At 71.2% G+C, this 56724-nt stretch carries 56 protein-coding genes (2 of these 56 running past the window's edge); 36 read left to right on the forward strand and 20 right to left on the reverse strand.

Features of this window, described 5'->3' with window-relative positions:
- From AC07FK_RS14610 to AC07FK_RS14645, 8 genes are all read left to right on the forward strand, one after another.
- A protein-coding gene (locus AC07FK_RS14610) for a type II secretion system F family protein (RefSeq protein WP_479105225.1) crosses the window boundary here: on the forward strand, nt 1-342 show its final stretch. Its footprint begins 594 nt before the window's first position; only the last 342 of its 936 coding nucleotides appear in the window; its start codon lies off the left edge, out of view; its stop codon occupies nt 340-342.
- Nucleotides 343-372: 30 nt separating this feature from the next.
- A complete protein-coding gene (locus AC07FK_RS14615; protein WP_479105226.1) occupies nt 373-1260 on the forward strand; it encodes a DUF5936 domain-containing protein in 888 nt (295 codons plus the stop codon).
- 5 nt (nt 1261-1265) lie between these two features.
- Nucleotides 1266-2714 (forward strand): sensor histidine kinase, encoded by a 1449-nt coding sequence (locus tag AC07FK_RS14620; protein ID WP_479105227.1) that lies wholly within the window; start codon nt 1266-1268, stop codon nt 2712-2714.
- Between the two features lie 54 nt (nt 2715-2768).
- Nucleotides 2769-3842, forward strand: a complete 1074-nt coding sequence (locus tag AC07FK_RS14625; protein ID WP_479105228.1) for a response regulator — start codon at nt 2769-2771, stop codon at nt 3840-3842.
- Nucleotides 3843-3991: 149 nt separating this feature from the next.
- A complete protein-coding gene (locus tag AC07FK_RS14630) occupies nt 3992-4228 on the forward strand; it encodes a hypothetical protein (RefSeq protein ID WP_479105229.1) in 237 nt (78 codons plus the stop codon).
- Between the two features lie 41 nt (nt 4229-4269).
- Entirely contained in the window at nt 4270-4842 is a 573-nt protein-coding gene (locus AC07FK_RS14635) for a pilus assembly protein TadG-related protein (protein WP_479105230.1), read from the forward strand.
- Nucleotides 4843-4875: 33 nt separating this feature from the next.
- Nucleotides 4876-5484: a hypothetical protein gene (locus AC07FK_RS14640; RefSeq protein WP_479105231.1), complete on the forward strand. Its 609-nt coding sequence runs from the start codon at nt 4876-4878 to the stop codon at nt 5482-5484.
- Between the two features lie 4 nt (nt 5485-5488).
- A complete protein-coding gene (locus AC07FK_RS14645) occupies nt 5489-6145 on the forward strand; it encodes an OmpA family protein (protein ID WP_479105232.1) in 657 nt (218 codons plus the stop codon).
- Between the two features lie 48 nt (nt 6146-6193).
- On the opposite strand, the gene AC07FK_RS14650 is transcribed toward AC07FK_RS14645, so the two are convergent.
- Together AC07FK_RS14650 and AC07FK_RS14655 are read right to left on the reverse strand one after the other, a co-directional pair.
- Complete coding sequence (locus AC07FK_RS14650) at nt 6194-6385, reverse strand: hypothetical protein (RefSeq protein WP_479105233.1); 192 nt, start codon at nt 6383-6385, stop codon at nt 6194-6196.
- 11 nt (nt 6386-6396) lie between these two features.
- The gene (locus AC07FK_RS14655; RefSeq protein ID WP_479105234.1) at nt 6397-7248 is read right to left on the reverse strand and encodes a helix-turn-helix domain-containing protein; all 852 of its coding nucleotides are present in this window, start codon (nt 7246-7248) and stop codon (nt 6397-6399) included.
- 309 nt (nt 7249-7557) lie between these two features.
- On the opposite strand from AC07FK_RS14655, the gene AC07FK_RS14660 reads away from it, so the two are divergent.
- Nucleotides 7558-8052, forward strand: coding sequence for an ATP-binding protein (locus tag AC07FK_RS14660; RefSeq protein ID WP_479105235.1), 495 nt, complete (start codon nt 7558-7560; stop codon nt 8050-8052).
- A gap of 148 nt (nt 8053-8200) precedes the next feature.
- Entirely contained in the window at nt 8201-9895 is a 1695-nt protein-coding gene (locus AC07FK_RS14665; protein WP_479105236.1) for an FAD-dependent monooxygenase, read from the forward strand.
- 40 nt (nt 9896-9935) lie between these two features.
- Here AC07FK_RS14665 and AC07FK_RS14670 read toward each other — a convergent pair whose 3' ends face one another.
- Complete coding sequence (locus tag AC07FK_RS14670) at nt 9936-10193, reverse strand: hypothetical protein (RefSeq protein ID WP_479105237.1); 258 nt, start codon at nt 10191-10193, stop codon at nt 9936-9938.
- A 5-nt stretch (nt 10194-10198) separates the two neighbouring features.
- A complete protein-coding gene (locus tag AC07FK_RS14675; protein ID WP_479105238.1) occupies nt 10199-10729 on the reverse strand; it encodes a DUF2269 family protein in 531 nt (176 codons plus the stop codon).
- A 96-nt stretch (nt 10730-10825) separates the two neighbouring features.
- On the opposite strand from AC07FK_RS14675, the gene AC07FK_RS14680 reads away from it, so the two are divergent.
- Nucleotides 10826-11167, forward strand: a complete 342-nt coding sequence (locus tag AC07FK_RS14680; protein WP_479105239.1) for a PadR family transcriptional regulator — start codon at nt 10826-10828, stop codon at nt 11165-11167.
- Entirely contained in the window at nt 11164-11838 is a 675-nt protein-coding gene (locus AC07FK_RS14685) for a permease prefix domain 1-containing protein (RefSeq protein ID WP_479105240.1), read from the forward strand. Before AC07FK_RS14680 ends, AC07FK_RS14685 begins: the two co-directional genes overlap by 4 nt.
- Nucleotides 11839-11904: 66 nt before the next feature.
- On the opposite strand, the gene AC07FK_RS14690 is transcribed toward AC07FK_RS14685, so the two are convergent.
- A complete protein-coding gene (locus AC07FK_RS14690) occupies nt 11905-12414 on the reverse strand; it encodes a nuclear transport factor 2 family protein (RefSeq protein WP_479105241.1) in 510 nt (169 codons plus the stop codon).
- A 147-nt stretch (nt 12415-12561) separates the two neighbouring features.
- Here AC07FK_RS14690 and AC07FK_RS14695 point away from each other — a divergent pair, with 147 nt between their 5' ends.
- The 7 genes from AC07FK_RS14695 to AC07FK_RS14725 all read left to right on the forward strand — a co-directional run bounded on the left by AC07FK_RS14695 (nt 12562) and on the right by AC07FK_RS14725 (nt 20280).
- Nucleotides 12562-13221, forward strand: coding sequence for a PadR family transcriptional regulator (locus AC07FK_RS14695; protein WP_479105242.1), 660 nt, complete (start codon nt 12562-12564; stop codon nt 13219-13221).
- Between the two features lie 256 nt (nt 13222-13477).
- Nucleotides 13478-14281 carry an SGNH/GDSL hydrolase family protein gene (locus AC07FK_RS14700; protein WP_479105243.1) on the forward strand — a complete coding sequence of 268 codons (804 nt, stop codon included), beginning with the start codon at nt 13478-13480 and terminating at the stop codon, nt 14279-14281.
- A gap of 208 nt (nt 14282-14489) precedes the next feature.
- Nucleotides 14490-15053 carry a dihydrofolate reductase family protein gene (locus AC07FK_RS14705; protein WP_479105244.1) on the forward strand — a complete coding sequence of 188 codons (564 nt, stop codon included), beginning with the start codon at nt 14490-14492 and terminating at the stop codon, nt 15051-15053.
- A 379-nt stretch (nt 15054-15432) separates the two neighbouring features.
- Nucleotides 15433-15936 (forward strand): FBP domain-containing protein, encoded by a 504-nt coding sequence (locus tag AC07FK_RS14710; RefSeq protein ID WP_479105245.1) that lies wholly within the window; start codon nt 15433-15435, stop codon nt 15934-15936.
- A 1366-nt stretch (nt 15937-17302) separates the two neighbouring features.
- A complete protein-coding gene (locus AC07FK_RS14715; RefSeq protein WP_479105246.1) occupies nt 17303-18058 on the forward strand; it encodes a hypothetical protein in 756 nt (251 codons plus the stop codon).
- Nucleotides 18059-18230: 172 nt separating this feature from the next.
- The gene (locus AC07FK_RS14720; RefSeq protein WP_479105247.1) at nt 18231-19841 is read left to right on the forward strand and encodes a polymorphic toxin-type HINT domain-containing protein; all 1611 of its coding nucleotides are present in this window, start codon (nt 18231-18233) and stop codon (nt 19839-19841) included.
- 16 nt (nt 19842-19857) lie between these two features.
- Nucleotides 19858-20280, forward strand: coding sequence for a hypothetical protein (locus AC07FK_RS14725; RefSeq protein ID WP_479105248.1), 423 nt, complete (start codon nt 19858-19860; stop codon nt 20278-20280).
- Nucleotides 20281-20337: 57 nt separating this feature from the next.
- Here the strand turns inward: AC07FK_RS14725 and AC07FK_RS14730 are convergent, their stop codons facing one another.
- Nucleotides 20338-20763 carry a DUF192 domain-containing protein gene (locus tag AC07FK_RS14730; RefSeq protein ID WP_479105249.1) on the reverse strand — a complete coding sequence of 142 codons (426 nt, stop codon included), beginning with the start codon at nt 20761-20763 and terminating at the stop codon, nt 20338-20340.
- Nucleotides 20764-20901: 138 nt separating this feature from the next.
- Between AC07FK_RS14730 and AC07FK_RS14735 the strand changes: the two genes are divergently transcribed.
- The 3 genes from AC07FK_RS14735 (at nt 20902) to AC07FK_RS14745 (ending at nt 23574) form a co-directional block, all read left to right on the forward strand.
- Complete coding sequence (locus AC07FK_RS14735) at nt 20902-21702, forward strand: prepilin peptidase (RefSeq protein WP_479105250.1); 801 nt, start codon at nt 20902-20904, stop codon at nt 21700-21702.
- A 165-nt stretch (nt 21703-21867) separates the two neighbouring features.
- On the forward strand, nt 21868-22986 hold the full coding sequence (locus AC07FK_RS14740; RefSeq protein ID WP_479105251.1) for a baeRF3 domain-containing protein: 1119 nt from the start codon (nt 21868-21870) through the stop codon (nt 22984-22986).
- 276 nt (nt 22987-23262) lie between these two features.
- A complete protein-coding gene (locus tag AC07FK_RS14745) occupies nt 23263-23574 on the forward strand; it encodes a winged helix-turn-helix transcriptional regulator (protein ID WP_479105466.1) in 312 nt (103 codons plus the stop codon).
- Between the two features lie 294 nt (nt 23575-23868).
- Here AC07FK_RS14745 and mgrA read toward each other — a convergent pair whose 3' ends face one another.
- Nucleotides 23869-24906: an L-glyceraldehyde 3-phosphate reductase gene (gene mgrA / locus AC07FK_RS14750; protein WP_479105252.1), complete on the reverse strand. Its 1038-nt coding sequence runs from the start codon at nt 24904-24906 to the stop codon at nt 23869-23871.
- A 166-nt stretch (nt 24907-25072) separates the two neighbouring features.
- Between mgrA and AC07FK_RS14755 the strand changes: the two genes are divergently transcribed.
- The 5 genes from AC07FK_RS14755 to AC07FK_RS14775 all read left to right on the forward strand — a co-directional run bounded on the left by AC07FK_RS14755 (nt 25073) and on the right by AC07FK_RS14775 (nt 30868).
- A complete protein-coding gene (locus AC07FK_RS14755; protein ID WP_479105253.1) occupies nt 25073-25834 on the forward strand; it encodes an isoprenyl transferase in 762 nt (253 codons plus the stop codon).
- 360 nt (nt 25835-26194) lie between these two features.
- Complete coding sequence (locus AC07FK_RS14760; RefSeq protein WP_479105254.1) at nt 26195-27517, forward strand: PhoH family protein; 1323 nt, start codon at nt 26195-26197, stop codon at nt 27515-27517.
- A gap of 394 nt (nt 27518-27911) precedes the next feature.
- Entirely contained in the window at nt 27912-28649 is a 738-nt protein-coding gene (locus AC07FK_RS14765; RefSeq protein WP_479105255.1) for an aggregation-promoting factor C-terminal-like domain-containing protein, read from the forward strand.
- 126 nt (nt 28650-28775) lie between these two features.
- Nucleotides 28776-30125 carry an AI-2E family transporter gene (locus AC07FK_RS14770; RefSeq protein ID WP_479105256.1) on the forward strand — a complete coding sequence of 450 codons (1350 nt, stop codon included), beginning with the start codon at nt 28776-28778 and terminating at the stop codon, nt 30123-30125.
- Complete coding sequence (locus tag AC07FK_RS14775) at nt 30122-30868, forward strand: hypothetical protein (protein WP_479105257.1); 747 nt, start codon at nt 30122-30124, stop codon at nt 30866-30868. Before AC07FK_RS14770 ends, AC07FK_RS14775 begins: the two co-directional genes overlap by 4 nt.
- Nucleotides 30869-30933: 65 nt before the next feature.
- Here the strand turns inward: AC07FK_RS14775 and AC07FK_RS14780 are convergent, their stop codons facing one another.
- The gene (locus tag AC07FK_RS14780; protein WP_479105258.1) at nt 30934-31467 is read right to left on the reverse strand and encodes an alkyl hydroperoxide reductase; all 534 of its coding nucleotides are present in this window, start codon (nt 31465-31467) and stop codon (nt 30934-30936) included.
- 5 nt (nt 31468-31472) lie between these two features.
- On the reverse strand, nt 31473-32027 hold the full coding sequence (locus tag AC07FK_RS14785) for a peroxiredoxin (RefSeq protein WP_453406250.1): 555 nt from the start codon (nt 32025-32027) through the stop codon (nt 31473-31475).
- A gap of 132 nt (nt 32028-32159) precedes the next feature.
- Between AC07FK_RS14785 and AC07FK_RS14790 the strand changes: the two genes are divergently transcribed.
- Entirely contained in the window at nt 32160-33143 is a 984-nt protein-coding gene (locus AC07FK_RS14790) for a hydrogen peroxide-inducible genes activator (protein WP_479105259.1), read from the forward strand.
- A gap of 62 nt (nt 33144-33205) precedes the next feature.
- Here AC07FK_RS14790 and AC07FK_RS14795 read toward each other — a convergent pair whose 3' ends face one another.
- Nucleotides 33206-33478 carry a type II toxin-antitoxin system antitoxin gene (locus AC07FK_RS14795; RefSeq protein WP_479105260.1) on the reverse strand — a complete coding sequence of 91 codons (273 nt, stop codon included), beginning with the start codon at nt 33476-33478 and terminating at the stop codon, nt 33206-33208.
- On the reverse strand, nt 33475-34404 hold the full coding sequence (locus AC07FK_RS14800; protein WP_479105261.1) for an SPFH domain-containing protein: 930 nt from the start codon (nt 34402-34404) through the stop codon (nt 33475-33477). Before AC07FK_RS14800 ends, AC07FK_RS14795 begins: the two co-directional genes overlap by 4 nt.
- Before the next feature lie 255 nt (nt 34405-34659).
- On the opposite strand from AC07FK_RS14800, the gene AC07FK_RS14805 reads away from it, so the two are divergent.
- The gene (locus AC07FK_RS14805; protein WP_479105262.1) at nt 34660-36957 is read left to right on the forward strand and encodes a transglycosylase domain-containing protein; all 2298 of its coding nucleotides are present in this window, start codon (nt 34660-34662) and stop codon (nt 36955-36957) included.
- A gap of 63 nt (nt 36958-37020) precedes the next feature.
- Here AC07FK_RS14805 and AC07FK_RS14810 read toward each other — a convergent pair whose 3' ends face one another.
- The 3 genes from AC07FK_RS14810 to AC07FK_RS14820 form a co-directional block, all read right to left on the reverse strand.
- Nucleotides 37021-38871 carry a SpoIIE family protein phosphatase gene (locus tag AC07FK_RS14810; RefSeq protein WP_479105263.1) on the reverse strand — a complete coding sequence of 617 codons (1851 nt, stop codon included), beginning with the start codon at nt 38869-38871 and terminating at the stop codon, nt 37021-37023.
- A gap of 262 nt (nt 38872-39133) precedes the next feature.
- Nucleotides 39134-39808, reverse strand: coding sequence for a cytidylyl-2-hydroxypropylphosphonate hydrolase (gene fomD / locus AC07FK_RS14815; protein ID WP_479105264.1), 675 nt, complete (start codon nt 39806-39808; stop codon nt 39134-39136).
- A 44-nt stretch (nt 39809-39852) separates the two neighbouring features.
- Nucleotides 39853-41256, reverse strand: coding sequence for a class II fumarate hydratase (locus AC07FK_RS14820; RefSeq protein WP_479105265.1), 1404 nt, complete (start codon nt 41254-41256; stop codon nt 39853-39855).
- Between the two features lie 106 nt (nt 41257-41362).
- Between AC07FK_RS14820 and AC07FK_RS14825 the strand changes: the two genes are divergently transcribed.
- A complete protein-coding gene (locus AC07FK_RS14825) occupies nt 41363-42886 on the forward strand; it encodes a ricin-type beta-trefoil lectin domain protein (RefSeq protein WP_479105266.1) in 1524 nt (507 codons plus the stop codon).
- A gap of 119 nt (nt 42887-43005) precedes the next feature.
- On the opposite strand, the gene AC07FK_RS14830 is transcribed toward AC07FK_RS14825, so the two are convergent.
- A complete protein-coding gene (locus tag AC07FK_RS14830) occupies nt 43006-44691 on the reverse strand; it encodes a fumarate hydratase (protein WP_479105267.1) in 1686 nt (561 codons plus the stop codon).
- A 149-nt stretch (nt 44692-44840) separates the two neighbouring features.
- Between AC07FK_RS14830 and AC07FK_RS14835 the strand changes: the two genes are divergently transcribed.
- The 4 genes from AC07FK_RS14835 to AC07FK_RS14850 all read left to right on the forward strand — a co-directional run bounded on the left by AC07FK_RS14835 (nt 44841) and on the right by AC07FK_RS14850 (nt 48645).
- Nucleotides 44841-45527, forward strand: a complete 687-nt coding sequence (locus AC07FK_RS14835) for a DUF1707 SHOCT-like domain-containing protein (RefSeq protein ID WP_479105268.1) — start codon at nt 44841-44843, stop codon at nt 45525-45527.
- 91 nt (nt 45528-45618) lie between these two features.
- Nucleotides 45619-45987 (forward strand): WhiB family transcriptional regulator, encoded by a 369-nt coding sequence (locus tag AC07FK_RS14840; protein ID WP_453406261.1) that lies wholly within the window; start codon nt 45619-45621, stop codon nt 45985-45987.
- A gap of 160 nt (nt 45988-46147) precedes the next feature.
- Nucleotides 46148-46639 carry an effector-associated constant component EACC1 gene (locus AC07FK_RS14845; protein WP_479105269.1) on the forward strand — a complete coding sequence of 164 codons (492 nt, stop codon included), beginning with the start codon at nt 46148-46150 and terminating at the stop codon, nt 46637-46639.
- The gene (locus AC07FK_RS14850; protein ID WP_479105270.1) at nt 46636-48645 is read left to right on the forward strand and encodes a caspase, EACC1-associated type; all 2010 of its coding nucleotides are present in this window, start codon (nt 46636-46638) and stop codon (nt 48643-48645) included. Before AC07FK_RS14845 ends, AC07FK_RS14850 begins: the two co-directional genes overlap by 4 nt.
- Before the next feature lie 214 nt (nt 48646-48859).
- On the opposite strand, the gene ilvD is transcribed toward AC07FK_RS14850, so the two are convergent.
- The 4 genes from ilvD to AC07FK_RS14870 all read right to left on the reverse strand — a co-directional run bounded on the left by ilvD (nt 48860) and on the right by AC07FK_RS14870 (nt 53313).
- The gene (gene ilvD, locus AC07FK_RS14855; protein WP_479105271.1) at nt 48860-50710 is read right to left on the reverse strand and encodes a dihydroxy-acid dehydratase; all 1851 of its coding nucleotides are present in this window, start codon (nt 50708-50710) and stop codon (nt 48860-48862) included.
- Nucleotides 50711-50895: 185 nt separating this feature from the next.
- The gene (locus tag AC07FK_RS14860) at nt 50896-51531 is read right to left on the reverse strand and encodes a TetR/AcrR family transcriptional regulator (protein ID WP_479105272.1); all 636 of its coding nucleotides are present in this window, start codon (nt 51529-51531) and stop codon (nt 50896-50898) included.
- Complete coding sequence (locus AC07FK_RS14865) at nt 51528-52346, reverse strand: sugar phosphate isomerase/epimerase family protein (protein ID WP_479105273.1); 819 nt, start codon at nt 52344-52346, stop codon at nt 51528-51530. Before AC07FK_RS14865 ends, AC07FK_RS14860 begins: the two co-directional genes overlap by 4 nt.
- Nucleotides 52347-52380: 34 nt before the next feature.
- Entirely contained in the window at nt 52381-53313 is a 933-nt protein-coding gene (locus tag AC07FK_RS14870) for a Ppx/GppA family phosphatase (protein ID WP_479105274.1), read from the reverse strand.
- Between the two features lie 41 nt (nt 53314-53354).
- On the opposite strand from AC07FK_RS14870, the gene AC07FK_RS14875 reads away from it, so the two are divergent.
- Nucleotides 53355-54212, forward strand: a complete 858-nt coding sequence (locus AC07FK_RS14875; protein ID WP_479105275.1) for a DUF3109 family protein — start codon at nt 53355-53357, stop codon at nt 54210-54212.
- A gap of 282 nt (nt 54213-54494) precedes the next feature.
- Here the strand turns inward: AC07FK_RS14875 and AC07FK_RS14880 are convergent, their stop codons facing one another.
- Entirely contained in the window at nt 54495-56222 is a 1728-nt protein-coding gene (locus AC07FK_RS14880) for a BACON domain-containing protein (protein WP_479105276.1), read from the reverse strand.
- A gap of 161 nt (nt 56223-56383) precedes the next feature.
- Between AC07FK_RS14880 and radA the strand changes: the two genes are divergently transcribed.
- Nucleotides 56384-56724, forward strand: partial view of a DNA repair protein RadA gene (gene radA / locus AC07FK_RS14885; RefSeq protein ID WP_479105277.1) — the beginning only. 1075 nt of this gene lie beyond the right edge of the window; the window shows 341 of its 1416 coding nt (coding positions 1-341); it begins with the start codon at nt 56384-56386; the stop codon falls past the right edge of the window.

The following is a 56724-nucleotide window of genomic DNA, read 5'->3' on the forward strand; positions in this document are numbered from 1 at the left end:
CGCCTGCCGTCGCGCGAGCTCGTCGTCCTGGTCACCACCCTGGTCCTCTCCAACCGGGCCGGCGGCACGGTCGTCGGATCGCTGCGCAACCTCACGGAGACGCTGGAGGAGCGCAAGGAGACGCGGCGCGAGGTCCGCACGATGCTCGCCGAGGTCAACGCCACCGCGTACACGATCCCCCTGCTCGGCCTCGGCGCGATGATCATGCTCAACTCCGTGACCCCCGGCTCGATGGCCCGGATGACCGGAAGCCCCGTCGGCCAGATCATCGTGATCGTGGCCATAGGGCTCTACGCGCTCGGCTTCATCGTCATGCGCCGCCTCGGCAAGATCGACGTCTGACCGCCCGTACGGAGACAGGAGGTATCCAGCATGGCACTGCTTCTCGCGCTGGTGGTCGGGCTGAGCGTCGCGGGCGCGTTCCAGGGCATCAGGATGTACCGCGCCGAGGCCAAGATCCCCGGCGACCTGGCCGTCGCCCTGGAGATCGGCGGTTCGCGCGTCTCGGGCCCGGAATCGGCGGTCGACCGCCTCGGCATGCGGTTCGCCCCGGCCGTACTGCGCCTCATGGGCCCCCGGCGGGTCGACAAGAAGCGCCGCAAGATCGACTCGGCGGGCAACCCGGGCGGCCTCACAGTCGACCGGTACGCCGCGCGGCGCGCCGTCTACGGCCTGTTCGGCGGCCTGTCGGCGCTCGTGCTGCTGCTGAAGGACCTGCCGCTCTTCGGCGTCTTCTGCATCGCGTACGGACTGTTCGCGGCGGACGTCACCATCTGGCAGGCCGTCCGCGAACGCAAGGACGTCATCGAGCGGACCCTGCCCGACTTCCTCGACGTACTCGCCGTCGTCGTCAGCGCCGGTCTCGGCTTCCGGCAGGCGCTGGACCGCGTGTCGGAGAAGTACGAAGGCCCCTGGGCCGACGAGGTGCGCATCACCCTGCGCCAGATGGACATGGGCGTGAGCCGCCGCCAGGCCTTCGACGAACTGCGCCGGCGCAACGAGTCCGAGCAGGTCTCGCAGTTCGTGACAGCGCTCCAGCAGGGCGAGGAACTCGGCGCTCCGATCGCGGACACCCTGATCCAGATCGCCAACGACATGCGCCGCACCGACGCACAGAACTCGCGCCGCCGCGCGGCCAAGGCGATCCCCAAGACGACGGTCGTCACGCTCGCCTTCATGGTCCCGGCGACGCTGCTCCTCATCGTCACCAACATGTTCCTGGGGTCGGAGACCGACTTCGGCTCGGTCTTCGGCGGCTGACGGCCATGGTGTCGCTCCCCACGATCCGGCTCCGGCACGGGCCCCGCACCGGGCCCCGCACGCCGGCCGGCGGTGGTGACACGACGGCCCTGCACGGCGGCGCGGCCGTCCCCGAAGAGGCTCCCGCGTCCGCCTTGGCCGACGACGTTCCCGCACCGAGCATCCCGATCCAGATCAACGCCCTGCAGGCGCTGTGCCGCCAGGTCTTCGGCTTCCGCCTCGCCATGATCGCGCTCGGCGCGCCCTTCGCGCTCGCCCGCGCGGACGGGCAGTTCGGCGGCTGGCTGGTCGGCGGGGCGGTGGTCTTCAGCTTCGTGGGCTCGTACGCGATGCTGCGGGACTGGGAGGTGTTCGGCCCGCTGCTCATCAAGTACCGCACGCTGATGGGCGTCGACGTCCTCTTCGGCTCGGTCCTGCTGCTGACCGCCTCGCCCGACTCGGCCCTCGGATACGCCACCGTGTGCACGCCGCTCCTCGCGGGCCTGCTGTACGGCTGGCGCGGCGCGGGCATCTTCACGGCGATCCAGATCCTGCTGCTGGCGGCCGCGTACACGGCCTGGTCGGAACGGATGGCGAGCCCGGCGAGCACGCTGCTGATAAGCGGTTTCTGCGTGGCGGCGGGCATCATCGGTGTCACATTGCGGAATCTGATGTTCCGATTCGGGGCGGCGACGCAGGCCCTTTCCGAGGCCAACGCCCGGCTCGCCGTCACGGACGCGGTGGAGGGCGAGCGGGCGCGCCTGGCCCGGGAGATGCACGACTCGGTCGCCAAGACCCTGCACGGCGTCGCGATGGCGGCGGAGGGACTGGCGCAGTCCGCCGACCGCATGGACCCGCTGACCGTCAAGCACCAGGCCGGCATGGTCGCCCGGTCGGCGCGGCGGGCGGCGGCGGAGTCCCGCGAGATCCTGTCGGACCTGCGCAGGCAGGCCGACTACGACACCGGGGGAGTCGTCGTCGCGGATGAACTGGCGGCCCGACTCGCCGACTTCGGGAAGCGTACGGGCATCCGGACGGCCTTCCGCGACATCGCGGGCGCGTCGCCCGTGCCGACCGTGCCGCACGCGGTCGGACGCCACCTCCTGACCATCGCCACCGAGGCGATGGAGAACAGCCACCGCCACGCGCACGCCTCGCAGGTGACCGTGGAGTTCGGCCTGGCCGGCGGAATACTGCGCATCAGCGTCCTCGACGACGGCCGTGGCCTGCCCGCCGGCATCAGCCTCGACGACCTCCGCAAGGCCGGCCACTTCGGCCTGGTCGGAATGGTCGAGCGGGCGGCCGGCATCGGCGCGCGCATCCGCATCGGGCGCGGCCGAAGCGCCGGAGGCACCGAGGTACGCGTGGAACTCCCGGCGGCGGCACTGGCGCCGGCGGGCGCGACCGGCCTTCGACCACGTCCGCCCCTGCCCGCACTGCCCCCACTGCCCCCACCGATGCGGGCCTCGAACTGACCCGCCGCCCACCGCTCACCGCCCCCCGTCACTCTCCCGAGAGGAGGCCGCACCATGCCGGACGAAAGCTCGTACGACTCCGGGCCCCGCCCGTCCGTGTCGTCGCCGTCCCACGTGTCCCAGCACACGTCGTCGCACACGATCGAACCGCGCTCGGAGCACACCCCCACCGGGGTCCGCGTTCCCCCGCCGGCGGCGGCATTCCCTGATCCGTCCCCCGACCCCTTCGGCCCGCCGTCGCTCCTGCGCGTGGTCGTCGCCGACGACAATCCGGTCGTACGGGCCGGGCTCACCGTCCTGCTCGGCGGCCGCGACGACGTCGAGGTCGTCGCGGAGGCGACCGACGGCCGCCAGGCCCTCGCCGCAGCCCAGTACCACCTGCCCGACGTGGTGCTGCTGGACGTGCGGATGCCGGGCGTCGACGGCATCTCCGCGCTGCCGTACCTGGTGCGGGTCGCGCCGGTGCTGATGCTGACGTACAGCCGCGAGAGCGAGATCGTGCGCGAGGCGTTGCGGCTGGGCGCGGGCGGCTACCTGGTGCACGGCGAGTTCACCGCCGAACAGCTCGTCGCGGCCGTACGGGACATCAAGGCGGGCCGGGCCCACTTCTCGGCGTCGGCCCAGGACGCGCTGCTGGCCCACATGCGGGGCGGCGGCGGGGCCGCGCGGGGGACAGGCGGACCGGAGCTGCCGGAAGGGCTCGGTGCGGCGTACGCCACGGGCCGGCCGTACACGGGCGGGAGCCGCGTCCCCGGCCACCCGGCGACACCCGATGCGAGTGCACACGCCGCGCGGGGACTCAATGCCGGGCCAGATGTCTCGGATTCGGGCCGATCGCGAGAAACTACTTCGCACCTGCAATCGGACATGGCACAGTATTCAACGGACCGGCAGACCCAACGGACGCGGAACTTACAGGACTTCGGGCTGAGTGCCAGGGAGGTGGAGGTCATGGACCTGATCGCTTCGGGGATGAGCAACCAGCAGATCGCCGCCACCTGCTTCATCAGCGAGAAGACCGTGAAGAACCACATCAACCGCATCTTCGCGAAGCTGCACAGCGCGAGCCGGAGCGAGGCGATCGCGCTGTGGCTGGGATCGGCGAGGGGGACGGCGAGTCATGGCTGAGCAGGCGAGGAAGACGGCCCTTCGGCAGGCCCAAGCCGGCCTTTGGGCCCAGACTTGGGCCCACGGACCCTCCGCCGGGACCCCCGCCCCGCCGTACGTTTCCACCATCGCGGAAACGCACACGTCGGCCGACCTCGGAGGGGCACCCCATGGCGAAGGACATCACGCTCAAGACCGCAACGAAGGCCCAGCTCGCCATCAGCAACTGGCGCGACACGGTCGTGACCCGCATGCAGAAGCGGGCGGACGAGGGCGCGAGCGTCGTGGAGTACGCGGGCCTGGTCGTGGTGATCGCGCTGATCGTGGTGGCGGTGCGGGAGCTGAACCTGGACGAGACGATCTCGACCGCCATTGGCGACGCGGTGGACGACATCACCGGCGGCTGATCGCAGCGCGGCTTCGTTATGACCGAGGGCAGACCCTCCCCATGTACGTCGTGGTGGTGGGGGGTCTGCTCTTTCTTGCGTTCGCTTACTTCGCCTTCGCCCAGGCGGCTGTTGCGCGCAACGGAGCCCAGTCCGCTGCTGACGCAGCTGCCCTCGCAGCAGCCCAGGACGTACGGGATGAGCTCACGGTCGGCTTCTTTGCCCACCTGAATGATCCGGTGGCATGGCCCCGGTGGCTGATGGCCGAAGCAGTCTTCCCCGGTGCGGGGTTCGACGCTGCCGCGGCGCGGCTGGCGGACCAGAACGACTCGGATCTGGAGGGCTCAGTCGAGCGGACCGAGGTCAACGGTAACCCCGCATTCACCGCAAAGATCGAGACTCGCTTTACGGTGGGCGACTCGGTCATCCCGGGCACGGAGAACACGCACGCCAAGGCTGATGCCACTGCCGTGGTCGAGCCGCTGTGCGAGATCGTGGCCAGTGATCCCGGGAAGCTCATCGTGATCGACTGTCGGGGCAGCGGACTGTGGAAGATCGACCCGAAGGTCCCCGTCGACGAGCTGATCGATCTGCCCGAGGCGAATGACCTGTTCGCCGTCCACCTGGCCGAGTGACAAGCGCACGACAAGGAAAAGGAAGAGTCACTGATGAGCATGCGGCACACCATGAAGGCCCGAGGGGCTTTGACCGCGGTGGCGATCACGACTGGCTTGGTCCTCACGGTGGCCGGTTGCGGCGGAAGCGATGAGGGCAAGTCCGACAACGGATCGTCTTCGGCTCCAAGCAACAAGGGCAAGGGCGGCGACGAGGAGCCGACGGGTGAGGAGTCTCAGGCACCGCCGAAGGAGGAGACCGTCTTGGCCGAAGTGACGGGTGGCGGCGCCAATACCACTCTCATCGTCAACTCGGCAGTACGGGACGAGGGTGGGTTCCTGACCGTCAGCGGAAAGGTGAGGAACGGTAACGGGAAGTTTTGGAACCCGACTTCGTGGAGAGGAAGCGAAAAGGAGCTCTCCGACAATGCGGCCTCCATGGCGGGTGCTTCCTTGGTGGACAAGGTGGGGAAGAAGAAGTATCTAATTCTGCGCGACACCGACGGGCGCTGCCTGTGCACCCAGTTTTCGGGCGGTTTCAAGGAGAATGAAGAGAAGGCGTGGTTCGCGCAATTCCCTGCACCGCCGGCTGAAACGACCGAGGTCGACCTGCAAATCGCTGACATGCCCGTAATCACTATCGAGATCTCCGATGGTGAGTGACGCCATGTATCGCACCTTTTCCCGAAGTCGCCCAGCACGCTTCGCCACGGCAACCCTCGCCACCGCAGCTCTGCTCACGGGTCTTTCCGTGACGGCGGCCCAGGCCGACCCCTCGCCCAGTGCGCCTCCCGGCAGTACGACGACGTCGCCGCCTCCCGATGTGGACGGCAACTCTCCCGGGCTGAAGCTGGCGGACGGCGGCACTCTCGCCCCCGCCCGCGTCATCGACATCAAGTCCGTCGTCGAAGACCTCGGTGGTGAGGAGCGGCGCGAGGACACGAACTCCGACGTGAAGTTCGCGCTTCAGGCGGAAGTGCTCTTCGGGAAGGACAGCGCGAAGCTCAACGCGGAAGCCGCCTCCCGTATCAAGTCCATCGCCGACGAGATCATCGACCAGAAGGCGACCAAGATCCGGGTCTTCGGGTTCACCGACGACCTCGGCTCGTACGAACACGGCAAGGTGCTTTCCAAGAAGCGCGCGGACGCCGTTCAGCAGGAGTTGAACAAGTCCCTCGACTCCACCGTCACGTTCGAGATCCGCGGTTACAGCGAGGACTACCCGATCGCCGACAACGACTCCGAAGAGGGCCGGAAGAAGAACCGGCGCGTAGAGGTGTCCTTCCCCCGTGGCGAGGCGCCGGCCGCCGCCCCCGAGAACTGACCGGTCCCGGTCGGCGCGCCGTACGCCGCCGGCCGGGACCGTCACCGACTACAGCAGGTGGTCCGCCTTGCCGGCCTTGATGTCGAGGATCATCCTGCGCAGGGCGTCGCGGCTGTCGGTGAGGTAACGATCCTCCTCGCCGTTCACGGCGATGTAGCCGTTCCCCTGCGCGTCCGTACCGAGGCGGAAGCAGGAGTTCCCCTCGCCGCAGAACGGTTCGTCCCAGTGGATCTCTGACATTGGTCGTCCCTTCAGAGTTCGCGTGCGATGGTCCGAATGAAGTCCCGCGAGTCCTCGCGGGACAGCGCGATGTCCTCCATCCAGTCGAGATGGGCCCGGTACTTCGCCAACTGGGCTTCCGAGTGCAGGAATTCCGGTCCGTGCGAAGTGTCGATCTGTACGGTGTCGAGCTGCGGCACCGGCCCCTCCGCGTACAGGACCGTCTGCCCGGCCCCGGGGAACGCCCCGGCCTCGAAGGGCAGGACCAGCAGGGTGATGTTCTCCTGCTCGGATCTCTTGAGCAGGTGGTCGAGCTGAGCTCGCACCACTGCCCGCCCTCCGAACCGCATCCGCAGGGCGGCCTCGTGCACGATCCCGGTGTACGCCGGAGCCCCCTCGCCGTCCAGGACGTGCTGGCGTTCCACGCGATGGTCGAGGCGCAGAGCGACTTCGTGCTCCGGCAACTGCGGTACGACCAACTGGAATACGGCAAGGGCGTGATCCGGCGTCTGGAGCAGTCCCGGCATGTGCATGGAGTACGCGGCCCTCATGCGTAGGGCGCAGGCTTCCAGTTCGGCGATGTCGAGCAGCCCCTGCGGCAGCCTCCCCCGGTAACGCTCCCACCAGCCGCGCCTCTGCGGTTGGGCCATCTCGACCAGGGCGTCGACGTACCGCTCGTCCGTGCACGCGCAGTTGCAGGCCAACGTGCGCAGCCGCTCGGGGCTGATGGCCCGTACTCCGGACTCGATGTTGGAGATCTTGCCCCGGTCGACTCCGAGCAGCCCGGCCGCGAACTCGGCCGAAACATCGGCTGACATGCGCAACTTGCGTACCTCGGACCCGAGTCTTCTCTGACGTTCCGTGGGAGACGTCCTCGCTGCCATGCCGGCCCCTTCCGCCTGCGGTCGTGTGCAGTCTGCCGCCTGCACGTGCGACGGGCCACGAAAGGGTGCAGTCTCCACAAAAGAGGTGGCAAATTAACCACCACCGCTACTGTGGGTTGTGCACCGCTCACGTACGACGAGTGGAAGTGCATCGCGCGGTCCTGCCCGTCACCTCCTGCCCTGGGAGGGGCAGTTCCGCGTCAGGGAGACAGGCCCACCACTCATCACCCGCACCGCCACGTGAGCCGATCGTGCGCACCCACGCGAAAGAGAGCCGGCCCCGCCCCGCGTTCCCCAAGGGAGTAGATGATGTCTCCATTCGTCAGCACCGCGCTCGGCCCGGCCGGTCCGGGGCCCGAACCGGGCCCGTCCCGGCGTCGGCGTCCCGGCGGCGGGCTCGCGCTCAGCCTCACCGTGCCGTGCGTGCCCCGCAGTGCCGCGATCGTGCGCGGTGCGATGGCGGCGGCTCTGCGCGCCCACGGCCTGGACCGTTTCGGGCTGCCCGCCCTGCTGGCGGCGACCGAGTTCCTGGCGGCGGCGACGCGGCCGGCCCTCGGGGAGGACCTCTACCTCTCCCTCCGCCACCGCGACGACGCACTCCGCGTGGTCGTCTGGGACCAGCATCCCCGGCATGCCGATTGCGATGCCGTACTCCTCTGCGAAGAGCGCCGCCGACGCGCCCTGTGGCTGCTCGCGGCCGTGGTCGAGGACTGGGGCGGCGACTGGGGCCTCTGCGCCGCGGCCGTGCGCCCCGAGCCGCCCCTGCGGCACGGCACCAAGTCCTGGGTGGTCCTGCCCCGGTGACCCCGGAACGTGAGAGTGCGGTCACCCCGGGGTGCGCCGGGAGCGTGTGGCGCGGGCCGTCCGCGCCCGGCTCGCCCGGTGCGTACCCCTGGGCGACCATGGGGGAGTACGGAACCACTCCGGGGCGGGCCGGCACTGGGAGGCATCCGTGGCGTACCCCCGTAGGACCGACGTACTGATCGCCGGGGCCGGTCCGGTCGGACTGAGCGCGGCCGCGGAACTCCGCCGGCACGGAGTGCGCTGCCGTCTCGTCGACCGGCTGACGGCCCGCCTTCCCTACGCCAAGGCGGTGGGCATCCAGCCCCGCACCCTGGAGGTGTGGGACCGCATGGGGCTGGCCCGCGCCGCATTGGAGTCCGCGGCTCCGCTGCGCGGGCAGTTCACGTACGTCAACGGCCGGGAAGAGGCACGGATCGACCTCGTGCTGCCGCCGGAGGTGCCGTACGGGTTCGCCGCGCTGCCGCAGTACGAGACCGAGCGCCTGCTCGAGGAGTACGTCGCCGACCTGGGGACGTCCATCGAACGCGGCACCGAGCTGCTGTCGTTCACCCAGGACGGGGAAGGCGTCACCGCCCGGCTGCGTACCGCGTCCGGTGCCGAGGAGGAGCTGCGGGTCCGCTACCTGATCGGCTGCGACGGGGCGCACAGCACCGTCCGCAAAGCGCTGGGTCTCACCTTCGAGGGGGCGGCCTTCGCCGAGGAGTACATGCTGGCCGACGTCGAGGCCGACTGGGACCTGCCGCACGGATACGGCGTACGGTCCGTCCATCGTGCCGACGACGGTTCCACCGACGACGTGCTGGTCTGCATTCCGCTGCCCGGTACGGGCCGCTACCGCATGTCGATGCTGGTTCCGCCCGAACTCTCCGCGCGCGCGAGCGGCCCGGAGGGCGGGCGGGGCGACGGCGTGGCGCACGGCATGGAGGGCGGCCGGGTCCCGGAGCTTTCCCACATCCAGGCCGTCGTCGACCGCCTGGGCCCCGTACCGGCGTCCGTTTCCCGGATGCGCTGGTCGTCGGTCTTCCGCATCAGCCACCGGATCGTCGACCGTTACGCGGACGGACGCGTCTTCGTCGCGGGCGACGCCGCCCACATCCACCCGCCCACCGGCGCCCAGGGCATGAACACCGGCATCCAGGACGCCTGCAACCTGGCCTGGAAACTCGCCCTCGTCATCGGGGAGAAGGCGGGCCCCGCTCTGCTCGCCAGCTACGACGCCGAGCGCCGCCCGGTCGGCGAGGAGGTCGTCGGCCGTACCGTTCGGCATGCCAGGCAGGGTTTCGAGGCCGACCCCGACGACCCGCGGACCCTGGTGGCCCGCGAGGCCCAGTTGCTCGTCGGCTACCGGGACGGACCACTCGCGGCCGAACCGTACGGCCCGGCCGACGCGCCCCAGCCGGGCGACCGGGCCCCGGACTGCGCCGGGCTGACCGCGCCCGTGGCCGCGTATCCGTTGCGACTGCTCGACATCCTTCGCGGCCGTACGGGCCACCTGGTGCTCCTGTACTCGGCCGACCCCGCCGCCCTGGCCGAGACCGCCGAGTCACTCCGGGCCGCCGGTGTGCCGCCACGCGGTACGGGAGGCGAGGCCCCACCCTTCGCGGACGGCCTGCGGACCGTCGCCGTCCTCGCCCGCGAATCCGTCCCGGACGCGCCCGGCGCCCTGGGCGTGCCCGGATACGGCGACGCCGCCGGGGAGTTCGCCCGGCTCTACCGCCCCGACGGCTCGACCGGCTTCGTCGTACGCCCGGACGGCCACCTGGGCGCACGCTTCCCCCTCCCCGGCGCCGTGGCGGCCGTGTCCGACTACCTCGCGGCTCTCGCCGTACGGCCCACCGCCTGACACCTGAGCGCGACCGGACAGGCGTCCCCACCCCTCCGGTTCACCCCGGCGACGGGCCGTTCCGTATCCGGCGGAGGGCGAGCAGGCCGCCGACGCCGGGGACGACGGCGAGCCACCGGGCCCCCGACGAGGCGGCGCCGGGGGCCGGCCAAGCGGTCGCGACGACGACGAGGTACGCGGTGCCGTGGAGCGGGCCGGTGAGTGCGGCGACCGCCGGCGTGTGCGCGGTGAGCAGGTTGGCGAGCAGGACGACGAGGGAGGCGGCCTCGACGCCGGCCGCGACGGGCAGGATGCGCACCGGCGTCACGCTCCCGTCGTCGAGCCGGGGCGCACGATCATGAGGACGACGACGACCGCCCACAGGAGGTTGAAAACGCCTGTGAGCATGGCCAGTCGCGCCGCCGCGGGGTGCGGCCCGGGGACCTGGCCCTCACGGTGCGGCGCGTCCTGGAGCGAGGCGAGCAGGCGCCTCTGGCGGGGCAGGACGGCCAGCGTGAGAACGGCCGCGGCGATCGCGGTCAGCGCGAGCGAAGTCGTCAGCCAGGCATCGGTGAGTACGCCGAGTTGGACGGCGGTGGCGATCCCGAAGACGGGCACGGCGATACCGGCGACGGCGTAGACCCGGCAGATTCGGTGCAGGAAGGCGGCCACCCCGAGGGCCCGGCCGCCGGCATCCGCAGCGCCCGTATCCGTGACGCCGGACGTGGGCTGCCGGTCCGCGCCGCCGGGCGCCGGTTGTCGGACGTACCGGGGGAACAGGGAGGCGGCCACGGCGATCGGTCCGATCGCCAGGATCGCCGCGAGGACGTGTATGGACAGCAGCAGTTTGGTCACCGCGGGCTCCTCGGGCCGTGCGCTATGTGTTGGCTGCCAATAGGTACCACCCCTACTCCTCCTTTGGGTAGGCTGCCTACCTATGAGGGCCTACCAATGAGGGCAGACGCGGTACGAGGACATCTGGACGGGCTGCTGCTTGCCGTGCTCGAAGCAGGACCGCTGCACGGGTACGCGATCATCGCCGCGGTCCAGCAGCGCAGCGGAGGCGTGCTCGACCTGCGGACGGGAACGATCTATCCGGCGCTGAACCGGCTGGAGCGGCTCGGGCTGCTCAGCAGCGAGTGGGACTCCGTCGGCGAGCGGCGGCGGCGCTGTTACGAGCTCACCGACGCCGGACGGGGCAGCCTGGCGCGTGAGCGGACGGCGTGGGAGGAGTTCACGACGGCGATCGGCTCCGTCCTGAACCCGGCGGCGCCGCCCCGGCCCGCCACGTGAACGCCGCCGGCCGACGGGCCGCCGACCCCGTCGAGGAGTACGCCACGGCCCTGGCGGGCGCCCTGTACGGGCCGGCCCGCGTCAAGGCGCGGCTGGTCGAGGAGGTGCGCGACGGCCTCGCGGAGACGGTCGCGGCGTACACCCGCGAGGGGTTGCCGCGCGACCAGGCCGCCCGGCAAGCGGTACGGGACTTCGGGAGCCCCGAGGAGATCGTGCCCAGCTGTCAGCGGGAGCTGACCATCGCCCAGGCCCGGCACACCGCCCGGGCCGCGCTCCTCGCCGCCCCGTTCCTGATCGCCTGCTGGTACGTGATCCGGAGTGCCGACCCGGGCGAGGACGGGCTCGTCCCGCGGGCGGCCCAGTTGCTGGCCGTGCATCTCGCCGGGATCGCCGGCGTGGCCGCGCTCCTCGCGGCGGGCACACTGGCCGCCACCGGCACGCTCGCCCGCCGGCTGCCGACACCTCACCGGCTGCCCCTGGCGGTCGCATGGACCGGCACCACCGCGAGCGTGTCCATGGCGATCGCCACCCTGGCTCTCACCATCTCCGCACTCCTGGCCACGAACTGGCCGCTGATCGCCCTGGCCGGCTCGCTGGCCGCCGCGTCGCACGCCCTGGTGGCGGCTTCCGCGCGCGCCTGCCGCCAGTGCGCGAGGTCGTCGGTGGCGTAGCCACCGCCGAAAGGGAGGCCGGGGGGCGGCGGGTGCCGGTCGGGAGCGGGGCGCTCGCCCGGTCGCCTATGCGGGGGATGCCTGTGATGCGTCCGAGGCGGGTGATGCCACTGTGGCGGTGGCGGCGGTGGCGGGGACGAGGCCGTCGGCCACCAACCCGGCCAATACCGCCTCTCCCAGGGCGTGCACCGCCGACTGCGGGCGGACCATCACCGTGAACTCCTTGATCAGGCCCCGGTCGTCGAAGTGGAGCAGGTCGACGCCGTGGACGGCCTTGCCGTTCACAACCGTACGGAAGAGCAGGACCGCCGAAGGGGCCTCACCGCCGTCGGCGCTCGTCTCCGCCGTACCGGCGTACTCGCCGACGTAACGGAAGTCCTCGAAGGTCCGCAGCAGGACACCGAAGAGCCCCATGACCATCGGCTTGCCCTCGAAGGGCCGGAACTTCACCGGGCTGTAGAGGCGGATGCCGTCAGCGAACAGCCCGTCGAGCGCGGCGAGATCCTCCTTTTCCACGGCGGCGCGAAAGCGGGCAGCGGTGGCGGCAGCCTCGGCAGGGAGCTGGTCGTCGTTCATGCGTCGGTACTCCTCGGCAGTCGTCGTAGTGGCCTGCGCGTACACGGGCGGACGTGGACTGCACGTCCCATAGTCTTCAATCTGACTACTCACTTTCTTGACTATGATGATGTGGGTACGCACGCCGAAAAGGAAGGGGCCGCATCCATGGCTTTGCGACATGCCGTACTGGCCGCGCTGCTCGCGGGCGACGGCAGCGACGGGGACGGCCGGGGCGAGTACAGCGGCTACCAGTTGGCCAAGGCGTTCGACATCGGCGTCGCCAACTTCTGGCACGCCCTGCCCCAGCAGCTCTACGCCGAGCTGGCGAAGCTGGAGAAGGAGGGCCTGGTCGCGGGGCGGCAGGTCGTGCAGGAGACACGGCCGAACAAGCGCCTGTTCCGCGTCACGGAGGCGGGTCTCGCCGAGCTCGAAGCGTTCGCCGCCGCTACGCCGAAGGCTTCGTTCATCCGCGACGACCTGCTGGTCAAGGTCCAGGCCGCCGACAGCGTCGACACCGCCCCGGTGATCGAACAGCTGGAACAGCGGGCGGCGCTGGCCGAGGCCAAGATCGAGCTGTTCGGCAAGGTCCTGAGCAAGATGCGCGGCGAGCTGGACGAAGAGGAATTCCTGCGCCGAGGCGAAAGCATCGGCCCGTACCTCACCTGCCTGCGCGGCCTGGCACTGGAGCGGGAGAACAAGGAGTGGGGGCTGCGCGTGGCAGCCGTCCTGCGCGCGAGGCGGAGCAATGAGACGCGGAGTGCTGAGACGCGTGGTGCTGAGACGCGGAGTGCTGAGAGGCCGAGTGCTGATGCAGAACGACGATGAGCAGGCGCAGTACGGGCGGCAAGTGGGGGATGGGCGACAGGTGGGGGTCGGGATGCTCGGGGTGGACGGGGCGAACGGGACGGACGGGGTGAACGGGCGGCTGGAGGCAGACAGGTCGTCCGGTGTTGGCGGGCCGTTGGGCGTTGGCGGGTCGTTGGGCGTTAACGGGTCGTTGGGGGCCGGCGGGTCGTCCGGATCGGGCGGACCCATTGGGGCGGACGGGTCCTTCGGGTCGGACGGGCAGCAGGAGCCGGAGTTGCCGCTTGGGGCAGTCCGGCGGGGGCTGTCGTATGTCCGTTACGTCGCCCTGGGGGACAGTCAGACCGAGGGGCTCGGCGACGGGGACGACACCATCGGCCTGCGGGGTTGGGCGGACCGTTTCGCCGAGCACCTCGCCGCCGCGGACCCCCGCCTCCAGTACGCCAATCTGGCCATACGAGGACGCCTCGCCGGTCAGGTCCACGCCGAGCAACTGGCACCGGCTCTGGCGCTGCGCCCCGACCTCGCGTCGGTGGTCGCGGGGGTCAACGACGTGATGCGGCCGACGTTCGACGCCGCCGAGGTGGTGGGGCACCTGGAGGTGATGTACGCCGCGCTGACGCGCGGCGGGGCCCGCGTCATGACGGTCACCTTCCCCGACATCGGGCAGATCGCGCCGCTGGCCCGGCCACTGAGTTCCCGGGTGCACGCGCTCAACGCGGGCATTCGCGCGGCGGCCGGCCGCCACGGGGTCGTGGTCGTCGAGATCGCCGAGCACGCCTTCGCGGCCGACCCGCGGCTCTGGACTGCGGACCGGCTCCACCTGAGCCCTCTCGGCCACGAACGCTTCGCCGCCGCCGCGGCCCACGCCGTACAACTTCCCGGCGCGGACGACGCGTGGTCACAGCCGCTGCCTCCCTACGCAGCCGTTGCCGGCTGGCGGGCGGCGCAAGCCGAACTGCGCTGGGTCGGCGCGCACCTCGGCCCCTGGCTGGGGCGACGCCTGCGCGGCCGGTCCTCGGGCGACGGCCGTACGGCCAAGAGGCCCGGACTGACCACTTTCGTAGATCACCGCGGCTAAGTTTTTCCCGTGAAGAGCGGGCGGGCCGATGAGTTCCGGTGTGCCGTGCGGTCTCAATGAAAACGCAGCACGCAGGCACGAGCACGCAGCACGAGCACGCAGCACGAGCAAACAGCACAAGCACACAGCACCGAGAGCCCAGCACGCGGCACGGAGCCGACCTCCACCTCCCGCGCGAACCCCGAGCGAAACGCCGAAAGGTAGCACCATGCGCAAGTTCAAGCTTCAGGTTCAAACCACAGTCGACGGCTACATGGCAGGCCCGAACGGTGAGATGGACTGGATGACGTTCCCGTGGACGGACGACATCAGCGCCTACATCGATGCGTTGACCGACCCGGTCGACTGCATCGTGCTGGGCCGCAAGCTCGCGGAGGGGTTCATCCCGGCCTGGGCGGCCGGTCCCGAGGGAGAGGACCAGGCGTCCATCGACAAGATGAACAACACGCCCAAGGTCGTCATCTCCAACACCCTCACGGAGTCGCCCTGGGAGAACGCCGTCGTGGCTGGTGGCGACCTGGCCGAGACGGTGAACAAGCTGAAGGCGCAGCCGGGCGGCGACATGATCGCGTACGGAGGCGGCACGCTCGTATCGAACCTGATCGCAGCAGAGCTGCTTGACGAACTGCACCTGTTCGTCAACCCGACCGCCATCGGTGCCGGCATGCCCGTCTTCGCCAACCCGAATGGCTACCAGCAGCTCCGCCTGGTCACGGCGCGGCCGTTCGACTGCGGCATCACGGCGCTCCACTTCGAACCGAAGCGCGCTTGAGGGCGGGGCGGTCTGAGGGGAGTGGCCTCGGGGGAGTGAGGGTGCGGCGGGGGTGGGGTGAGGCACGGGGGCTTTGTAGGGCCGGGGGCGGTGATTGCTTCTGGTGTGGGGGCCGCCTTTTGGGAGGGTGGCGTCGGAGGCCCGCCCCCGGGGGAGCCCACGGGACAGGCTCGGTGAGGGGTCGCTCATACGTCGCCGGCTGGCAGGTGTGTGGGCGGGTGGGGCGCGCGGTCGGTCCCGGGGTGGTGCGGCCCCAGTCTCAGCGACTGCGGCGACGGCCGTTGGTTTGCGAGGAACGGGTGCGGCGACGGTTGTCGGCTTGCGGGGCGTGTGGATATTGAGATGCGGGGTGGTGGGGGTGGCCGTAGGGTCGACGCCCGTGGAACCACTCACCGAGAAACAGATCCGCTCATCCTTCGTGAACTGCACCAAGGGTGAGGCGGCACGTCTGCGCCTTCCGCTCGACTTCGCGCAACTTCCCTGGGAAGACCTCGACTTCATCGGCTGGGTGGACCCCGGAGCACCGTTGCGGGCACATCTCGTGCTGCCGCAGGCGGAGGGCCCGGTGGGGGTCTCGCTGCGGGTGCCGTCGGTGAGCCGCACCAGTGCGGTGAAGTCCAGTCTGTGTCAGGTCTGCCTGACGGGACACGCGTCTTCGGGTGTCACCTTGCTGGTCGCCCCTTTGGCGGGCGCCAAGGGCCGCGAGGGGAACACGGTCGGTATCTACATCTGCTCGGACCTGGCCTGCCCCCTGTACGTACGCGGCAAGCGGCAGCCGAAACTGCGTTCCGGACGGTACGAGGAAACTCTGACGCTGCACGAGCGTCTCGCGCGTATGACGGACAACTTGGACGCCTTCGTGTCCAAGGTCACCGGCATGTGAACCACCGCCGTAGCCACCCAACAGCCGGCTGAGCGCATGAACCGCTCACACCACGACCACAAGCGCTACGCGTGGGACGAGTGATGGCTGGAGGGGCGTCGAACTCCGTCATATGTCGACTTCATCCCACCCAGCGAAGAGAAGCGACAGCGACAACTGTGCAGCCGCCCGCACACCCCGCCCCGGCCCATTGACACTCAAGCGCTGGGGGACGGCCCGAAACCCCCCGGAAGCAACGAGTGGTTCACCCGGTGACTCCACCGCCGCCTCTCTCCAATGCCAGTGCGTTGCGGATTTCCTCGATCATCGTGTCCGGGCGGCGGTAGACATCCATGGCTGTGAACCGAAGTGACCGGTGGAGGGGCCGGCACAAGGTGAGTTCGTTGAAGCGACGTACGTCTCGCTCATGGGCCGCTCGGTCGCCGTGGTAAGCGTAGCCCTCGATCTCCACTGCGACACCCTCCGCCCGGGACAGGAAGTCGACAGTCCGCCGTCGGCCGCCCGGCGGCCGCACCTGCGCCTGCGGCTCAGGATGCAAATGCGCGTCGTGTATGCGCAGACGGGCGACAGTCTCGGCGGGTGAACCGCTCCGCCGGTCCGCGAGTGCGAGCGTTGCCCGCGCTTTCCGTACGCCACGCCGAGGCCCGGCCTCCAGGGCGGTCGCTACCGCTCCGAGGTGCGTGAACGCCGGACGCTTCGCCGTCGGGTCGCCCGCCGGTGGACGAATCGACACCGCGGACTCGACGGTGATCAGTGCCTCCTCCCGGGGCTCGACCTCAACAGGTCCGCAAGCGTGCGACTGACCGTCGTGCCGTTCACCGTCCACGGGAGTTCGATCTCGTGCAGCCATGCCGCCGTCCAACGGCTTGCGACCAGCCGGGGGTGAGCCAGTTGGATCGCCCGTAACCGCGTCATGCGGTCGATCACCATGCCGGGCTCGGCCCAGCTTCACCGGCGGATCTGCGTCCAGCCGTCCTCTCGGAGTACGCGGTGGAGACGGGGCGGTGACCAGCCCCGTTCCATGGCCTGGCGCGTCAGCAGCACGCCCCAGTGCGGCGCAGGGCGGATGCGGTGACCATTTGGGCCCGTGGGCCCAAGCGTGGTCAGCCCTGCCGTTGTTACCGTGCGTATGGCCAGTGGTCAGCGCTCAGTGGTCGGCCGCCCGGGCCCCCCGGGCCCATGGCAGACGGTCAGCCGTCAGCGGTCGTACGCAGGTACCAGGGAGCAGTGAGGCGTGAAGGCACGTTCAGCGCGATCAGCCCACCCAACGCGATCAGCCCATCCAACGCGAGCAGCCCAACCGACGCCGTCGACCCGGTCACCACAGTCGGCCCGTCGAGCCGCGTCTGTCGTCACCGCAGCCGCAGTGACAGCAGTCCTCTCGTTCACGACGGCCTGCAGTGGCGGTCCCTCCGGTACGGACGACAAGGACAGCCGGGCGAAGCCAGAAGCAGCCGCCTCCGCCTCCGCCTCTGCTTCCTCCTCGCCCGTCCCCACGACCGCCACCCCCACGACCGCCACGGACAAGCCCGTCACCAGCACCGGCGCCACTTTGAGCACAGGTGAGTTGAAGAAGGCCGCCCTCGCGAGCGGCGACGTGCCGCACTTCGCCGTTACGCCGATGCGGGGCGCCGGCCAGACCGGCACCGAGCGCGCCGAGCAGCCCGAGTGCCAGGCGCTCGCCGACGTCATCAACGGTGCCCCCGAGCCCGCCCCCTCCGCCGTCGTGCACCGCACGTTGATGGACGAGTCGGAGGAGGGGCAGGACGACCAGACGGTCGTCACCGAGATCCTCACCTCGTATCCCGAGGGGCGCGCCGTTCAGGTCCTCCGTGGCGTCAGCAAGGCCGTCCGGGCCTGTGCCGGCGGCTTCAAGACCACCGGCGGCGACGGTCCCTCCACCTACACCGAGGTGAAGCCGCTGCCCGCGCCCGAAGCCGGGCAGGAGGCCCTGGCCTACCAGGTGACCGGAGCCCTTGAGGGCGCCGACGTGCCGCTCGTCTTCCAGCTCGTACGCACCGGCTCGACGGTCGTCATCTTCTACGCGGCCAATCTCATCGACGGGAAGACCCCCGAGATCCCCGCCCGCCTCGCCACCATTCAGGCGGCCAAACTCCCCTGATGCCTGGACCACCCCGAGGGCCTCGACGACACATGACGCCGCGGGATTTGAGCCCGGGTTGGGTCCGTGGGCCCATGCCCGTCAACACGGTGTTCCGTACGGTCGCGGCATGGCACTCCACTTCGGCCGACCCCGCAGGCGACGTCGTCAACCACGCACTGACGCGCGCCTGTTGGGGCTGCGCAAGGCGCAGTCGGGGCAGACGACGCTGGAGTACGCGGCACTGGTGCTGGTCGTCGCCGCCATCATCGGTGCGCTCGTCGCCACCGGGCTCGGACAGACCATCTCCGAGCAGGTCGGCGCGGCGGTCTGCCGGGTCACCGGCGGTGGTGACTGCGGGGGTGGCGGAGGCGGCGATCCGCAGGCGCGCGAAGACGGTGGAGAGCAGGGAGACGGCGACACCAACGGCGACGGCCAAGGAAACGGCGACACCAGCGGCAACCGCGAGACCGGCACCGGCACCGGCACCGGCACCGACGCCGACGCCGACGGCGACGGAACGAAGTCGCCCGAGCAGATCGCGTACGAGAAGGCTCTCAAGGAGCTCCAGGACGCCAAGAACGCCGAGCAGAGCGACCGCGAGAAGGCCGAGCAGGCGGCAAAAGAGCTCGGCAAGATCCTCGCCGAGGAGCTCGGCATCACCGACGCCGTCGACTGCGTCACCACGGGAAACGCCGGTTCCTGCACCGAAACGCTCATCAACGTCCTCACCAGCCTCATTGGCGGAGCCGTCGGCAAGCTGGCCGCGAAGTACGGCGCGCCGTGGAAGTGGAAGAAGGCCGCCGAGCTCGTACGGAAGCTGAAGAAGCACGGCGACGAGCTGTACGACGGCCTCACCGGCATGGTGATGAACCGCAAGCGCGTCAAGGACGCCCAGGACGAACTCGCCGACGCGCAACGCAAGCTCGACGAGAAGAAACCCGACCAGAAGCCGGACCAGCCCGACAAGAGGCCCATCACCTGCGCCGGCGCCCACAGCTTCCTGCCCGGCACCCCGGTACTGCTCGCCGACGGGACCCGCGTCCCCATCGAGGCCGTACGCGTCGGCGACCGCGTCACCGTGACCGATCCCGTCCGCGGCGTGACGACCGGCCGCCGGGTCACGCACACCATCACGACGTACGACGACAAGCACTTCACCCGCCTGACCGTCCGCACGCCGGCCGGGCTCCGCGCCGTCACCGCCACCGACACGCACCCCTTCTGGCTGACCGGCGACGGCGCTCCCCGCTGGGCCGACGCCGGTGACATCAGGCCGGGCGCGAGTCTCCGCGCCTCAGACGGCAGCGCGCTCCCGGTCACGGCGGTCTCGCACCACACCCGGCGGCAGACCACGCACGACCTCACCGTCGCCGGAATCCACACGTATTACGTCGGGGTCGGCGGGCAGAACGTCCTCGTCCACAACAACGACTGCGTGGACAAGGAACTCCTCGACGAGATGAAGGAGACGGGCGTCAAGTTCGACCCGGAGAAGGTCATCAGGGCCGAGCGCGATCCCGACGGCAAGATCGTGTTCCTGGAGGAGGGCAACTCGCGGGCCGGCCTCAAGCACATTCTCGAAGAGCACGCCGATGATTTCGAACGGAGCGGAATCGCCCGGGAGGACATTCCCGACCTCGTGATGCAGGCTGCGACCAAGGGCAAGAAGGTGGGTACGCAGGGCAAGGGGGACGGGCGGCCGATCTACGAGGTCGAGTTCAAGGGACAGAAGCGAAGGGTGGCGGTGACGGTGGGGAACAACGGGTTCGTCGTCGGCGCCAACCCGAAGAGCGTGGGCTAGCGGGACGGGTGACGGTATGAGCGCAGAAGCGCGAGCAGGAGATGTACGTCCGGAGGACGAGGCAGAGGCAGAAGAAAAGGAAGAGGGGACGGGGCGGAGGCCGGAGGCCGTACGTCGGGTGCGGCTCGCGGCGGACTACGACTGCCACCCGGTGTGGGTCCGCGGCAGCGACGGCATCAGCGACAACGTCGCCCCGGGCGAGCTGCCGGTCGACGCGGGCCTCGCGGGGGAGCTGGAGCGCTGGGGGGACGCGTACGACGCCACGCTCAACCGCGACGACCCGGTGGCGTCCGGGTTTCCGACCCCGCGGGACGAGGCGGCGTTCGCCGAACGCGGCGCGACGCTCGCACGCGAGCTGGCCCGGCAACTGGGTGCGGCGTGGCAGGTCACGTACTACGACCCGAGGCTGTCGGAGGACGTGCCGTACGGCCCTGAGTAGCTGAGCAGCTGAGCAGCCGAGTGGCCGTCTCCTGGTGCCGGCGGGAAGCGCCCACCTTCAGCCAAGCTCCCCGCGGCTGCCCCCGCCCCTGGCCCCAGCCGCGCGCACCATCAGCCGCAAGCCCCGCCGTATCCCCCACCGTTCCAGCGCGCCCGCCTCCGCCTCCAGTACGTGGCGTGCGCGTGGGCGGGGGAGGCCCAGGCGGCCCGGGGGCATTCTGCGGACCGTGAGCACGCGGAAGTCGCGGTCCAGGTACGCCACATCGAGCGCGAAACGCATGCCGAACGTGTGCACGCTGCTCGCCGGGGTCAGCACCATCGCGCCCGTGATGCCGTCCCGGCCGAGCAGCCCCCGTGTGCGGGCCCGTCGGGACGCCGCGATCTCGATCGGCACGGAGACCGGCCCCGCACCGCCCCGGCCGTCCGCCACCGCCCCCGCAGCCGTCACAGTCAACGTCCCGGCCCCGTCCGTCCATTGCCCCATACGCCGACGGTAACGCCACGACCCCACCCCCGTGCCCGCCTCAGCCCACCACCCGCCTGCTCGCCCCACCCGCACCCACCCCCCTCTGGGCCCACGGGCCCATGACCCCGCACCCCACCGCCGCCTAGGCTCCCTGTCGTGTACGCCATGCTGATCGCGGCCGCCGCCCTCTGGGGCGCCGCCACCGGACTGCTCGTGCCCCGTGCCGCCTACCGGCTGGCCGTCGAGCCGGAAGAGGGGTGGCGGGCGGCGTGTCCGGCCGGGCATCCGCTCGCCGGGCCCGCGCGCGGCTGGCTCGGTACGGCGCGCTGCGCGCGGTGCGCGGCGGCGGTGGGCGTGCCGGTGCGTACCGCGGACGGCGCGCCGCGGCACCTGTCCGGGCCGGCGCCGTACGCGCGTGCCGTGCTGCCCGTCCTCTGCACCGCCCTCGCGTGCGCGCTGCTCGCCGCCGCCACCGGGGCCCGGCCGGAGCTGGGGGTGTGGCTGCTGCTGGCGCCGTTCGGGGTGCTCCTGGCGGTGGTGGACCGGCGCGTGCACCGGCTGCCCGACGTCCTGACGCTGCCGCTCGCGGCGGCGACCCCCGCGCTGCTCGGGCTGGCCGCGCTGCTGCCGGGGAACGGCGGATCGTGGCCGGTCGCGCTGCTCGGCGGCGCCGCCCTCGGCGGCGGCTACTTCGTCCTGTTCCTGATCAACCCCAACGGCATGGGCTTCGGCGACGTCAAACTGGCCCTCGCCCTGGGAGCCGCCCTCGGCTGGTACGGATGGCCGGTGTTCTTCGCGGGGGCGTTCGCCGGGTTCCTGTTCGGTTCGGTGTACGGCGTCGGGCTGGTGATCCTGCGGCGCGCCGAGCGCAGGACCGCGATCCCGTTCGGCCCCTTCATGATCACCGGGGCGCTCGCGGGGCTGCTGCTGGGCGGACTGGGCGCTTCGGCCGTCTGACCGCGCGCGCCGACCACGCAATCGTGAGAAGTTGCCATGAGACGTGTGTAACGCACGCAATGTAGGCAATGCTCGCAATGAACGCACGCAAGCACGTACGGGCAGTCGGCACGGTAAGCCGCCTGCCCGCGATCCACAGCCGCAGCCGCAGCCAGGAGTGCCCGAATGACGCAGCCGACCCGCCCCACCCCGGAACTGCTCGCCGAACTGCGCAAGCCCCGCCCGTATCCGGCGGTGTCGGTCACACTGCCCACGCACCGGCACTGGCCGGAGAGCCAGCAGGACCACATCCGCCTGCGCAACATGCTCACGGAGGCCGAGAAGCGCCTCGCGGACGACCCCGAGGTGTCGAAGGTGCAGGCGACGGCGGTGGCGCAGCAGCTGTCCGCCGCGGCCGACGCCCTCGACCCGGAGTACTTCGGTGACGGACTGGTCGTCTACGCCTCGCCCGAGGAGCACCGGAGCTTCCTGGTCGGGGGATCCGTGCCCGAGCGCATCGTGATCAACACGACGTATCTCACCCGCAACCTGGTCGCGCTGTCGGCGCGGGAGCGGCAGTACCTGGTCGTCGTCCTCAGTACGGGCGAGGTGCGGTTGTGGCGCGGCCAGGGTGAGCAGGTGAGCGAGGACCAGGTGTCCGGCTTCCCGGTCATCACCTCCGGCGCCGAGCGCGACAAGGCGCCCAGCCGCGACGGTGGCCAGTGGCTCACCCAGGACTTCCGCAACATGCTGATGGAGGCCGACCGCAAAATGACGGCGGTGCTCCAGGCGAGCCCGCTGCCGGTCGTCCTGGTCGGGCTGAGCCAGCACATCTCGGTCTACCGCGAGATCACTCACCACGGGCAGGCGATCGCCACCGAGCTCGAAGTGGGCGGACTGACGAACACGACGCCGGCGGAGATGTCCGCCCAGCTGGCCCCGGCCCGCCGGGCCCTCGCCGAGGCCGACACGGCGCGGGCGATGCGCGGGCTCGACGAGGCGCGCAGCGGCAAGCGGTACTCGGCGGGCGTGCAGGACGTGTGGCAGGCGGCCGGGGAGGGACGCGTGGCGCTGCTCGTCGTCGAGGAGGGCCTGCGGGTGAGCGCCCGGCCGGAGACGGTCGAAGGCGCGGAACGGGCGACGCTCACCCTGCCGGCGCCGGGGGAGGAGAGCATGCCGGGTGCGGAGGAGGACATCATCGACTCCGTGGTGGAGACGGTGCTGTCGGCGGACGGCGAGGTCGTCTTCGTACCGGACGAGTCCCTGGCCGAGGCCCACGGCATCGCGGCGGCCCTCAGGTACTGAGCCGCCGGCCCGGACGCGGTCGCGCCGGATGTTCCCGGTGCGGCCGCAACCGGCCCGTCCGCCGACGTCCCCCCGTCGCGCGACCGGACCGGCTTTCCGTCAGCGGCGGTGCACCCGGGTGCTCTTCGCCGCTCCGCGAACGGACGACTCCCTGCTCCGACGGCCGCTCCCGTACAGTCGATGACCTTCGTCGACTGCGGTGAAAGCCGTTACGGACCAGAGGAGTTGGCAGTGGACAAGGACACCGGGCCGTACGTCTGCGGGCTCGACGCCGCCATGGACGTGGTCGGCGGCAAGTGGAAGGCCCTGATCCTGTGGGCGCTGCACGACGGCGGCACGCTCCGCTTCGGGCAGCTGAAGCGGCAGGTGCCCGGTGTCAGCGAGAAGATGCTGATCCAGCATCTGCGCGAGCTGGAGGCGGACGGCATCGTCCACCGCGAGGTGTACCGGGAGGTCCCACCGCGCGTCGAGTACTCGCTCACCGAGATGGGTGAGGCTCTCAACACGGCTCTGGGACCGCTCGGCGCCTGGGCCACCCGGCACATGGAGCAGATCCTCGCCGCCAAGCGGCGCGACGTCGTCGCGTAAGCGGAGCGTCAAGTCCGCTCCCCTCGCCCGGTTAGCTCTTCGGGGGGACGGAAGAGGGGCCGCAGAAGCGTATTTTCCTTAGTGCCGACTGGGCTCCGGGGCCGCCTGCGGCACCGCTGGAAAAAATCACGGATGACTTTCGGAGCGGCGAGGGCGCGAGCACCCTTTACGAAGGGTTATGGTGGAAACCCCCCCTCGGGCCGGTCCGTATCCCCCCCACGGACCGGCCCGTTTTTTGTGCCGTCACACCTGTGGCGCCGGTGCCTTCGCGCCCCCGGGCTCACTTCCGCACCGTCAGCCCCGCCCGGCCCAGATGTTCGTGCCGGCCGTGTCGACCGCGAAGGTGTCGATCTCCTTCAGCTCCTCGTCGGACAGCGCGGGTCCGCCCAGTGCCGCGACGTTCTCCTCCAGCTGCGCCACGCTCGACGCGCCGATCAGCGCCGATGTCATGCGCGGGTCGCGCAGTACCCAGGACAGCGCCAGCTGCGCGAGGGACTGGCCGCGCCGGCGCGCGATGTCGTTCAGCCCGTTGAGGCGGCGTACGACCTCCTCCGACAGCAGGCCGGGATCCAGCGACTTGCCCTGGGTGGCCCGCGAGCCCTCCGGGATGCCGTTCAGGTACTTGCCCGTGAGCAGGCCCTGCGCGAGCGGCACGAAGGCGATGCACCCCATGCCCGCCTCCTCCAGCGTGTCCAGCAGGCCGTCGTCCTCCGTCCAGCGGTTGATCATCGAGTACGACGGCTGGTGGATCAGCGCCGGCACGCCCATCTCCCGCAGCAGCCCGGCCGCCTCGGCCGTCTGCTCGGCGTTGTACGACGAGACGCCGGCGTACAGCGCCTTGCCCTGGCGCACCGCGGTGGCCAGCGCGCCCATCGTCTCCTCGAGCGGGGTCTCGGGGTCGAAGCGGTGGGAGTAGAAGATGTCGACGTGGTCGAGGCCCATCCGGGTCAGCGAGGCGTCCAGCGAGGACAGCAGGTACTTGCGCGAGCCCCACTCGCCGTACGGGCCGGGGTGCATGAGGTAGCCGGCCTTCGTGGAGATGATCAGCTCGTCCCGGTACGGGGTGAAGTCCTGCGCGAAGATCTTCCCGAAGTTCAGCTCGGCGGAGCCGGCCGGCGGGCCGTAGTTGTTCGCCAGGTCGAAGTGCGTCACGCCGAGGTCGAACGCGCGGCGCAGGATCGCGCGCTGGGCGTCCAGAGCCCGGTCGTCGCCGAAGTTGTGCCAGAGGCCGAGCGAGACGGCGGGCAGTTTGAGCCCGCTGCGGCCGGTGCGCCGGTACTCCATGGAGTCGTAGCGGTCACCGGCGGCGAGGTACAAAGGGGAATCAGTCACATTCCTCTCCTATCACGGACTTGTGACAGGCCGGGTTGGGCCGCCGAGACGCCCGCGCAGTAGTGTGGCCGCTTCGGGACCGCACGCGACCGGCTGGGAAAGCCGCGCGTGCCGGATCGGTCCCAGGGACGTACCGAACCCGCACGACGCCATGAGGTGAGACCCAGTGAACCTGCGCGACCTGGTGTACAGGCTCTACGCACGCCGGGTGGAAGGCCGCCTCGATCACGACCAGGTGCCCAAGCACATCGGTGTGATCCTCGACGGCAACCGGCGCTGGGCCAAGGCCTCCGGCGGCACCACCGAGCAGGGCCACAAGGCGGGCGCGAGCAAGATCCAGGAACTGCTCGGCTGGTGCGCGGAGACCGACGTCGAGGTCGTCACGCTCTGGATGCTCTCGACCGAGAACCTGGACCGCGCGGAGGCGGAGCTGACGCCGCTGCTGGGCATCATCGAGGGTGCGGTGCGCGATCTCGCCGCCGATGGCCGCTGGCGCGTGCACCACGTCGGCACGCTGGACGTGCTGCCCGCCCGTACCCAGTCCGTACTGAAGGAGGCCGAGCAGGCCACGGCCGGCAACGAGGGGATACTCGTCAACGTCGCCGTGGGCTACGGCGGCCGCCAGGAGATCGCCGACGCGGTCCGCTCGCTCCTGCTGGAGCACGCGCAGAAGGGCACCTCGCTTGAGGAGGTCGCCGAACTCGTCGACGTCGAGCGCATCTCGGAACACCTCTACACGCGCGGCCAGCCGGACCCGGACCTGGTGATCCGTACGAGTGGCGAGCAGCGGCTCTCGGGCTTCATGCTCTGGCAGAGCGCCCACTCGGAGTACTACTTCTGCGAAGTCTTCTGGCCCGCCTTCCGCAAGGTCGACTTCCTGCGCGCGCTGCGCGACTACGCGGCCCGCCACCGGCGTTACGGATCCTGACGCGGGGCCCTGCCCCGCCCGCCACCGGCGTTACGCGTCCTGACGCGGGCCCCGCCCCGACCGCCTCGCGAGCTCACCGGCCGCCCGGGAAGGTTCCCGGTTCACGACGTGTCATATGCCATGGCATGGTCACGCGCGTTCCAGGGAATACCCCTTCCAGGTCGACGTCCGGTCCACGGGCGCCGTATCTCAGTGAGCGGCAAGTCCGCTCGCCCGGGAGGCCCGTTGCACCAGGACGACCACGCGCTGAGTGTGGACGAAGCGGAGGGCCGGAGTTCGGCCCGCGCATCGTGGCCGAGTCCGGTTCCACCGCTCGCGACGCCGTCGCACCCGACCTCATCCGAGGGGGTACGTCCTTCCGTGGTGACCAGTACAAAGCGCCGCATGCCCGACAGGCGCACTTACGTTCTCGACACCAGCGTCCTGCTGGCCGACCCGAAAGCCATGACCCGGTTCGACGAGCACGAGGTCGTGCTCCCGATCGTCGTGGTCACGGAGTTGGAGGCCAAGAGGCACCATCCGGAACTCGGCTACTTCGCCCGGCAGGCCCTGCGTCTGCTCGACGACTGCCGCGTGCGGTACGGACGCCTCGACGCCCCCATCCCCGTGGGCGACCTGGGCGGAACGGTACGTGTCGAGCTCAACCACTCCGATCCCGGCGTGCTTCCGGCCGGCTATCGATTGGGGGACAACGACTCGAGGATCCTGGCGGTGGCACGCAACCTCCAGGCCGAGGGGTTCGACGTCACAGTCGTGTCGAAAGACCTGCCGCTGAGGATCAAGGCGTCCTCGGTCGGCCTGCTCGCCGAGGAGTACCGCGCCGAGCTCGCCATCACCGACTCCGGCTGGACCGGGATGGCGGAACTGTCCCTCTCGGCCGAGCAGGTGGACCTGCTCTACACCGAGGAGTCGGTCTACGAACCGGCCGCCGCCGACCTGCCCGTGCACACGGGTCTGGTCATCCAGTCCGAGCGCGGCAAGGCGCTGGGCCGGGTCACCGCCGAGGGGACGGTCAGACTCGTACGGGGCGACCGGGAGGCGTTCGGCATCCACGGGCGCAGCGCCGAGCAGCGGATAGCGCTGGACCTGCTGCTCGACCCGGACGTCGGGATCGTCTCGATGGGCGGCCGGGCGGGCACCGGGAAGTCGGCGCTGGCGCTCTGCGCGGGCCTGGAGGCCGTGCTGGAGCGCCGGCAGCACAAGAAGGTGATGGTCTTCCGGCCGCTGTACGCGGTCGGCGGCCAGGAGCTCGGCTACCTGCCGGGTTCCGAGTCCGAGAAGATGAGCCCCTGGGCGCAGGCGGTCTTCGACACGCTGTCGGCCGTGGCGGGCCGCGAGGTGATCGAGGAAGTGCTGGGGCGCGGCATGCTGGAAGTGCTGCCGCTCACGCACATCCGGGGCCGCTCGCTGCACGACGCGTTCGTGATCGTGGACGAGGCCCAGTCGCTGGAACGGAACGTCCTGTTGACCGTTCTGTCCCGGATCGGGGCGAATTCACGCGTGGTGCTGACCCACGACGTCGCTCAGCGCGACAACCTGCGGGTCGGCCGGTACGACGGAGTGGTCGCCGTCGTCGAGAAGTTGAAGGGCCATCCGCTCTTCGCCCATGTCACCCTCACTCGCTCGGAGCGGTCGCAGATCGCGGCGCTGGTGACCGAAATGCTGGAGGACGTGCACCTTTGATCCTGTAAGAGGGATAAGGCAGTTGGCGCCGTCCGGCAGAACGCAGGATCTTAGCCGGGCGGCGTCCTGCTGCGCTCAAGTTTCCGTAAAACTCCTGGCGTGAACGGCGTGTGAGCTTTCCCACGCGGCGGAGAATTGCTTACCGGCGTCGCCTTCCGGCAGAGTCTTGCTTCCGTCAGGCCCCGCATACGGCACACCCGCATCTTCAGTGATGCAGCACCACACAACTCAACAGCCGTCGCCGTATGCCGCCCGAGTCACCACGCGGCGCTCCCGCAAAGGAGTTGCCCACCGGGTCCGCGCCTCCCGTGGCCCAGCCACAGGGGAGGCCAGCGCCAGGGGCACGATTGCGTCCGCGAGGTCACCCGAGCGGGCACTGCTGGAAGGAAACCGTGTGAGCCGGATTTCGGTCCGGGGATTCGCCGTGGCTTCGGCTACCGCGGTCACCACTGTCGGCGCCGTTGTGGGCGTCGCCTCGGGCGACACTCAGCCCTCGAACGACAACTTCGAGGCGACCGCAGCCGACACGACGCTCCTCGCAGACATCCCTGCCGGCCAGCAGGCCCAGGTGCAGACCGCGTCCCTGACGCAGCAGGCCGACGCACAGGCCTACGCCGCCGACGTGAGCGCGAAGAAGTCCGCGGAGGAATCGGCCCGTCTTCAGGCCGCCAAGGACGCCAAGTCGAAGAAGGAAGCCGCCGAGGCGAAGGCCGAAGCGGAAGCCGAGGCGAAGGCGAAGGCCAAGGCCGAGGCCGAGGCCAAGGAGCGCGAGGAGAAGCAGGCCACGGCCAGCCGCTCCGCGACGCGTGACGCGTCCAGCTTCGCCGCCAAGGGTTCGTACACCGTCGCCGAGGTCCAGGCCATGGCGCGGCAGATGGTCCCCGGCGACCAGTTCCAGTGCTTCAGCAACATCGTGAACCACGAGTCCACGTGGAACTACCAGGCGCAGAACCCGTCGTCCGGTGCCTACGGCCTCGTGCAGGCGCTGCCCGGTTCCAAGATGTCGTCCGCGGGCGCCGACTGGCAGACCAACCCGGCCACCCAGATCAAGTGGGGCCTGAACTACATGGACGAGCGCTACGGCAGCCCCTGCGGCGCGTGGTCGTTCTGGCAGGCCAACCACTGGTACTAGATCCCAGCGGTCGCTCGACTTCGCGGAGCCCCTCACCGTCCTACGGTGAGGGGCTCCGCGCGTGTACCGTCGGGGGCGGGTCTCCCCGGGGGGAGCGAGCAGGTGACGGGGAGAAGAGGGAACGACATGGCAACACAGCCGCAGCCGGGATGGCTCAGTCGGACGGGCGCGAAACTCACCCGGCTGGGTGAGCTGCTCAACGAGCGCCGCGCCGCCGCCGAGGCGGAGGGCGTCGACGGCGCGGGCCCGCCGGGCGCGGCGTACGGAACGGGCGCCGCCGATGCCGGCGGCATCGACCACGTTCCGGCGCCGCCCTCGTACGCCCCCGCCGTCGCCGCGAGACCCGAGCCCGTCGACGCCGTCCCGTGGGGGATGCGCGTCGCGGCCGAGGCCGGCTGGCGGCTGCTCGTGCTGGCCGGCACGCTCTGGGTGCTGATGAAGGTCATCAGCGCCGTACAGCTGGTGGTCCTCGCCTTCGTCGCGGCCCTGCTCGTCACCGCGATGCTCCAACCGACGGTCGCCCGCCTGCGGCGGGTCGGGCTGCCGCGCGGACTCGCCACCGCCGTCACCGCGATCCTCGGCTTCGTGATCATGGGCCTGGTCGGCTGGTTCGTGGTGTGGCAGGTCATGGAGAACATCGACAACCTCTCCGAGCGGATCAAGGACGGCATCGAGGAGACCAAGCGCTGGCTCCTCAACAGCCCGTTCCACGTCACCGAGGACCAGATCAACGACATCGCGAAGAATCTGAGCGACGCGGTGGGCACCAATACCGAGGAGATCACCTCGGCGGGCCTCCAGGGCGTCACCGTGATGGTGGAGGTCCTCACCGGGATACTGCTCGCGATGTTCTCGACGCTCTTCCTGCTGTACGACGGGAAGCGCATCTGGCAGTGGACACTGCGGCTGGTGCCCGCGCAGGCCCGGCCCGGCGTCGCGGGCGCGGGGCCGCGCGCCTGGCGCACGCTCACGGCGTACGTGCGGGGCACGGTGATAGTCGCGCTGATCGACGCGATATTCATCGGCCTGGGGATCTGGTTCCTCGACGTGCCGATGGCCGTGCCGCTCGCCGTCTTCATCTTCCTGTTCGCGTTCATCCCGCTGGTCGGCGCGGTCATGTCGGGCGCGCTGGCCGTGGTGGTGGCGCTGGTGACCCAGGGCGTGTTCACGGCGCTGATGGTGCTGGTCGTCGTCCTGGCCGTGCAGCAGATCGAGGGCCATGTGCTCCAGCCGTTCATCCTCGGCCGCGCGGTACGGGTGCACCCGCTGGCCGTCGTCCTGGCGGTGGCGGCCGGCGGTCTGGTCGCCGGGATCGGCGGCGCGGTGGTGGCGGTGCCGCTGGTGGCGGTGACCAATACGGTGGTCGGCTACCTGCGGGCGTACAGCATGGAGGCGGCGCTGCGCGCGGCGGTGGAGCCGGGGCCGGTGCCCCAGCCCGCGGCGGAGCAGGGCGAGACGGCGGCGGTGCCGGAGTGATCTCCGAGCCGGAGATGGTGGGGGACTCCGCGGCCTGGCCGCAGGGCGAGACCGCGACGAGCGAGGACCGTTCCCCCGCACCGCGGGGCCGCAGGCCGTGGCTGTGGGCCGTGGGCGGCGCGGTGACGGCCTCGGTGGTGTGGGCGGGCGGGCTGTACGCGTACGGGCCGGGCGCCGGCGTCGACACGCGGGGCTACCGGGTGGCCGAGGGCCTGTGCGCGAAGGTGAAGCTGAGCGCCCTGACGGCGGAGCTCGGGAAGCGGGCCGCCGACCCGGACGAGGTCTTCGACGAGCACAGCGCCCTGGACAAGATCACGTGCGGCTACCACTACGACTCGCGGGCGAAGGCGGCGGAGGGCATCTCCGTGCAGTACAACGTCGAGGTCGTGCTGGAGACGCACAAGAAAACCGACCCGGAGCCGGAGTTCGAGGCGCTGGTCAACCAGCCCAACTGGCTCGACGGGCTGCCGTCCCGTCCCGAGGAGGTGCCCGCGCTCGGTGAGAAGGCGTTCCTGACCGGGATGGGCGACAACGAGGAACCGCGACTGCGGGTCCTGGACGGCGGAGCGGTGCTCTCCCTCACGGTCAGCTCCGCGGTGGCTTACGACGAGGACTACTACCTGGACCAGCCGCCCGACGCGGAGGACCCCACGCCGGACCTGTCGGGGATGCCGCCGCTCATGGTGGAGGACATGCGCGACCTCATGGCCGCCTTCCGGGGCGCGAGCAGCAGCGAAGCCTGAGCGGGTACGCCGGAGGGGCCCCGCGGACGTGATGTCCGCGGGCCCCCTCCTGTGCGTACTGCTGGTTACTCCGCCATGACGGCTTCGGAGTCGATCGTCACGCCGACGGCCTGGATCACCGAGGCGATCTTGATCGCTTCCTGGATGGTCTCGCGCTCGACGCCGGCCTTGCGCAGCACCTGCTCGTGCGAGTCGAGGCACTGGCCGCAGCCGTTGATCGCGGAGACCGCGAGCGACCACAGCTCGAAGTCGACCTTCTCGACGCCCGGGTTGCCGATGACGTTCATCCGCAGACCGGCGCGCAGCGTCCCGTACTCCGGGTCGGAGAGCAGGTGGCGCGTGCGGTAGAAGACGTTGTTCATCGCCATGATGGCGGCGGCGGACTTGGCCGCCTGGTACGCCTCGGGCTTGAGGTTGGCCTTGGCCTCCGGCTCCAGCTCGCGCAGCACCTTCGGCGAGCGCGACGCGATCGCGCAGGCGAGGACGGTGCCCCACAGCTGCTGCTGCGGGAGGTCGCTGTTGCCGATGACCGAGCCGAGGTTCAGGCGCAGGTCCTTGGCGTAGTCCGGTACGGCGGACTTCAGTTCGTCGAGTGCCATGTCAGTCACTCACCCGACAGCAGGGCGACGGGGTCGAGAGTGTTCTCGCCCTTGGTCCAGTTGCACGGGCACAGCTCGTCCGTCTGGAGCGCGTCGAGGACCCGGAGGACCTCCTTGGGGTTACGGCCCACGGAACCGGCGGTCACCATCGTGAACTGGATCTCGTTGTTCGGGTCGACGATGAAGACGGCGCGCTGGGCGAAGCCGTCCTCGCCCTCGATGCCGAGGTCACGCATGAGCTCGTGCTTCGAGTCGGCCAGCATCGGGAACGGCAGGTCGGTCAGGTCCGGGTGGTCCTTGCGCCAGGCGTGGTGCACGAACTCGGAGTCACCGGAGAAGCCGAGGATCTGCGCGTCACGGTCGGCGAACTCGTCGTTCAGCTTGCCGAAGGCGGCGATCTCGGTGGGGCAGACGAAGGTGAAGTCCTTGGGCCACGCGAAGACGACGCGCCACTTGCCCTCGTAGGACTTGTGGTTGATCTGCTCGAACTCCTTGCCGGACTCCAGGGAGACACAGGCAGTGAGGTCGTACGTGGGGAACTGGTCACCAACAGTGAGCACGCGCGCTCCTTGCAGAGAGGGAAATCCCCTTTGGGGAGATTCCGAGGGGTTGGACGGAGCCCCACAGTGACACAGGAAGCATTGATCGCAGAAATAGCTAGACTGGCTTGATCCGATCGGAGGTGGTTATCAGTGGCCAGTGGTAACGGGAGCGGCGGCGTCGGCGTGGCCGGCGTCAGGGCCAAGCAGCCCAGCCTGTCGCAGCTGCGCGCGTTCGCCGCCGTCGCGGAGTATCTGCACTTCAGGGACGCGGCCGCCGCGATCGGCATGAGCCAGCCGGCCCTGTCGGGGGCGGTCTCGGCGCTGGAGGACGCGCTAGGGGTGCAGCTCGTCGAGCGTACGACGCGCAAGGTGCTGCTGTCTCCGGCGGGGGAGCGGCTCGCGGTACGGGCGAGGGCCGTGCTGGACGCGGTGGGCGAGCTGATGGAGGAGGCGGAGGCGGTACGGGCGCCCTTCACGGGGGTCCTCCGGCTCGGGGTGATCCCGACGGTGGCGCCGTACCTGCTGCCGACCGTGCTCACGCTCGTGCACGAGCGGTATCCGGATCTGGACCTCCAGGTCCACGAGGAGCAGACGTCGTCGCTGCTGGAGGGGCTGGCGGCGGGACGGCTCGACCTGCTGCTGCTCGCGGTGCCGCTGGGGGTGCCCGGGGTGGCCGAACTGCCCCTGTTCGACGAGGACTTCGTGCTCGTGACGCCCCGGGACCACTGGCTCGGCGGGCGGGAGGACATCCCCCGCGAGGCGCTCAGGGAACTGCCTCTGCTGCTGCTCGACGAGGGGCACTGCCTGCGGGACCAGGCGCTCGACATCTGCCGGGAGGCGGGCCGCACCGGGGGCGCGCCCGTGACGACGACGGCGGCGGGTCTGTCGACCTTGGTCCAGCTCGTGGCCGGCGGGCTCGGCGTGACGCTGCTGCCGCGCACGGCGGTGACGGTGGAGACGGAACGCAACGACCGGCTGGTGACGGGGTATTTCGCCGATCCGGCGCCGTCGCGGCGGGTGGCGCTGGCGATGCGGACCGGGGCGGCGCGGCAGAGCGAGTTCGAGGCGTTCGCGCAGGCGCTGAAGGAGGCGATGCGGCGGCTGCCGGTGCGGGTGGTGGCGGGCGCGGGGTGAGCGGGGCGCGGCCCTGCGGGGCTCGATCCCGTCCCGGGACCGAGCCCCGCAAGTCCGCGCCGCTACGCCGGCGGGGGTTCCGGACCGGCTCCGCTTCCGGCGTCCGGCGACTTCGGGGGACGCCCGCGCCGGGGGATGGGGCCGGCGGCGCCGGGAAGGCGGCCGCTCTCCGACAGCGCGCGGCGCAGCAGGAACTCGATCTGCGCGTTCGCGCTGCGCAGCTCGTCCGACGCCCACCGGGCCAGCGCGTCGTACACAGCCGGATCCAGCCGCAGCAGCACCTGCTTGCGCTGCTGCTGCTGCGGCCGCTTCCGCTGCGGGGCCTCGTCCGTCACTGGTAGAGCGTGCCGGTGTTGAGCACGGGCTGCGCGGCCCGGTCGCCGCACAGCACCACCATGAGGTTGCTCACCATTGCCGCCCGGCGCTCGGAGTCCATCTCGACGATGTCCTGCTCGGTGATCCGGTTGAGCGCCATCTCGACCATGCCCACCGCGCCCTCGACGATCAGCTTGCGCGCCGCGACGACCGCCCCCGCCTGCTGGCGCTGGAGCATCGCCGAGGCGATCTCGGGTGCGTACGCCAGGTGTGTGAATCGGGACTCGATGATGTGGACCCCGGCCGCCTCGACGCGCGCGTGCAGCTCGACCGCCAGCTTCTCGGTGATCTCCTCGGCGTTGCCGCGCAGGGACAGGCCGTCCTCGTCGTGGGCGTCGTACGGGTACTCGATCGCGATGTGGCGTACGGCGGCCTCCGTCTGGGTGGCGACGAACTCGAGGAAGTCGTCGACCTCGAACGTCGCCTGCGCGGTGTCCTCCACCTTCCAGACCACGACCGCCGCCAGCTCGATCGGGTTGCCGTAGGCGTCGTTGACCTTGAGGACCGCGGTCTCGTGGTTCCTGATCCGGGTCGAGATCTTCGAGCGTGTGGTCAGCGGGTTGACCCAGCGCAGCCCGTCGGTGCGGATCGTGCCGCGGTAGCGGCCGAAGAGCTGGACGACCCGGGCCTCGCCCGGCGCCACCATGTTGAGGCCGCACATCGCGAAGAAGGCGGCGAAGGCGATCAGGATGCCGGTGACGACGAGTGCGACCTTGAGGCCGGTCGACGCCATGGTGGCGCCGGCCGCCACCAGGCCCGCCCCGGCGAGCAGGCCCAGGAGCCCGAGCAGCAGCGCGAGGCCGCCGCCGATGCTGTGCGCCGCGGTCTCGCGTACCCGTGGCGCGGGCATCTCGGGCAGGTCGGTGGGTGCGGACGTGCTGGTCATAGACATGTGGATCCCCCGGTTCCGTACGGCGTGACGCCGACTCGACTGCTTAGCAAAGTGATATCACTTTTTTCAGTACCGTAAACCCGTGCGCGCGTGTTGGCAACCTTGGAGCCCTCTCATGAGTCGGTTCCAGTGAGACGGGTGCTGATTGTCACGTACGGAAAAGACCGGATCAGCCGTCCTTTGTCCGCAGGTGCGGTGTTAGCTTTCTGAGCTGACATCCGGGGGCTCGATGAGCGGAGTTACGGAGTAATGGGCAGAGCGGAAGCGCGAAAGGACCGGAAGCGCGGCGCGCGCCAGGCGAAGAAGGCGGGAGGCATACGCCGCTTCTTCACGTGGAAGAAGGTGCTGGGCACCTTCTTCGGCCTCTGCCTGCTCATGATGGGCGTCTTCGTCGCGCTCTACATCTGGGTGCCGGTGCCGGCGGCCAACGCCGAGGCCAAGCTCCAGAGCAACGTCTACAAGTACAGCAACGGCGACATCATGGCCCGGTCGGGCAAGCGCAACCGCGAGATCCTGCCGCTCGCCAAGATCCCCAAGGAGGTCCAGACGGCCTTCGTCGCCGCCGAGAACCAGAACTTCTACAAGGACTCCGGCGTCGACTTCAAGGGGACCGCGCGCGGCCTGCTCAACACCGTCAGGGGCAAGGGCAAGCAGGGTGGCTCCACGATCACCCAGCAGTACGTCAAGAACTACTACCTGACCCAGGACCAGACGGTCAGCCGCAAGCTCAGGGAGCTTGTGATCTCCATCAAGGTGGACCGGAAGTACAAGAAGCAGGAGATCCTGGCCGGGTATCTCAACACCAGCTACTTCGGACGCGGCGCGTACGGCATCCAGGCCGCGGCCCAGGCGTACTACAGCGTCGACGCCGAGGAGCTGAGCGTCTCGCAGGGCGCCTACCTCGCGGCGCTCCTCCAGGCCCCCAGCCAGTACGACTGGGCGGTGGCGAGCCCCACCAGCAGGAAGCTCGTCAAGGAGCGCTGGAACTACGTGCTCGACAACATGGTCGAGATGAACGAGCTCGACACGGCCGGACGCGCCGCCCAGGTGTTCGACATACCGGAGAAGCCGAAGGGCGCCGCCGGCATGGAGGGCCAGACCGGCTACATGGTCGAGGCCGCGAAGGCCGAGCTGAAGAAGCAGGGCGTCACCGAGGCCGATTTCGACGCGGGCGGCTGGACGATCACGCTCAACATCGACAAGAAGCGTCAGAAGGCGCTGGAGAAGGCGGTCGACCGCCAGCTGGAGTCCAAGCTCGACCGCGAGAAGAGCAAGGTCGACGCCACGCTCCAGGCCGGCGCGACCTCGGTGGATCCGAAGACCGGCAGGATCGTCGCGCTGTACGGCGGCCAGGACGCCACCAAGCACTGGATATCCAACGCCCAGCGCTCCGACTACCAGCCGGCCTCGACCTTCAAGCCCGTCGTCCTCGCCGCCGCCCTGGAGAGCAACTCCAAGACGCAGGACCGCACGCCGATCACTCCCGGCACCATCTACGACGGCACCAGCAAGCGTCCCGTCAAGGGCAGCGCCACCCCCTTCTCACCGCAGAACGACCTGGGCAAGAGCTACGGACCCATCACGGTCCAGCAGGCCATGAACAGCTCGGTCAACTCCGTCTTCGCGCAGATGCTCGTCGACGTCGGCGCGCCGCGCGTCAAGGAGACCGCGCTCGACATGGGCATGGAGGACAAGGGCGGCTTCGACGAGCGTCCTGCCATGTCCCTGGGTGTGATGGGCGCCAGTACGACGGACATGGCGAGCGTCTACGCGACGCTCGACAACCACGGCAAGAAGATCACGCCGACCATCGTGAAGTCCGCCGAGCACAAGGACCGCGAGGGCGGCAGGGTCGACCTGCCGGAGCCGGCGGCCGAGCAGGTCATCGACCGCTCGACGGCGGACAGCGTGACCAAGGTGCTCACCGGAGTCGTCAGAAGCGGTACCGGCACCCGGGCGAGCAACCCCAACTACAACGCGGCGGGCAAGACCGGTACGTCGGAGAAGAACCGCTCCGCCTGGTTCGTCGGCTACACCCCCGAACTGTCCACCGCGGTCGCCATCTTCGGTGAGTCCCCGGACGGCGGCAAGCAGGTCTCGCTGACCGGTACGGCCAACGCCGGCCGCGCCAGCGGCGGCGGCTTCCCCGCCATGATCTGGTCGGACTACACCCTCGGCGCCCTCGGCGGCGGCTCCGACGCCGACTTCGACCTGGAGATCGACCCGGACGACGCCTACGTGCCCCCGCCGAGCGACAGCCCGGACCCGACCCCCAAGCCGAGCAAGACCCCGGCCACCCCGAGCAAGACGCCGACGACGCCGAGCACCCCGACGACGACGCCGTCCTCCACCCCGCCGACGACGACGCCGCCCGCCACGCCCTCGACGTCGTCGCCGCCGCCGATCACGATCGGCCCGCCGGACCCGGGCGGTGACACCGGCGGCTCCGACGGCGGAGCGGACGGCGGTTCCGGCGGAGGGGACGACGGAGGCGCTGACGGCGGAGCGGACGGCGGCGCCGAGGACGGCTTCCTGCCCCGCCCCTGACCGGCGGAACACGACTGCGGCGGGCACCCCCGGGTGCCCGCCGCAGTCGTACGTGCGCGACGGCTACGGACGCGTGGCCAGCTCGAACCACACCACCTTGCCGGACGACAGGCGCGTGGCGCCCCACCGTCTCGCCAGCCGGTTCACCAGGAACAGGCCGCGCCCGCCCTCGTCCGTGTCCCGCGCCCGCCGCTGCCGGGGCAGCTGCGGCGCGTCGTCGCCGACCTCGCAGCGCAGGACGTCCGTACGCAGCAGCCGCAGCGTCACGGGCCGCTCGGCGTACCGCACCGCGTTCGTCACCACCTCGCTGACCAGCAGCTCCACCGAGTCGCTCAGCTCCTCCAGGCCCCAGCGCGCCAGCGCGCGCCGCGCCAGCCTGCGGGCGCGGCCGGGCGCCTGCTCCTCCGGCTCCAGGAACCAGTACGCGACGTCGCTCGGCGCGATCCCGTCGAAGCGGGCGGCGAGCAGCGCGATGTCGTCGTCCCGGTCACCCGGCCCGAGCATGTCGAGTACGTCGTCGCACAGGGCCTCCAGCGGCGGGGAGTGATCAGGTCCGGTCAACTGCGCGGTGTCGGCGAGCCTTTCCCGCAGCTGCTCGATGCCCGTCCACACGTCCCGCAGCCGCGACTCGACGAGCCCGTCGGTGTAGAGCAGCAGCGTGGCGCCGGCCGGCGCGTCGAGTTCGACGGCCTCGAAGTCGACCCCGCCGACGCCGATGGGCGCGCCCGGCGGCACCCGCAGCACCTCGGCGCGCCCGCCCAGGTGCAGCAGGATGGGCGGCGGGTGGCCCGCGTTGGCGATGGTGATCCGGTGCGAGACCGGGTCGTACACGGCGTACAGGCAGGTCGCCATGCGGTCCTGGCCCAGCCGCTGCGCCTGCTCGTCGAGGTGGTGCAGCACCTCCTGCGGCGGCAGGTCTAGACCGGCGAGGGTCTGCGCCGTCGTCCGCAGCTGACCCATGATCGCCGCCGACGTCATGGAGTGGCCCATGACGTCGCCGACGACCAGCGCGACGCGGCTGCCCGGCAGCGGAATGGCGTCGTACCAGTCGCCGCCGACGCGGGCCGTCTCGGCGGCCGGCAGGTAGCGGGAGGCCAGCTTGACGCCGGTCGGCTGGGGGAGCGAGTCGGGCAGCATGGTGCGCTGGAGCTCGTCGGCGATGTACGCCTCGCGCCCGTACAGCACCGCCTTGTCGATGCCCAGCGCGGTGTGCGTGGCCAACTGGGCGGCGACCAGCAGGTCGTTCGCCTCGAACGCGGGCCGTTCGGGGCGGCGCAGGAAGACGGCCGCGCCGATCACGCGGCGCCGGCCGCGCAGCGGCGCGAGGATCGCGCGGCGTCCGGTGGGCAGGCTCATGGCCTCGCCGAGCAGCTCGGCGAGTGCCGCCCGCGCGGACGAGGTGTCGCCGAACACCGGACGTACGCCCCTGAGCACTTCGGCCAGAGCGCCGCCGCTGCGCACCTCGCACAGTTGCGGCGCGGGCATCGGCTCGGCCTGGAGGTCGATCTCCTCGGCCCCGTCGTCCGTTAAGCGCAGCCGGTCGGTGCGGCGCAGCCGCAGCATGAACGGCACGGCGGGGCGCTCGTCGCCGACCGGCAGCGGGTCGCGCAGATAGACCAGGATCGCGTCGGTGAACGTCGGCACGGACGCCCGGCACAGGCCGAGCACGATCTCGTCGAGGTCGATGCCGCGTGCGATCCGCCGCGTGGCCGCGCCGACGAACCGCAGCCGGTCGCCCTCGCTCCTGGTCGCCGCGGCCGGCTCCGGGGTCCCGTCGCCCGCGGCCGGCTGGGGAGCGGGCGCCGGACTCGGCACCGCAGGCGGCGCCTCCTCCTGCCGCGGCCGGGTGCGCTCGTGCGGCCGGGCGACCAGGGGCTGCCGGCCTTCGTGCGAGGTGGACTGGTGCTCCGTCACGCGTGGGGTTCCGTCCGTCCGGGGAGCTTGTGCGATGCAATCGCTTTGTGTGGCGATATACCCGCTCTGCGGGCGGCCTCGACAGGACGGTGGGCCCCGAACCCGGCAGATTCGCGTTCCGGCACGGCTCCACCCCCCTGTGGTGACATACGGTCAGGTTCTGCGCCCAGCACGCCAGTTGTTGGCGCGGCCAGTGCGCTCAGTGCGCTCAGTGTTGCGGAAGGCGATCCTACGTTTGACCCATGGGGGCGTTTCAAGGGTCTCACGGAGCCATGTGAACAGGAGTGCGGTCCCAGTCATCGGGCAACCGGGGAACGGCCCATTGCGGATCGGGCCTCCAGTTCTCCCAGCCGTCGCGGAACGGCGCACCCCACGCGGTGATCAGGCGGACCGCGGCGCGCCCCGCGTCCCGTACCCGCGCGGCCTGCTCCTCGCTCAGCAGTCCCACCCGGCGCGCCTGCTCGAACTCGTCCTCGTCGAGCCAGCACCAGGCGCGGTCCGGGTTCACGGAGATGTCCAGGAAGTGGTCCTCGGAGTCGATGCCGCCCGACCAGCGGGTGTGCGGCTCCTCCAGGTTCACGTACCAGTTCTTGAACCGCCAGCCCGGTTCCCAGAACAGCCACACCGACCACGGGTCGCCCGGACGCGCGAGCTTGAGCACGCCGGTGCCCCACCACCGCGAGGTCGTGGTGGTCCGCGGCGCCGTGTACCGGGTGGCCAGCGGCTCCTCGTGCACCGGCGTGCCGTTCGCCAGCACCGGCCGGACGCACTGGGTGCCCGGCGCCATCCACACCGCCAGCAGTTCGTCGGTGTCGCGGACGACCGTGACGGGGCGGCAGATGTGTATCCGGCCGGAGCCGTTGCCGCGATAGCGCCAGAGGATGTGGTCCCCCGGCGCCCAACGCGCCCTGCCCGCACCGCCCGCCGTATCTGTCATGAGCAGATCTTAGGAGTACGTTCTGCCGGTTGCCGCGACCGAGGTCACGGGTGCGTCATACGCAGCACGTCCAACGCCTCGTCGAGCTGTTCCAGGGTGAGGGCGCCCCGCTCGACGTAGCCGGACTCCAGCACGACCTCGCGGATCGTCCTGCGCTCGGCGAGGGACTTCTTGGCGACCTTCGCGGCCTCCTCGTAGCCGATGTACTTGTTGAGCGGAGTGACCACGGACGGCGAGGACTCGGCATACTCGCGGGCGCGTTCGACGTTCGCGGTGATGCCGTCGACCGTACGGTCGGCCAGCAGCCGGGTCGCGTTGGCGAGCAGCCGCACCGACTCCAGGAGGTTCTTGGCCATCACCGGCAGCATGACGTTCAGCTCGAAGTTGCCCGCCGCGCCGGCCGCGGCGACCGTGGCGTCGTTCCCCGTCACCTGGGCCGCGACCATCAGCACGGCCTCGGGAATGACCGGATTCACCTTGCCGGGCATGATCGATGAGCCCGGCTGGAGGTCCGGAAGGCTGATCTCGGCCAATCCGGTGCGCGGTCCTGACGCCATCCAGCGCAGGTCGTTGGAGATCTTGGTGAGGGAGACCGCGATCGTACGGAGCTGGCCCGACGTCTCGACGAGTCCGTCCCGCGCGCCCTGCGCCTCGAAGTGGTCCCGGGCCTCGGTGAGCGGCAGCCCCGTGGTGCGGGCCACCTCGGCGATGACGGCGGCCGAGAAGCCGGGCGGGGTGTTGATGCCGGTGCCCACCGCCGTGCCGCCGAGGGGGAGTTCCGCGAGGCGGGGGAGCGAGGCCCGCAGCCGCTCGACGCCGTACCGGACGGCCGCCGCGTAACCGCCGAACTCCTGGCCGAGGGTGACCGGCGTGGCGTCCATCAGGTGTGTACGGCCGGACTTCACGACGTCCGCGAACTCCGCCGCCTTGCGCTCCAGGGAGGCCGCCAGATGGTCGAGGGCGGGGATCAGGTCGCCGGTGACGGCGGCGGTCGCCGCGATGTGGATGGAGGAGGGGAACACGTCGTTGGACGACTGTGAGGCGTTGACGTGGTCGTTGGGATGGACCGGGCTCCCGAGGCGCTCGGTGGCGAGCGTGGCGACGACCTCGTTCATGTTCATGTTGGAGGACGTCCCGGAACCCGTCTGGAAGACGTCCACCGGGAAGTGCTCGTCCCAGCGCCCCCGCGCGACCTCCTCGGCCGCCTCCGCGACCGCCCGCGCGATGTCCCCGTCCAGTACGCCGAGCTCGGCGTTGACCACGGCGGCGGCGGCCTTGACGCGGGCCAGGGCCTCGATGTGGGCGCGCTCCAGGCGCTGGCCGGAGATGGGGAAGTTCTGCACGGCCCGCTGGGTCTGGGCACGCCACTTGGCGTGCGCCGGGACCCGTACCTCGCCCATCGAGTCGTGCTCCACGCGGTACTCGCCCTGCTGGTCGTCGGTCGTCATGATCACGTACCTCCTCGGAAAGTTGAGCACTTGTCTTGTTCTGCGTATTCCCAAGTCGCCTACCGGCCAGTAAATACCGGGGGTAACAACAAACCGGGGAGGCGCAATGAAGCGCACACGGCTCAGACTTCGCTCTGCGGTCGCCACCGCCGCCGCACTCGCGGCGGCCATGGGGGGCGGCCTGACGGCGGCGGCCCCCGCCACCGCGGCCGACAAAACCGCGTCGGCTTCCACACCGCTTCCGGCCGAACTGGAGGCCGTCCGGGCCGCCGAGGCCGTGAAGCTGTACGGCAGTCCGGCCGAGCGGCCCATGGACCAGCGCAAGACCGGGCTGATCTCGCTCGGCGACAGCGAGATCTCCGGCGAGGGCGTCGGCACCTACGAACCCGGCACCAACGGGCCCGACAACTGGTGCCACCGCTCGCCCGACGCCGCGATCCACCGCACCGGCATCCCGGCCGACGTCACGTACAACGTCTCCTGCTCGGGCGCGTACACCGGAAACATCCGGATCGGCGGCGGCAAGCAGTACGCCGACGAGCTGGTCCAGAGCGACAACCTGGCCGTGAAGGCCCGCAACACCCGCATCAAGATGGTCCTGCTGGTCGCCGGCGCCAACGACGACCTCCAGTTCGGGCCGGTGATGACCGACTGCGTCACGCGCTGGCTGACGATCCAGGGCGCCTGCGCGCCGAAGTACGCCCCCGGCTGGCAGGCGCGCGTCGACGCGCTCGTCCCCAAGGTCGAGCAGACCGTCCGCGACCTGCGGACGGTGATGCGCGACGCCGGGTACGCCGACGGGGACTACAAGATGGTCGTGATGGGCTACCCGAGCCCCATCGGCCCCGACATCAAGGACAACCCGAACTTCCCGGGCAAGATTCCGGGCGGCTGCGCGGGATACGACTCCGACGCGGCCTGGGGCCGCGACACCGCGGTCTCCACGTTCGAACGCGGGATGCGCAGGGCGGCGGCGAACACGGCGTCCGTCTATCTCGACAACTCCCGCCTCTTCCACGGCCACGAGGTCTGCATGGAGGACCCGTGGGCGCGCGGCCTCTACATCGACCTCTCCAAGCCCGGCCTGCCGGACTCCAACTCGGTCCGCCAGTCCTTCCACCCGAACATCCGCGGCCACGCGGCCTTCGCCTCCTGTCTCACCCAGGTCTACGACTCCGGGCTGCGGGAAGCGAGCTGCGCCGACCCGGCGAGCACCGGAAAGCCGGTGCTCTTCGCCGGGGCGTGGGACGACGTGTACAAGCCTTTGAGGAACGCGGCGACGGGGACGTGCGCCGACGTGCCCGGTTCGACGACGCGCAACGGCACGGCGGTCGGCGGCTGGGACTGCCACGGCGGCCGCAACCAGGGCTGGTGGTACGACACCGCGCAGAAGTCGGTCCGTACGGAACTGACCCACGACCGGTGCCTGGACGTCCCCGGTGCCAAGTACCAGGCAGGCGCCGGGCTGGTCCTGTGGAACTGCTCGGGCGCGGCGAACCAGCAGTTCGTGCGTGACGGGTCCACGATCCGCCCGGCGGCGTCCACGGGTCTCTGCGTCACACTCGCGGCGGCCAAGGACCCGCTGCGGCTCCAGCCCTGCACGGGGGCGGCGAACCAGCAGTTCGCGTAGAGCGACGGCGGCGCGGGTCCCCGGCAGGGGCTCGCGCCGCGGCGAACGCGCGCCCGGGAAACCGGGACTGCCCCCGCCCGCGGGACCGCGGACGGGGGCAGACGGCGCCGCGCCGGGAATCAGGCCAGGCCGGGACCCCGGACGGGGATGGAGGTGAACGTCGGGGCCGGGGCGGGCTCGGTGAAGAAGTCGTTGCCCTTGTCGTCGACCACGATGAACGCGGGGAAGTCCTCGACCTCGATCTTCCAGACCGCCTCCATGCCGAGCTCCTCGTACTCGACGACCTCGACCTTCTTGATGCAGTCCTGGGCGAGCCGGGCCGCCGGGCCGCCGATCGAGCCCAGGTAGAAGCCGCCGTGCGTACCGCACGCGTCCGTGACCTGCTTCGAGCGGTTGCCCTTGGCCAGCATGACCTTGGAGCCGCCCGCCGCCTGGAACTGCTCGACGTAGGAGTCCATGCGGCCGGCCGTCGTCGGGCCGAAGGAGCCGGACGCGTAACCCTCGGGGGTCTTGGCCGGACCGGCGTAGTACACCGGGTGGTCCTTCAGGTACTGCGGCATCTCCTCGCCCGCGTCCAGCCGCTCCTTGATCTTCGCGTGCGCGATGTCACGGGCGACGACGAGCGGTCCGGTGAGGGACAGGCGGGTCTTGACGGGGTACTTGGTGAGCTCGGCGAGGACCTCGTCCATGGGCCGGTTCAGGTCGATCTTCACCACATCGCCGGCCTCGGCCGCGTTGTCGAGGTGTTCGTCCGTTGTGTCGGGCAGGAACCGCGCCGGGTCCTTCTCCAGCTGCTCCAGGAAGACGCCCTCGGCGGTGATCTTCGCGACGGCCTGGCGGTCCGCCGAGCAGGACACGGCGATCGCGACGGGCAGGGACGCCCCGTGCCGGGGCAGGCGGACCACGCGCACGTCGTGGCAGAAGTACTTGCCGCCGAACTGCGCGCCGATGCCGATCTTCTGCGTCAGCTCGAAGACCTTCTCCTCCAGCTCCTTGTCGCGGAAGCCGTGGCCGGTCGGCGAGCCCTCGGAGGGCAGCTCGTCCAGGTAGTGCGCGGAGGCGTACTTCGCCGTCTTGAGCGCGAACTCGGCGCTCGTGCCGCCGACGACGATCGCCAGGTGGTACGGCGGGCACGCGGCCGTGCCGAGCGAGCGGATCTTCTCCTCCAGGAACTTCATCATGGAGGACTCGTTGAGGACGGCCTTCGTCTCCTGGTAGAGGAAGGACTTGTTGGCGGAACCGCCGCCCTTCGCCATGAAGAGGAACTTGTACGCGCCGCCGTCGGTGGCGTACAGCTCGATCTGCGCGGGCAGGTTCGAGCCGGTGTTCTTCTCCTCCCACATGTTCAGCGGGGCCATCTGCGAGTACCGCAGGTTGAGCTTGGTGTACGCGTCGAAGATGCCGCGCGAGAGGGCCTCCTCGTCGCCGCCCTCCGTGAGGACGTTCTGGCCGCGCTTGCCCATGACGATCGCGGTGCCGGTGTCCTGGCACATGGGCAGGACGCCCGCCGCCGCGATGTTCGCGTTCTTGAGCAGGTCCAGGGCCACGAACTTGTCGTTCGAGGACGCCTCCGGGTCGTCGATGATCCGGCGCAGCTGGGCCAGGTGCGCGGGCCGCAGGTAGTGGGAGATGTCGTGCATCGCCTCGGCGGCCAGGGTGCGCAGCGCCTCGGGGGCGACCTTGAGGAACGTACGGCCGTCGGCCTCGAAGGTGGAGACACCCTCGGCGGTCACCAGGCGATACGGCGTGGTGTCCTCTCCCAGGGGGAGCAGATCGGAGTACGCAAACTCTGGCATTACGGCCATTCCTCACTCGGCAGACGGCAACTGGCCTCCATTGGCGCAGCCCGTCCACCAGCGTAAGACGCCTGCCGGGCGGCGGGTCTGTGAGGTAAGGCTCAGTTGGCGGTCGCGCGCACTAGTCGCGATCTATCGCGTTTGGGTACGCTGGGGCGGTGGACCTCGAGAAGCAGTCTCAGCAGCCGCACCAGCCGACCGCCCCGGCGGTGTCCGCCGAGCCCGCCCTGCGCGCGTCGGACGCGGACCGCGACCGGATCGCGGACATCCTGCGCGACGCCGTGGCCGAGGGCAGGCTGACGGCGGAGGAGCACGCCGACCGCGTCGAGGCGGTCTACCGTGCCAAGACGGTCGCCGAACTGGAGCCGCTGGTCCAGGACTTGCCCGCGCCGGGCGGCCGTACCCGGCCCGAGCCGGCCTCGGCGGCGTACGACCCGGACGATTCCGGTGTGCCGGTCGCGGCGGAGAACCTGGTCGCCGTCTTCAGCAGCTCCACGCGCAAGGGCCGCTGGCGGATCGGCCGCAGGACGAACGCCTTCGCCCTCTTCGGCAGCGTCGAGATCGACCTGACGGAGGCGCTTTTCGGCCAGCGGCTCACGGTGATCAACGCGACCTCCCTCTTCGGCAACGTCGAGGTGCGCGTCCCCGAGAACATCACCCTGCGCGGCGGCGGCACGGGAATCTTCGGGAACTTCGAGGTCGACTCCCTGGAGGCCCACGATCCCGAGGCGCCCGTCGTCGTCATCAACGGCTACTCGGTGTTCGGTCACATCGAGGCACGGCCCAAGCGCGGGAAGCGCGTCGCGGACCTCCACGGTCGCTTGCGCAAACACCTCGGGCACTGACGCGTTCGAAACCCTGTGCATAGGCGCGCGCACAGCGGGTAGGGACTGCTGCATCGCTGCTCGCTCCCGAAGCCGTCGTCAGGAGTAGACCGTGCTGCATCCGCCGCATCAGTCCCTGCAGGTCGCCGCCGTTCCCTCGCAGCGCGCGCCGTCCCGGGATCAGGCCGGCCCCTGGCACACGGAGGCGGTGTGCCGCCGCGACGAAGCCGGGCTCTTCTTCGCTCCCTCGAAGGAGCCGACGGCCGCCCGGCTGGCGCGGGAGGAAGCCGCGAAGAGGGTCTGTGCGCGATGCCCGGTGATGGTCGAGTGCCGGGAGCACGCCCTGCTCCAGCCCGAGCCGTACGGCGTCTGGGGCGGCCTGACCGCCGCCGAGCGCCGGGTGGTGCTGGCGAGGCGCAGGCGGCGCGAGATGGAGCTGAAGGCGTCCGCCCCCGCCGGCCGGATCGCCGCCGCGGGCTGACCGCGGGGCCGCTCCCCCTCTGCTCCCCTTCACTCCTCTTCGCGCCCCCAGGCTTCGCAACTCGCCGTTCCCGCATGCCGGTTGTGCGAGTATCGGACGGGGCGTGTGTGACGCGCGCCACTGTATCCGGGAGCGAGCGCACGGGAGTCGCGTGGACCGCATGGACGGTACGGAGATCAGATTCGAGGCGGGCCCGGGCCCGGACCGCGGCGCGGATCTGCGGTCGCTCCACAAGTGGCTGTCCGACGACATGTCGCTGCGTGGTCACGCGCGCATCGAGAAGATCGCGGAAGGGGCCGGGGGAGAGACCGCCGCGCCGCGGGGCGTGATGGGGATCGACGCGGAAGCCGTGGCCGCTGTGGTGTCCACGGCCGTGGCGCTGGCCCAGCTGCCGCTCTCGTTCGACGCGTGGCGCCAGGCGCGCCGACCGCGCAGCCCGATCACCGTCAACGTCGTAGGAGCGGACGCGGAGCGGATCGCGGAGATCATGCGCGCGTACGGACAGACCCCGCCGGAACCGGCGGCGGCCCCCGCACCCGCCCCCGAGCCGCCGGGCGCCCCGGCCGACCCGCCTGCCCCGGAACCCGCGGCGGCGGTCGGCCCCGCCGCCCCGGACGGCGTCCCGCCGCGCCCCGACGGGCACGCCCCGTGACAGCCGCCGCCCGGCCCGCGCAGGCCGTGCCACCGCAAGGCGGCTCGCAGCGGATCGACCCGGCCCGCTCGGCCTGTGTGCTGATCGGAGTCGACAAGTACCCCGGCGGCGACAAGGGGCTCGCACCGCTGCCCAGCGTCCGTCACAACCTCGTCGAACTGCGCGCGGCGCTGGCCGACCGGTCGGTCTGGGGCGTCCCCGAGGACCGGATCGTCACCGTCGCGAACCCGCGGACGTCCGCCGAGATCTGCGACCCGATCAGGGTCGCCGCCAAGCAGGCGGTGGACACCCTCCTCGTCTACTACGCGGGCCACGGCCTGCTCGACAGGGACGACAGCCGGCTCTGCCTCACCCTCCCCGGCTCCAGCGAGGACAAGCCGGAGACCTGCGTCGACGCCGGCTATGTGCGCCGCGCGATGAAGGACAACGGCGCCGCGCTGCGCCGGGTGCTGATCCTGGACTGCTGCTTCAGCGGCAAGGTGCTCCAGATGTCGCCGGCCGGGACGGTGGCCGCGGACCTCGGCGTACGGGCGGCGGTGCGGACGCTGCGGGACATCAAGGGCTCGTACGTGATGACCTCCGCGACCCACGACCGCCCTTCCCACGCGCCCGACAAGGACCAGTGCAGCGTCTTCACCGGGGAGCTCGTCGACGTCCTGCGCAAGGGCATCCCCGAAGGCCCGCCGATGCTGGGGCTGCACGCCGTCTTCCGGGAGGTCAGGGACCGGGTCGTCGGGCGGGACGACCTGCCCGGCCCGCAGGAGCCCCAGGACGAGAGCCAGAACGGCGTCGGCGACCTGGAGTTCGTCCGCAACCTCGCCGTACTGCCGCCGCTGCCGGAGCCCGGTCCGCCGGTGCCCCCGCCCCACGGGCGGCGCTGGCCCTGGGCCCTGGTGGCGGGGGCGCTCGGCCTCGGGATCGGGTTCTCCACGACGCCGGCCGTCGACTGGTGGCAGGGGCGCGTCCGCGAGCCGGTCCCGGCGGCCGGGCGGTGCGCGCCGGGCGCCGTCCTGCTCGACCACTCCGACGCGCTCGACAAGACGGAGGCCGACGGCGAGAAGCTGGCGGGGCTGTCCGGCCTCGCGCTCCTGCCCGGCGGGAACGGCGAGGCGCTCGCACTGGCCGACAACGAGTTCAACCGGGTCTTCCCGCTGCGTCTCACCGGCGGCGGCGGCTCGCGCACCCTGGCGCCCTCGGCCCGGACCGCCACCACCCTGCGCCCGGCGGCCGGCGGCCGGCTCCCCGCCTGGATCGACGCCGAGGCCCTGGTGGTGGAGAAGGGCGGCCGGACCATCCTGGTCGCGGCGGAGACCGGGCCCGCCCTGCGCCGGTTCGACCTGGCGACCGGCCGCCAGGTCGGCAAGGACCTGCCGGTGCCCGAGGAGTTCGAGCCGTGGCCGGTGGGCGGCGCCCAGACGGGCCGGACCATCGAGGCGCTCGCCCTCAGCCCCGACGGCCGGCACCTGTACGCCGGAATGGAGGCGTCCCTGTCCCAGGACGGCGACGAACGCGGCCGCAACCTGCTGCGCATCCAGCGCTACACCGGCATGCCGGGCGGGGCGTACCTACCGGACCGCCAGTACGCCTACCGGGCCGCCGACGGGCTCTACCTGACCGAACTGGTGGCGGTGGGGCCGGATCGGCTGCTGGCCCTGGAACGGCACTACGCCGCCGGCGTCGGCAACGCGATCCGCGTCCAGCGGCTGTCCCTGGAGGGGGCGCAGGACGTGACGGGGGAGCGGGCGCTGTACCGCAGGCCGGCCGACGAGTTCGTACGGAGCGAGAAGCTCTTCGACCTCGCCGACTGCCCGGCCGGGGACCCCGGGCAAGTGGCCGCGAAGGGCCCGCAGCCCAACCCGCTGCTGCAGAACGCGGAGGGGATGGCGCTCGGCGAGCCGTGGACCGGGGGGAAGCACAAGGGCTGGCGGCCGCTCTACCTGGTGTCGGACGACAACCTCAACGCGGTGCAGATCACGCGGCTGTACCTGCTCGCCGTACGGGTGTGAGCGCCGGTACGGGCCCGGACGCGGGGGGGGGGGGGGGGGGGGGGGGGGGGGGGGGGGGGGGGGGGGGGGGGGGGGGGGGGGGGGGGGTGGGCGGGGGGGGGGAGGGGAGGGGGGGAGGGGGGGAGGGGGGGGGGGGGGGGGGGGGGTGCTGTTTCCCCCCCCCCCCCCCCCCCCCCCCCGCCGCCGTTCACCCGCTCGCCCGAGCGGGCCGCGCTCAGCCCAGCTTGGTGACGTCGCGCACCGCGCCCTTGTCGGCGCTGGTCGCCATCGCCGCGTACGCGCGCAGGGCCTGGGAGACCTTGCGCTCGCGGTTCTTCGGGGCGTACACACCGCCGAGGGCCGCGCGGCGGGCCGCCAGGTCCTCGTCCGCGACGAGGAGTTCGATCGTGCGGTTCGGGATGTCGATGCGGATGCGGTCGCCGTCCTCCACGAGCGCGATCGTGCCGCCGGACGCCGCCTCGGGAGAGGCGTGGCCGATGGAGAGGCCCGACGTACCGCCCGAGAAGCGGCCGTCCGTGACGAGCGCGCAGGTCTTGCCGAGGCCGCGCCCCTTCAGGAAGGACGTCGGGTAGAGCATCTCCTGCATGCCGGGGCCGCCGCGCGGGCCCTCGTAGCGGATGACGACGACGTCGCCGTGCGTGATCTCCTTGCGGAGGATCTTGTCGACGGCCTCGTCCTGCGACTCGCAGACGACGGCCGGGCCCTCGAAGGTCCAGATCGACTCGTCGACGCCGGCGGTCTTCACGACGCAGCCGTCGACGGCGAGGTTTCCCTTGAGGACCGCCAGGCCGCCGTCCTTGGAGTACGCGTGCTCGACGGAGCGGATGCAGCCGCCCTCGGCGTCCGTGTCCAGGGTGTCCCACCGCTCGGACTGCGAGAAGGCGGTCGCGGAGCGGACGCAGCCGGGCGCCGCGTGCCACAGCTCGACGGCCTCGTCGGACGCGGAGCCGCCGCGCACGTCCCACGTCTTCAGCCACTCGGCGAGGGTGTCGGAGTGGACGCTGTGCACGTCCTCGTTCAGCAGGCCGCCGCGGTACAGCTCACCGAGGATGGCGGGGATGCCGCCCGCCCGGTGGACGTCCTCCATGTAGTACGTGCCGCCGGGCGCCACGTTCGGCGCGACCTTGGCCAGGCACGGGACGCGGCGCGAGACCTCGTCCATGTCGTCGAGACCGAAGTCGAGCTCGGCCTCCTGCGCGGCGGCCAGCAGGTGCAGGATCGTGTTGGTGGAGCCGCCCATCGCGATGTCGAGCGCCATGGCGTTCTCGAAGGCGGCCCGGCCGGCGATGCTGCGCGGCAGGACGGTGTGGTCGTCCTGCTCGTAGTGGCGCTTGGTGATCTCGACGATCGTGCGGCCGGCGTTCTCGTACAGCGCCTTGCGGGCGGTGTGCGTGGCGAGGACCGAGCCGTTGCCGGGGAGGGCCAGGCCGATGGCCTCGGCCAGGCAGTTCATCGAGTTGGCGGTGAACATGCCGGAACAGGAGCCGCAGGTCGGACAGGCGTTCTCCTCGATACGGAGGATGTCCTCGTCCGAGATCTTGTCGTTGACCGCGTCGGAGATCGCGTCGACCAGGTCGAGCTTGCGCACGGTGCCGTCGACGAGCGTGGCCTTGCCGGCCTCCATCGGGCCGCCGGAGACGAAGATCGTGGGGATGTTGAGGCGCAGTGCGGCCATCAGCATGCCCGGCGTGATCTTGTCGCAGTTCGAGATGCAGATCAGCGCGTCCGCGCAGTGCGCCTCGACCATGTACTCGACGGAGTCGGCGATCAGGTCGCGGGAGGGCAGCGAGTACAGCATTCCGCCGTGGCCCATCGCGATGCCGTCGTCAACCGCGATCGTGTTGAACTCACGCGGGACGGCGCCCGCCGCCAGGATGGCGTCGGAGACGATCCGGCCGACCGGTGCGAGGTGCGTGTGCCCGGGGACGAACTCCGTGAAGGAGTTCGCGACCGCGATGATCGGCTTCCCGATGTCCGCGCCCGCTACGCCCGAAGCCCGCATAAGGGCGCGTGCGCCCGCCATGTTGCGGCCGTGGGTGACTGTGCGGGACCTCAGCTCGGGCATCGTCGCTCGCTCCTTAGGCAGATGGGACGTACGAGGCTTACTCACGAGAGTAACTTCGAGCGTACGCCTCGGATCCACGATCCGGACAGGTCGTCCGTTATGCGGGACGAACCGCTCGGTGTACGGTCACGCCGCGCGCGGGGCCTGGGCAGGGAGCCGGCCGGCGCCCGCGGGCGTGCCCCGGGTCACGCCTCCGTCAGGTACCGCTGGAGCGTCGGGGCGACCGTCGCGATGATCTGCTCCGGGTCGGCCGAGGCCAGCGGCTCCGCCTTGATCACGTACCGCAGGAGCGCGATTCCCACCATGTGCGAGGCCGCCAGCTCCGCCCGGAGGGTGGGATCCGGTACGTCGAGTTCCGCCGCCACCCGCTCCAGCAGCCGCCGCAGCAGGAACGTGCGCAGCACCTTCGCCGCCGTCTCGTTGGTCAGCGCCGACCGGACGATCGCGAGGAGCGGGGCCCTGGTCGCCGGGTTCTCCCACACGCCGATGAAATAGCGGGCCAGCCGCTCGCCGATGCCGTCCGTGCCGCCCGCGCCCAGGACGGCGGGCACCACGAGGGCCGGCTCGAAGGAGATCTCGATGGCGGCCGCGAAGACGTCGTCCTTCGTGCCGAAGTAGTGGTGGACGAGCGCCGCGTCGACTCCCGCCGCCTTCGCGATGCCGCGCATCGAGGTCTTGTCGTACCCGCGCTCGGCGAACTCGTCCCGGGCCGCCGTGAGGATCCGCTCGCGGGCGCCGGGGCCGGCGTCCTCGGGCGAGCGGCGCGGGCGGCCCCGGCGGCGGGGCCCGGTCGGCGGCGTACCGCTGCCGGCACCGGTCACGGGCGCGGCACCCGGGACGCCAGGTGCAGCCGGGTGAAGGCGAGGGCCTCCGCGAGGTCGGCCTCGCGTTCGGCGGACGACATGGCGCGGCGCGTATTGACCTCGATGACCACATGGCCGTCGAAACCGCTCAGGGCGAGGCGTTCCAGAAGCTCGGCGCAGGGCTGGTTGCCGCGCCCCGGCACCAGGTGCTCGTCCTTCGCCGACCCCTTGCCGTCCGCGAGGTGGACGTGACCGAGCCGGTCGCCCATCCGGTCGACCATGGCCATGGTGTCGGTGCGGGCGGTCGCGGTGTGGGACAGGTCGACGGTGAAGTGCCGGTAGTCGTCCTTGGTCACGTCCCACTCGGGGGCGTACGCCAGCATCTCGCGGTCCTTGTAGCGCCACGGGTACATGTTCTCGACGGCGAACCGGACGTCCGTCTCGTCCGCCATCCGCCAGATGCCGTCGACGAAGTCCCGGGCGTACTGACGCTGCCAGCGAAAGGGCGGGTGCACGACGACCGCCGAGGCGCCGAGCTTCTCGGCTGCCGCCTGCGCCCGCCGGAGCTTCGTCCACGGGTCGGTGGTCCAGACGCGCTGGGTGATCAGCAGGCAGGGTGCGTGCACCGCCAGGACCGGGACGCCGTGGTAGTCGGAGAGTCTGCGCAGCGCCTCGATGTCCTGGCTGACGGGGTCCGTCCACACCATGACCTCGACACCGTCGTAGCCGAGGCGTGCGGCGATCTCGAAGGCCGTCGCCGTCGACTCCGGGTACACCGACGCCGTGGACAGCGCGACCTTCGCATCAGGAATGCGCACCACTGGTTCTGCCACGAGGAACAGCCTACGGGCCGTCACCCGGTGGGTGTCAGGCGGTCGGCAGATGATCCAGGCGGCGCAGGATGACGCCTTCGCGCAGCGCCCAGGGGCATATTTCCAGGGTGTCCACGCCGAAGAGGTCCATCGCCCCCTCCGCGACCAGGGCTCCCGCCAGCAGTTGCGCGGCGCGGCCCGCCGAGACGCCGGGCAGGCCGGCGCGCTGCGACATCGGCATCGCGGCGAGTTTGGGCACCCACTCCTCCAGCGAGGTGCGACTCAGCTCACGCTGTACGTACGGCCCGTCGGCGGAGCGGGCCGCGCCCGCGATCCTGGCCAGCTGCCGGAAGGTCTTGGACGTCGCCACGACGTGGTCCGGGGTGCCGAAGCGGGCGAATTCGCCGACCGTACGGGCGATCTGTGCCCGCACGTGACGGCGTAGGGCCTTCACGTCCTGCTGGTCGGGCGGGTCACCCGGCAGCCAGCCGGCGGTGAGCCGGCCCGCGCCGAGCGGCAGGGACACCGCCGCGTCGGGTTCCTCGTCCATGCCGTACGCGATCTCCAGGGACCCGCCGCCGATGTCGAGGACCAGGAGCTTCCCGGCCGACCAGCCGTACCAGCGGCGGGCCGCGAGGAAGGTCAGCCGCGCCTCCTCCGCGCCGCTCAGCACCTGGAGGTCGATCCCGGTCTCGGCCCTGACGCGGGCCAGCACCTCGTCGGCGTTGGTGGCCTCGCGCACGGCGGAGGTCGCGAACGGCAGGACGTCCTCGCAGCCCTTGTCCTCGGCGGCCTGCAGCGCGTCGGCGATCGTCGCCACGAGACGGTCCACACCGTCGGCGCCTATGGCCCCGTCCGCGTCGAGGAGCTCGGCGAGGCGGAGCTCGGCCTTGTGCGAGTGGGCGGGCAGGGGGCAGGCGCCGGGGTGCGCGTCGACCACCAGCAGATGAACCGTGTTCGAACCCACGTCGAGGACTCCGAGTCTCATAGGCGGAACGCTACTGCGGCGGCGCGCTTACCCTTGGCCCCGTGTCGAAGACGAAAAAGGCGAAGCCGGGCAAAGCCACAGCGCCGAAGCAGCCGAAGCAACCGAAGACGAGCCCTCCGGTCGTACCGGTCCAGGACGAGAAGGGCGGGCTGGACTTCGCCCGCGCCTGGGTCGAGTTCCCCGATCCCGCCGACGACGAGCAGGTCTTCCGCTGCGACCTCACGTGGCTGACATCACGCTGGAGCTGCATCTTCGGCAGCGGCTGCCAGGGGATTCAGGCGGGGCGCGCCGACGACGGCTGCTGCACGCTGGGGGCGCACTTCTCCGACGAGGACGACGAGAAGCGCGTCGCCGGGCACGTGGCGCGCCTCACTCCCGACGTGTGGCAGTTCCACGACGTCGGTACGGAGTCGGGCTGGACGCAGACGGACGAGGACGGCGAACGGCAGACGCGGCGCTGGGAGGGGTCCTGCATCTTCCAGAACCGTCCCGGATTCGCGGGCGGCATGGGGTGCTCGCTGCACATCCTGGCGCTGAAGGAGGGCAGGGAGCCGCTGGAGACCAAGCCGGACGTGTGCTGGCAGCTGCCGGTGCGGCGTACGTACGACTGGATCGACCGGCCCGACGACACGCGCGTCCTGCAGATCTCGATCGGTGAGTACGACCGGCGGGGGTGGGGGCCGGGCGGCCACGACCTGCACTGGTGGTGCACGTCGGCGACGTCGGCGCACGGGGCCGGGGAGCCGGTGTATGTGACGTACCGGCCGGAGCTCACGGAGCTGATGGGGAAGGCGGCGTACGCGCGGCTGGTGGCGCTGTGCGAGGAGCGGCTGGCTTCGCTGCTGCCGATGGCTCCGCATCCGGCGGATCCTGTGCGGTTGCCGGGGCGGTCTGGCTGACGGGGGCGGGGGGGCGGGCGGTGCGGGTGCGGTGCCGTAAGGATGCCGGTGCGGTACGGGTGCCGGTGCCGTGCGGGTGCGCTGCGGTGCGGGTTGCCTGCGGCGCTCTCCCCTACCCGCCCCTTCCCGAAACCGGGGGCGAGCCCCCGGACGCCCTGCGGGCGTGTCCTCAAACTCCGGACGGGCTGGATTTCGGGATCTCGCACCCGGCTCCGTCCAGCCCCTCCCCAAGTGAGCCCCTCGCCCTGGCCGGCGGGAGCCCCGTCCGGCCCGGGCGTGCTGCTACGGCGGTGGTGACGCCGTTTCCGGCGGGGGTGGGTCCGAAGGGGGTGGTGGGGGTGTCGACTCGGTCGGGTGCGGGTCCGTCGGGGTGGGCGGGGGTGTCGACTCCGTGGGGGTCGGGTCCGGGTCCGGGGAGGTGGGCGGCGGGGTCGGGTCCGGCGGCGGAGGCGTCGACGGGCGCGGGTCCGGCGTCGTCGGGGGCGGTGTGGTGCGGCCGTGGCCGCGCACCGCGATCACCGCGCCCGTGGGATCGATCCCGATCCGCGCCTGCCACCGCCCCGCGGGCTCCCGCTCGTGGTCGACGGACACGTACAGCGTGAGCGACCTGCCGGGCGCGAGCGTGCCGGACGTCTCGCTGAGGTAGAGCCACGGCGCGTTCGTCCATGCCGACCAGGACACCGGCGAGTCGCCGCGCGCGGTCAGGGTGACGACCGTCGTGCTGCCCGCGGACCGCGCCTCCACCGTCAGCCGCCCCGCCCCGGCCTCCCCCGGCACGCCCGGCATCGACGTACCGCCGCTGACGACCTCGACGGACACGTCGGGGGTCCGGCCGCCCGCCGTGAAGTCGGGGTCGGGAGTCGTGCGGGCGTTGCCCGTGTTCTCGTACGCGGGGCCGCCCGCGCTGCCCGGACCGCCGTACGGGCCGCCGTCGAGCCCGTCGGCCTCGTCCGCCTCGCTCGCCGTGACCGACGCGCCGCCGTGGCTCTCGCCGGTGAGAGGGGCGCCCCGGTACGCCGCCCAGAGCGCGAACACGGGGGCTGCGACGACGGTCGCCACAACCGTCGTCGTGACCGCCCTGGTCCGCAGCCGGTCGCGCCGCGCCGCGTGGTCCTTGGGGTCGAGCGGGAATCCGTCGCGGTCGAAGCGGGGGCCGGCGACCCGCGCCCTCGGGACGTTCGACATCGCCGCGTACGCCGCCGCGCGCGGCGCCTCGACCACCGGCAGCGCGGCGGGCGTCGCCGCGACGGTGCCGGGCCAGGGCCCGCCGGCCCCGGCCCGCTCGGCGGAGCGCCGGCAGCGCGGGCAGTCGTCGACGTGCCGTACGAGCTCGTGGCGCAGGGCGGCGCCGAGCAGCACCTGGTCGTCCCCGGTCAGCCGGGCGACGATCGGGCAGCTGCCGCTCTCCACGACGGCCAGCGCCGCGCGGGTCCGCTCCACCTCGCACGCCGCGGCGGCCAGCAGTTCGCGGGCGGCCGGGTAGTCCATGCCGAGGACGGCCGCCACCTCGCGCGGGCCGAGCCCGTGACGTACCGCCAGCTCCAGCGCCTCGCGCTGCTCGGGGGTGGTGCCGGCCGCCTCGGGCCAGGCCAGGAGCGCCAGCTCGCGCTGCCGGCGTACGGCGGTCTCCTCCGGTACGGCCGGACCGCTCGCCGGGCCGGGGGCGGCGTGGGCGCTGTGGCCGCCGTGCGCTCCCTGCCGCCGGCGCTTCTGCTCGGCGACGCGGCGGCGGCAGGCCCACCGCGCCAGCGCGTACAGCCACGCCTTGCGCTCCGGCTCGCGGGACGGGGACCGGCCGTAGTGGCGCTCCGCGACGGCCAGTACGTCGCCGAGGACCGCCGTCGCCGCGTCGTGGTCGCAGAGCACCGACAGGCAGTACGTGAACAGGCCGTCGAGGTACGGCTCGTACCGTGCCGGCGGGGCCTGCGCGAGCGTCGGCCGGGGCGCACGGTTCTGCGCCCGGTGTGCGCCGGTGGTGTGCGTAGGGGGCTCCAGCCTGCTGCTTGTCACCCGGCGACCGTAGGCAAAGGAGGCAGGCCCCTTCGTACCCCTTGAGCAGTTTTAACCCGTACGGGTGAACACATCCCTCAAAAGGGGACAGGAATGCGGGATTCCGGCCGCAGTGCACGAACGGAGACGGGCTGTCAGAGGCGACCTGTACGGTCACCACCATGGCTGCCCGTACATCTCGTTCATCCGCCAAGGACCGGCCGTCCTACCGCTGCGCCGAGTGCGGATGGACGACCGCCAAATGGCTCGGCCGCTGCCCCGAGTGCCAGGCCTGGGGGACGATCGAGGAAACCGGCGCGCCCGCCGTACGGACGACGGCCGCCGGCCGGGTGAGCAACGCGGCGCTCCCCATCGGGCAGGTCGACGGCCGCACCGCCACCGCCCGCTCCACCGGCGTCGACGAGCTGGACCGCGTCCTGGGCGGCGGCCTGGTGCCCGGCGCCGTCGTGCTGCTCGCGGGCGAGCCCGGCGTCGGGAAGTCGACGCTGCTGCTGGACGTGGC

Source organism: Streptomyces sp. NPDC046122 (assembly GCF_056429965.1).

Excerpts from the sequence above, each read along its gene's own strand:
- AC07FK_RS14615 (WP_479105226.1), top strand. The coding sequence starts at position 373 with ATGGCACTGCTTCTCGCGCTGGTGGTCGGGCTGAGCGTCGCGGGCGCG.
- AC07FK_RS14620 (WP_479105227.1), top strand. The coding sequence starts at position 1,266 with ATGGTGTCGCTCCCCACGATCCGGCTCCGGCACGGGCCCCGCACCGGG.
- AC07FK_RS14625 (WP_479105228.1), top strand. The coding sequence starts at position 2,769 with ATGCCGGACGAAAGCTCGTACGACTCCGGGCCCCGCCCGTCCGTGTCG.
- AC07FK_RS14630 (WP_479105229.1), top strand. The coding sequence starts at position 3,992 with ATGGCGAAGGACATCACGCTCAAGACCGCAACGAAGGCCCAGCTCGCC.
- AC07FK_RS14635 (WP_479105230.1), top strand. The coding sequence starts at position 4,270 with ATGTACGTCGTGGTGGTGGGGGGTCTGCTCTTTCTTGCGTTCGCTTAC.
- AC07FK_RS14640 (WP_479105231.1), top strand. The coding sequence starts at position 4,876 with ATGAGCATGCGGCACACCATGAAGGCCCGAGGGGCTTTGACCGCGGTG.
- AC07FK_RS14645 (WP_479105232.1), top strand. The coding sequence starts at position 5,489 with ATGTATCGCACCTTTTCCCGAAGTCGCCCAGCACGCTTCGCCACGGCA.
- AC07FK_RS14650 (WP_479105233.1), bottom strand. The coding sequence starts at position 6,385 with ATGTCAGAGATCCACTGGGACGAACCGTTCTGCGGCGAGGGGAACTCC.
- AC07FK_RS14655 (WP_479105234.1), bottom strand. The coding sequence starts at position 7,248 with ATGGCAGCGAGGACGTCTCCCACGGAACGTCAGAGAAGACTCGGGTCC.
- AC07FK_RS14660 (WP_479105235.1), top strand. The coding sequence starts at position 7,558 with ATGTCTCCATTCGTCAGCACCGCGCTCGGCCCGGCCGGTCCGGGGCCC.
- AC07FK_RS14680 (WP_479105239.1), top strand. The coding sequence starts at position 10,826 with ATGAGGGCAGACGCGGTACGAGGACATCTGGACGGGCTGCTGCTTGCC.
- AC07FK_RS14690 (WP_479105241.1), bottom strand. The coding sequence starts at position 12,414 with ATGAACGACGACCAGCTCCCTGCCGAGGCTGCCGCCACCGCTGCCCGC.
- AC07FK_RS14695 (WP_479105242.1), top strand. The coding sequence starts at position 12,562 with ATGGCTTTGCGACATGCCGTACTGGCCGCGCTGCTCGCGGGCGACGGC.
- AC07FK_RS14705 (WP_479105244.1), top strand. The coding sequence starts at position 14,490 with ATGCGCAAGTTCAAGCTTCAGGTTCAAACCACAGTCGACGGCTACATG.
- AC07FK_RS14725 (WP_479105248.1), top strand. The coding sequence starts at position 19,858 with ATGAGCGCAGAAGCGCGAGCAGGAGATGTACGTCCGGAGGACGAGGCA.
- AC07FK_RS14730 (WP_479105249.1), bottom strand. The coding sequence starts at position 20,763 with ATGGGGCAATGGACGGACGGGGCCGGGACGTTGACTGTGACGGCTGCG.
- AC07FK_RS14740 (WP_479105251.1), top strand. The coding sequence starts at position 21,868 with ATGACGCAGCCGACCCGCCCCACCCCGGAACTGCTCGCCGAACTGCGC.
- AC07FK_RS14745 (WP_479105466.1), top strand. The coding sequence starts at position 23,263 with ATGGACGTGGTCGGCGGCAAGTGGAAGGCCCTGATCCTGTGGGCGCTG.
- AC07FK_RS14770 (WP_479105256.1), top strand. The coding sequence starts at position 28,776 with ATGGCAACACAGCCGCAGCCGGGATGGCTCAGTCGGACGGGCGCGAAA.
- AC07FK_RS14780 (WP_479105258.1), bottom strand. The coding sequence starts at position 31,467 with ATGGCACTCGACGAACTGAAGTCCGCCGTACCGGACTACGCCAAGGAC.
- AC07FK_RS14800 (WP_479105261.1), bottom strand. The coding sequence starts at position 34,404 with ATGACCAGCACGTCCGCACCCACCGACCTGCCCGAGATGCCCGCGCCA.
- AC07FK_RS14805 (WP_479105262.1), top strand. The coding sequence starts at position 34,660 with ATGGGCAGAGCGGAAGCGCGAAAGGACCGGAAGCGCGGCGCGCGCCAG.
- fomD (WP_479105264.1), bottom strand. The coding sequence starts at position 39,808 with ATGACAGATACGGCGGGCGGTGCGGGCAGGGCGCGTTGGGCGCCGGGG.
- AC07FK_RS14820 (WP_479105265.1), bottom strand. The coding sequence starts at position 41,256 with ATGACGACCGACGACCAGCAGGGCGAGTACCGCGTGGAGCACGACTCG.
- AC07FK_RS14825 (WP_479105266.1), top strand. The coding sequence starts at position 41,363 with ATGAAGCGCACACGGCTCAGACTTCGCTCTGCGGTCGCCACCGCCGCC.
- AC07FK_RS14830 (WP_479105267.1), bottom strand. The coding sequence starts at position 44,691 with ATGGCCGTAATGCCAGAGTTTGCGTACTCCGATCTGCTCCCCCTGGGA.
- AC07FK_RS14845 (WP_479105269.1), top strand. The coding sequence starts at position 46,148 with ATGGACGGTACGGAGATCAGATTCGAGGCGGGCCCGGGCCCGGACCGC.
- ilvD (WP_479105271.1), bottom strand. The coding sequence starts at position 50,710 with ATGCCCGAGCTGAGGTCCCGCACAGTCACCCACGGCCGCAACATGGCG.
- AC07FK_RS14870 (WP_479105274.1), bottom strand. The coding sequence starts at position 53,313 with ATGAGACTCGGAGTCCTCGACGTGGGTTCGAACACGGTTCATCTGCTG.